This window comes from Mesorhizobium sp. LCM 4577 (assembly GCF_001854795.2).
Taxonomy (GTDB): domain Bacteria; phylum Pseudomonadota; class Alphaproteobacteria; order Rhizobiales; family Rhizobiaceae; genus Mesorhizobium; species Mesorhizobium plurifarium.
In genome coordinates this window covers 113,780-159,001 of sequence record NZ_MDDU01000008.1, presented here as the reverse complement: position 1 = coordinate 159,001, position 45,222 = coordinate 113,780, and the positions used below count along the sequence as shown (strand labels likewise).

49 protein-coding genes (1 of these 49 running past the window's edge) are annotated in these 45,222 nt (G+C 65.8%); 34 read left to right on the top strand and 15 right to left on the bottom strand.

The genetic code is table 11. The features are described 5' to 3' along the window. Together LCM4577_RS13075 and leuC are read left to right on the top strand one after the other, a co-directional pair. Positions 1-534: transposase (locus LCM4577_RS13075; protein ID WP_206744897.1), on the top strand; the 534-nt coding region annotated here is incomplete at its 5' end. A 274-nt stretch (positions 535-808) separates the two neighbouring features. Continuing rightward, the gene (leuC, locus tag LCM4577_RS13070; protein WP_071071547.1) at positions 809-2,218 is read left to right on the top strand and encodes a 3-isopropylmalate dehydratase large subunit; all 1,410 of its coding nucleotides are present in this window, start codon (positions 809-811) and stop codon (positions 2,216-2,218) included. A 65-nt stretch (positions 2,219-2,283) separates the two neighbouring features. Here leuC and LCM4577_RS13065 read toward each other — a convergent pair whose 3' ends face one another. After that, positions 2,284-2,589: a hypothetical protein gene (locus LCM4577_RS13065; RefSeq protein ID WP_040987789.1), complete on the bottom strand. Its 306-nt coding sequence runs from the start codon at positions 2,587-2,589 to the stop codon at positions 2,284-2,286. Positions 2,590-2,748: 159 nt separating this feature from the next. Here LCM4577_RS13065 and LCM4577_RS13060 point away from each other — a divergent pair, with 159 nt between their 5' ends. Further along, positions 2,749-3,945: a GGDEF domain-containing protein gene (locus LCM4577_RS13060; protein ID WP_071071545.1), complete on the top strand. Its 1,197-nt coding sequence runs from the start codon at positions 2,749-2,751 to the stop codon at positions 3,943-3,945. 343 nt (positions 3,946-4,288) lie between these two features. After that, complete coding sequence (locus LCM4577_RS13055; RefSeq protein ID WP_071071543.1) at positions 4,289-5,491, top strand: diguanylate cyclase; 1,203 nt, start codon at positions 4,289-4,291, stop codon at positions 5,489-5,491. Here LCM4577_RS13055 and LCM4577_RS13050 read toward each other — a convergent pair. Beyond that, positions 5,475-5,831, bottom strand: coding sequence for a hypothetical protein (locus LCM4577_RS13050; protein ID WP_071034220.1), 357 nt, complete (start codon positions 5,829-5,831; stop codon positions 5,475-5,477). The two genes, LCM4577_RS13055 and LCM4577_RS13050, sit on opposite strands and share 17 nt — an antisense overlap. A 318-nt stretch (positions 5,832-6,149) precedes the next feature. Between LCM4577_RS13050 and LCM4577_RS13045 the strand changes: the two genes are divergently transcribed. The 7 genes from LCM4577_RS13045 to LCM4577_RS13015 all read left to right on the top strand — a co-directional run bounded on the left by LCM4577_RS13045 (position 6,150) and on the right by LCM4577_RS13015 (position 11,822). Next, the gene (locus tag LCM4577_RS13045) at positions 6,150-6,683 is read left to right on the top strand and encodes a hypothetical protein (protein ID WP_244508306.1); all 534 of its coding nucleotides are present in this window, start codon (positions 6,150-6,152) and stop codon (positions 6,681-6,683) included. Positions 6,684-7,085: 402 nt separating this feature from the next. Further along, positions 7,086-7,508, top strand: coding sequence for a succinate dehydrogenase, cytochrome b556 subunit (gene sdhC, locus LCM4577_RS13040; protein WP_071071541.1), 423 nt, complete (start codon positions 7,086-7,088; stop codon positions 7,506-7,508). Continuing rightward, positions 7,508-7,903, top strand: a complete 396-nt coding sequence (gene sdhD, locus LCM4577_RS13035; RefSeq protein WP_040987777.1) for a succinate dehydrogenase, hydrophobic membrane anchor protein — start codon at positions 7,508-7,510, stop codon at positions 7,901-7,903. Before sdhC ends, sdhD begins: the two co-directional genes overlap by 1 nt. 4 nt (positions 7,904-7,907) lie before the next feature. Continuing rightward, a complete protein-coding gene (sdhA, locus tag LCM4577_RS13030) occupies positions 7,908-9,743 on the top strand; it encodes a succinate dehydrogenase flavoprotein subunit (RefSeq protein WP_071071539.1) in 1,836 nt (611 codons plus the stop codon). Between the two features lie 2 nt (positions 9,744-9,745). Then, positions 9,746-10,180, top strand: coding sequence for a DUF3052 family protein (locus LCM4577_RS13025; RefSeq protein WP_071071532.1), 435 nt, complete (start codon positions 9,746-9,748; stop codon positions 10,178-10,180). Further along, a complete protein-coding gene (locus tag LCM4577_RS13020; RefSeq protein WP_071071530.1) occupies positions 10,181-10,960 on the top strand; it encodes a succinate dehydrogenase iron-sulfur subunit in 780 nt (259 codons plus the stop codon). It abuts the gene before it with no gap. 226 nt (positions 10,961-11,186) lie between these two features. Then, a complete protein-coding gene (locus LCM4577_RS13015) occupies positions 11,187-11,822 on the top strand; it encodes a YceH family protein (protein WP_071071528.1) in 636 nt (211 codons plus the stop codon). 218 nt (positions 11,823-12,040) lie between these two features. On the opposite strand, the gene LCM4577_RS13010 is transcribed toward LCM4577_RS13015, so the two are convergent. Further along, positions 12,041-12,466, bottom strand: coding sequence for an OsmC family protein (locus LCM4577_RS13010; RefSeq protein WP_071071526.1), 426 nt, complete (start codon positions 12,464-12,466; stop codon positions 12,041-12,043). Between the two features lie 205 nt (positions 12,467-12,671). Between LCM4577_RS13010 and LCM4577_RS13005 the strand changes: the two genes are divergently transcribed. The 3 genes from LCM4577_RS13005 to LCM4577_RS12995 all read left to right on the top strand — a co-directional run bounded on the left by LCM4577_RS13005 (position 12,672) and on the right by LCM4577_RS12995 (position 13,882). Beyond that, the gene (locus LCM4577_RS13005) at positions 12,672-12,890 is read left to right on the top strand and encodes a hypothetical protein (protein ID WP_071071524.1); all 219 of its coding nucleotides are present in this window, start codon (positions 12,672-12,674) and stop codon (positions 12,888-12,890) included. Continuing rightward, positions 12,887-13,243, top strand: coding sequence for a YciI family protein (locus LCM4577_RS13000; protein WP_040991435.1), 357 nt, complete (start codon positions 12,887-12,889; stop codon positions 13,241-13,243). The genes LCM4577_RS13005 and LCM4577_RS13000 overlap by 4 nt, the downstream gene beginning before the upstream one ends. Before the next feature lie 108 nt (positions 13,244-13,351). Further along, positions 13,352-13,882, top strand: coding sequence for a hypothetical protein (locus LCM4577_RS12995; RefSeq protein WP_071071522.1), 531 nt, complete (start codon positions 13,352-13,354; stop codon positions 13,880-13,882). A 100-nt stretch (positions 13,883-13,982) separates the two neighbouring features. On the opposite strand, the gene LCM4577_RS12990 is transcribed toward LCM4577_RS12995, so the two are convergent. Continuing rightward, on the bottom strand, positions 13,983-15,260 hold the full coding sequence (locus LCM4577_RS12990) for a ubiquinone biosynthesis hydroxylase (RefSeq protein ID WP_071034237.1): 1,278 nt from the start codon (positions 15,258-15,260) through the stop codon (positions 13,983-13,985). 103 nt (positions 15,261-15,363) lie between these two features. Here LCM4577_RS12990 and tesB point away from each other — a divergent pair, with 103 nt between their 5' ends. The 7 genes from tesB to xth all read left to right on the top strand — a co-directional run bounded on the left by tesB (position 15,364) and on the right by xth (position 23,686). Next, the gene (gene tesB, locus LCM4577_RS12985) at positions 15,364-16,227 is read left to right on the top strand and encodes an acyl-CoA thioesterase II (protein ID WP_071071520.1); all 864 of its coding nucleotides are present in this window, start codon (positions 15,364-15,366) and stop codon (positions 16,225-16,227) included. A 247-nt stretch (positions 16,228-16,474) separates the two neighbouring features. Next, positions 16,475-16,813 carry a P-II family nitrogen regulator gene (locus tag LCM4577_RS12980; protein ID WP_023679755.1) on the top strand — a complete coding sequence of 113 codons (339 nt, stop codon included), beginning with the start codon at positions 16,475-16,477 and terminating at the stop codon, positions 16,811-16,813. Positions 16,814-16,862: 49 nt separating this feature from the next. Next, on the top strand, positions 16,863-18,191 hold the full coding sequence (locus LCM4577_RS12975; protein ID WP_371410046.1) for an ammonium transporter: 1,329 nt from the start codon (positions 16,863-16,865) through the stop codon (positions 18,189-18,191). Positions 18,192-18,503: 312 nt separating this feature from the next. Beyond that, positions 18,504-18,779, top strand: coding sequence for a hypothetical protein (locus LCM4577_RS12970; RefSeq protein ID WP_041002938.1), 276 nt, complete (start codon positions 18,504-18,506; stop codon positions 18,777-18,779). Between the two features lie 206 nt (positions 18,780-18,985). Beyond that, complete coding sequence (locus tag LCM4577_RS12965) at positions 18,986-21,661, top strand: DNA translocase FtsK (RefSeq protein WP_071071518.1); 2,676 nt, start codon at positions 18,986-18,988, stop codon at positions 21,659-21,661. Positions 21,662-21,859: 198 nt separating this feature from the next. Then, a complete protein-coding gene (locus tag LCM4577_RS12960; RefSeq protein WP_040991441.1) occupies positions 21,860-22,528 on the top strand; it encodes an outer-membrane lipoprotein carrier protein LolA in 669 nt (222 codons plus the stop codon). A gap of 351 nt (positions 22,529-22,879) precedes the next feature. Then, positions 22,880-23,686 (top strand): exodeoxyribonuclease III, encoded by an 807-nt coding sequence (gene xth / locus LCM4577_RS12955; protein ID WP_041002936.1) that lies wholly within the window; start codon positions 22,880-22,882, stop codon positions 23,684-23,686. A gap of 107 nt (positions 23,687-23,793) precedes the next feature. Here the strand turns inward: xth and LCM4577_RS12950 are convergent, their stop codons facing one another. Together LCM4577_RS12950 and LCM4577_RS12945 are read right to left on the bottom strand one after the other, a co-directional pair. Further along, positions 23,794-24,249 (bottom strand): Crp/Fnr family transcriptional regulator, encoded by a 456-nt coding sequence (locus LCM4577_RS12950; RefSeq protein ID WP_071071516.1) that lies wholly within the window; start codon positions 24,247-24,249, stop codon positions 23,794-23,796. Positions 24,250-24,513: 264 nt separating this feature from the next. After that, positions 24,514-25,197, bottom strand: coding sequence for a response regulator transcription factor (locus tag LCM4577_RS12945; protein WP_040991447.1), 684 nt, complete (start codon positions 25,195-25,197; stop codon positions 24,514-24,516). Positions 25,198-25,373: 176 nt separating this feature from the next. Here LCM4577_RS12945 and LCM4577_RS12940 point away from each other — a divergent pair, with 176 nt between their 5' ends. Further along, a complete protein-coding gene (locus LCM4577_RS12940) occupies positions 25,374-25,880 on the top strand; it encodes a L,D-transpeptidase (protein WP_244508308.1) in 507 nt (168 codons plus the stop codon). 62 nt (positions 25,881-25,942) lie between these two features. Here the strand turns inward: LCM4577_RS12940 and LCM4577_RS12935 are convergent, their stop codons facing one another. Next, entirely contained in the window at positions 25,943-26,197 is a 255-nt protein-coding gene (locus tag LCM4577_RS12935; RefSeq protein WP_071034252.1) for a hypothetical protein, read from the bottom strand. Between the two features lie 131 nt (positions 26,198-26,328). Between LCM4577_RS12935 and gcvA the strand changes: the two genes are divergently transcribed. After that, positions 26,329-27,249 carry a transcriptional regulator GcvA gene (gene gcvA / locus LCM4577_RS12930; RefSeq protein WP_041002930.1) on the top strand — a complete coding sequence of 307 codons (921 nt, stop codon included), beginning with the start codon at positions 26,329-26,331 and terminating at the stop codon, positions 27,247-27,249. A 7-nt stretch (positions 27,250-27,256) separates the two neighbouring features. On the opposite strand, the gene LCM4577_RS12925 is transcribed toward gcvA, so the two are convergent. From LCM4577_RS12925 to tsaD, 6 genes are all read right to left on the bottom strand, one after another. Then, positions 27,257-27,682 carry a DUF1761 domain-containing protein gene (locus tag LCM4577_RS12925; RefSeq protein ID WP_071034254.1) on the bottom strand — a complete coding sequence of 142 codons (426 nt, stop codon included), beginning with the start codon at positions 27,680-27,682 and terminating at the stop codon, positions 27,257-27,259. 50 nt (positions 27,683-27,732) lie between these two features. Further along, complete coding sequence (locus LCM4577_RS12920) at positions 27,733-28,431, bottom strand: methyltransferase (RefSeq protein ID WP_071034256.1); 699 nt, start codon at positions 28,429-28,431, stop codon at positions 27,733-27,735. Beyond that, the gene (locus tag LCM4577_RS12915; RefSeq protein WP_071071512.1) at positions 28,386-28,811 is read right to left on the bottom strand and encodes an EVE domain-containing protein; all 426 of its coding nucleotides are present in this window, start codon (positions 28,809-28,811) and stop codon (positions 28,386-28,388) included. The genes LCM4577_RS12920 and LCM4577_RS12915 overlap by 46 nt, the downstream gene beginning before the upstream one ends. Before the next feature lie 88 nt (positions 28,812-28,899). After that, complete coding sequence (locus tag LCM4577_RS12910; protein WP_071034260.1) at positions 28,900-29,196, bottom strand: YciI-like protein; 297 nt, start codon at positions 29,194-29,196, stop codon at positions 28,900-28,902. A 17-nt stretch (positions 29,197-29,213) separates the two neighbouring features. Next, positions 29,214-30,233 (bottom strand): NAD(P)H-dependent glycerol-3-phosphate dehydrogenase, encoded by a 1,020-nt coding sequence (locus LCM4577_RS12905; protein WP_071071510.1) that lies wholly within the window; start codon positions 30,231-30,233, stop codon positions 29,214-29,216. After that, positions 30,230-31,315 (bottom strand): tRNA (adenosine(37)-N6)-threonylcarbamoyltransferase complex transferase subunit TsaD, encoded by a 1,086-nt coding sequence (tsaD, locus tag LCM4577_RS12900; protein ID WP_198541040.1) that lies wholly within the window; start codon positions 31,313-31,315, stop codon positions 30,230-30,232. Before tsaD ends, LCM4577_RS12905 begins: the two co-directional genes overlap by 4 nt. A 102-nt stretch (positions 31,316-31,417) precedes the next feature. Between tsaD and hemC the strand changes: the two genes are divergently transcribed. The 6 genes from hemC (at position 31,418) to LCM4577_RS12870 (ending at position 37,463) form a co-directional block, all read left to right on the top strand. After that, positions 31,418-32,341, top strand: a complete 924-nt coding sequence (hemC, locus tag LCM4577_RS12895; protein ID WP_041011032.1) for a hydroxymethylbilane synthase — start codon at positions 31,418-31,420, stop codon at positions 32,339-32,341. A 1-nt stretch (position 32,342) separates the two neighbouring features. Further along, a complete protein-coding gene (locus LCM4577_RS12890; RefSeq protein ID WP_071034267.1) occupies positions 32,343-33,056 on the top strand; it encodes a uroporphyrinogen-III synthase in 714 nt (237 codons plus the stop codon). Positions 33,057-33,153: 97 nt separating this feature from the next. After that, positions 33,154-34,611, top strand: coding sequence for a COG4223 family protein (locus tag LCM4577_RS12885; protein ID WP_071071507.1), 1,458 nt, complete (start codon positions 33,154-33,156; stop codon positions 34,609-34,611). A 9-nt stretch (positions 34,612-34,620) separates the two neighbouring features. Beyond that, positions 34,621-36,198 carry a heme biosynthesis protein HemY gene (locus LCM4577_RS12880; protein ID WP_071034270.1) on the top strand — a complete coding sequence of 526 codons (1,578 nt, stop codon included), beginning with the start codon at positions 34,621-34,623 and terminating at the stop codon, positions 36,196-36,198. A gap of 50 nt (positions 36,199-36,248) precedes the next feature. Beyond that, a complete protein-coding gene (locus LCM4577_RS12875; RefSeq protein WP_071071505.1) occupies positions 36,249-36,728 on the top strand; it encodes a TerB family tellurite resistance protein in 480 nt (159 codons plus the stop codon). Positions 36,729-36,746: 18 nt separating this feature from the next. Continuing rightward, the gene (locus LCM4577_RS12870; protein WP_071071503.1) at positions 36,747-37,463 is read left to right on the top strand and encodes a glutamine amidotransferase; all 717 of its coding nucleotides are present in this window, start codon (positions 36,747-36,749) and stop codon (positions 37,461-37,463) included. Positions 37,464-37,525: 62 nt separating this feature from the next. On the opposite strand, the gene LCM4577_RS12865 is transcribed toward LCM4577_RS12870, so the two are convergent. Next, positions 37,526-38,521 (bottom strand): membrane dipeptidase, encoded by a 996-nt coding sequence (locus tag LCM4577_RS12865; RefSeq protein WP_071071501.1) that lies wholly within the window; start codon positions 38,519-38,521, stop codon positions 37,526-37,528. Continuing rightward, positions 38,518-39,966, bottom strand: a complete 1,449-nt coding sequence (locus LCM4577_RS12860; protein WP_071071499.1) for an aldehyde dehydrogenase family protein — start codon at positions 39,964-39,966, stop codon at positions 38,518-38,520. Before LCM4577_RS12860 ends, LCM4577_RS12865 begins: the two co-directional genes overlap by 4 nt. A gap of 100 nt (positions 39,967-40,066) precedes the next feature. Here LCM4577_RS12860 and LCM4577_RS12855 point away from each other — a divergent pair, with 100 nt between their 5' ends. The 5 genes in view from LCM4577_RS12855 to LCM4577_RS12835 are tightly spaced (at most 15 nt apart) and all read left to right on the top strand, a layout consistent with a single transcriptional unit that may run on beyond the window. After that, positions 40,067-40,975, top strand: a complete 909-nt coding sequence (locus tag LCM4577_RS12855) for a LysR family transcriptional regulator (protein ID WP_071034276.1) — start codon at positions 40,067-40,069, stop codon at positions 40,973-40,975. 15 nt (positions 40,976-40,990) lie between these two features. Beyond that, the gene (locus LCM4577_RS12850; protein ID WP_071034277.1) at positions 40,991-41,995 is read left to right on the top strand and encodes an Ldh family oxidoreductase; all 1,005 of its coding nucleotides are present in this window, start codon (positions 40,991-40,993) and stop codon (positions 41,993-41,995) included. After that, the gene (locus tag LCM4577_RS12845) at positions 41,992-43,647 is read left to right on the top strand and encodes a hypothetical protein (RefSeq protein WP_116390044.1); all 1,656 of its coding nucleotides are present in this window, start codon (positions 41,992-41,994) and stop codon (positions 43,645-43,647) included. Before LCM4577_RS12850 ends, LCM4577_RS12845 begins: the two co-directional genes overlap by 4 nt. Beyond that, a complete protein-coding gene (locus LCM4577_RS12840) occupies positions 43,644-44,222 on the top strand; it encodes a DUF3726 domain-containing protein (RefSeq protein WP_071031029.1) in 579 nt (192 codons plus the stop codon). Before LCM4577_RS12845 ends, LCM4577_RS12840 begins: the two co-directional genes overlap by 4 nt. A gap of 15 nt (positions 44,223-44,237) precedes the next feature. Next, positions 44,238-45,222: the 5' portion of a hypothetical protein gene (locus LCM4577_RS12835; protein ID WP_071071497.1), read on the top strand. Its footprint extends 122 nt past the window's final position; 985 of the gene's 1,107 nt are visible here — the first part of the coding sequence; the start codon lies at positions 44,238-44,240; its stop codon lies beyond the right edge, outside the window.

Below are 45,222 nucleotides of genomic sequence, written 5' to 3'. Positions count from 1 at the left end.
GTGCTTGAGGTGGGTGCGCCAGCGGATGCCGAGCCAATCGTGTGGCGCCTGCTGACCACCCATGGTGTTCAAGACGCGGCCATGGCCTGGCAGGTCGTTGCCTGGTATCGGATGCGCTGGACCATCGAACAGTTCTTCCGCACCCTGAAGCAGCAGGGCCTGCAATTGGAGGACAGTCAGTTGGAAACCGCCGAGCGGTTGATGAAGCTGACCGCCATCGCCGCGCGCGCCGCCTGCATCATCATGCAGCTTGTCCAAGCTCGCGACGGAGCATCCGCACAGTCGGCCGAGATCGCCTTTACGCCTACCGAAATCGACACCTTGCAGGCACTGGTGCCCGAGCTGGAGGGCAAGACCGAACTTCAGAAAAACCCTCACCCGCCCAAATCCCTGGCCTGGGCCGCATGGATCATCGCCAAGCTCGGAGGATGGGATGGCTATCCCAAGTCCAAGCCGCCAGGCCCCATTACCTTCCGCCACGGCCTTCAGTACTTCCAATCCATCGCACGGGGCTGGAGCCTACGAGATGTGTGAATCGCCTAGCCCACTTCGTGGGGCGAGGAACCAGGTTCTGGCCGCAATTGCCGAAAAGCCAAAACATTGCTATCTACGCCGCCATGGAAAAGCTTTTCAGCGATCCGGCCTACAAGGGGTTCGTGCTGCAGGACAGGAAGCGCCTGCCGTCGCGATTTTCCGCGCGGGTCTGTGGCGCGCTCACCAGCCGACTTAGACTGGCCGACTGATCGAAGTCGCTCGCCGGCCAAGGCCGCGCAGCTTTTCCCATTCTCATATCGACGGATTTACGCACATGAGCGCACCGCGCACCCTCTATGACAAGATATTCGACGACCACGTCGTCGACCGCCAGGACGACGGCACCTGCCTGCTCTATATCGACCGCCACCTCGTGCACGAGGTCACCAGCCCGCAGGCCTTCGAAGGCCTGCGCATGTCGAACCGCAAGGTCCGCCATCCCGAGAAGACGCTGGCCGTGGTCGACCACAACGTGTCGACCTCCCCCGAGCGCAAGTTCGGCATCAAGAACGAGGAAAGCCGCATCCAGGTCGAGGCGCTGGCCAAGAACGCCAAGGATTTCGGCATCGACTATTATTCCGAGAACGACGTCCGCCAGGGYATCGTCCATATCATCGGGCCGGAGCAGGGTTTCACACTGCCGGGCATGACCATCGTCTGCGGCGATAGCCATACCTCCACGCACGGCGCCTTCGGCGCCTTGGCGCACGGCATCGGCACCTCGGAGGTCGAGCATGTGCTGGCGACGCAAACGCTGATCCAGCGCAAGGCCAAAAACATGCTGGTGCGCGTCGACGGCCAGCTTCCTGAAGGCGTCACCGCCAAGGACATCATCCTCGCCATCATCGGCGAGATCGGCACCGCCGGCGGCACCGGTTACGTCATCGAATATGCCGGCGAGGCGATCCGCTCGCTGTCGATGGAAGGCCGCATGACGATCTGCAACATGTCGATCGAGGGCGGCGCGCGGGCCGGCCTGATCGCGCCGGACGAGACGACCTTCGCCTATGTCAAGGACAAGCCGCGCGCGCCGAAGGGCGCCGCCTGGGACGCCGCGCTCGCCTATTGGAAGACGCTGCATTCCGACGAGGGCGCGCATTTCGACAAGGTGATCGTGCTCGACGCGGCGAAGCTGCCGCCGATCGTCTCCTGGGGTTCCTCGCCCGAGGACGTCGTCTCGGTGCAGGGCATTGTGCCCGATCCGGAAGAGATCGCGGACGAAAACAAGCGCACGTCGAAGATCCGCGCGCTCGACTATATGGGGCTGACGCCCGGAACCAAGATCACCGACATCGCGCTCGACCGCGTCTTCATCGGCTCCTGCACCAATGGCCGCATCGAGGACCTGCGCGCTGCCGCCAAGGTGGTCGAGGGCAAGAAGGTCAATCCGCGGGTCAACGCCATGATCGTGCCGGGTTCCGGCCTGGTCAAGGAACAGGCGGAGGCCGAGGGCCTCGACAAGATCTTCCTCGCCVCCGGCTTCGACTGGCGCGAGCCGGGCTGCTCGATGTGCCTGGCCATGAACGACGACCGGCTGAAGCCGCATGAGCGTTGCGCCTCGACCTCGAACCGCAACTTCGAGGGCCGGCAGGGCTTCAAGGGCCGCACCCATCTGGTCTCGCCGGCCATGGCGGCAGCGGCGGCGATCGCTGGCCACTTCGTCGACATCCGCGACTGGAAGTAACCGCCCGCCTGCGGTGCTTGACAAAGGCCCGGACAATACGTCCGGGCCTTTTGCTTTTCAGCGATCTATCTGCGAATGATCTCGTGAAACTCCTCGCGCCGGCCGGGCTCGTCGGCGGCGACGACCAAGGCCAGCTGCCGCTCGTCGAAGATCTTGAACCACTCGTCCCACTCCACGAGCTCGTAGCCGCCGGCGTTGATCGGGCGCTCCGGGCGGTCCTCGTCCTCATAGGCCTGCTGCCCAAAAACCAGCCGCAGCATGGCCTGCGTTCCGGCCTCGGGCGAGACGTCGACGATGGCCGGGAAGCCGGCGCGTGCCGCCGCCCAGGAGCGGATTTCATCGTGGTTCGTCAAAGTGATCGTGCCGGCCATCTCGATCGTCTCCGTCTGGCGTTTCTTGTCTGGCCGGACAACGCCGCTCAGGCAGGCCGGTTCCGCGTGGCGTGCAACGTATCTATCGAGGCTTAACCGCTTGTTTGGGCTTAAGTCCTAGTATCTCCCCTTGGGTAAGTTGGGGAAAGTCGCAGTCCTTTGGACACCGGTCTGCTCATAGCGCTGCTCAATCCGACGATAGCGCTGGCGCTCGGCGCTGCGTTCCTCGTGCTGTGGTCCTATCAGCGCCATCGTCCCTATCTGGCCGTCTTGGCGGCGAGCTATGCTCTCGCCGCGGCCGGTTTCCTGTTCCAGCATTTCACCCTCCCGGTCGGCCTGGCGCCGTCCAAGTTCCTCTCCAACCTGTGCTTCTGCGTTGCCGGATCCTGTCTGGTTGGCGCCATTATCGCGCGCCAGGGCCGGCCCGTCCCCTATGCCGGGATCGCCGCGCTGGCGTTGGGCGGAATGGCCGCATTCTGCTGGTTCCTGTTCGTTCAGCCGGACCTGACATGGAGGATCCTCGTCGTCAATTTCGCGCTTGGCGGCATCAGCCTGCTGGCCGCCGCTGAGCTGCGCGTGGTGCGCGGCAATGGCCCGACGGAAAAGATCTTGCTCGCGCTGGCGTTGCTTTCCGGACTGAACTTCTTCGTAAGGACGCTGGCCGTCATCATCGCGCACGGACCGTTCAAAGGCTATGACGAGCTCTATGCCTCGTCCTACTGGACGACGGCGCTGCTGTCGCACGCGCTCTTGTCGCTGCTGATCGCGCTCTGCCTGTTCACCGCGGCGGCGCTCGACGTGATGAAGGCGCTGAAAGCCGAAACCCATACCGACCCGCTCTCGGGCATCCTCAATCGCCGCGGCTTCGAGGAGCGGGCGACCCTCTTGCTCGACCAGTGCGGCAAGGCCGGATTTCCCGTCGCCCTGGTGCTTGCCGATCTCGATCACTTCAAGGCGCTCAACGACCAGCATGGGCATGAGGCCGGTGACCGGGTGATCGCCGATTTCGCCGCCAAGCTGCGTTCCGCCACCGGCGCGCGCGGGGCCGCCGGCCGCATCGGCGGCGAGGAGTTCGCCGTGCTTCTGCCTCTCACCGACCTGGGAGCGGCAAGGCTCTTCGCCGAAGCGATCCGCGCCTTCTATTCGGCGGGCACGATCGACGGCCTGCCGGCCGGCACCAGGGTCACCGCGAGTTTCGGCGTCGCCGCCCGCACCGGCAAGGAAGGGCTGATGCCATTGATGCGACGCGCCGACGAGGCGCTCTACAAGGCCAAGAAGAACGGCCGCGACAGCGTGCGGCTTTCCTACGAGAGACCCGAAACCGCCTTCGTCGCCGTGCCGCTCGCCGTCGGCTGAGGTACACTGACCCAGGCTGCCCGAACCCGGCAGGCGATCGCAACGTTCGCGATTGGCCGAGGCCTATGCAGCCTCGTCATCCTCGGGCTTGACCCGAGGATCCATGCCGTAACCTCAACGAAAGTGCAGCGGCGCAGAATTCTGCATCGCGGTGGCGCGTTGAAGTCACGGCATGGATTGCAGGGTCTGCGCGCGTCGCTTCGCTTCTTGCTCCGCCCTGGAACGACGACAGGATAAGTTTTGCGGCTAACCGCCAAGGCTTGCGGTTCCGTACCGCAGCTAGCATTAACGTGTTTTTCGCCCGTCGATGGTTTTCTGTCCGGAACGTTCGACGAAGGAAGACATGGGCAGCGCCGACTTCATATTGATGATCAACTTCGTCGTCGCCGGGCTGCTGGCGGCGGCGTTCATGGCGATTGCTGTCTATGATACCGGGCGCGTGTCGGCGCGCTGGCTTGCCTTCAGCTACCTGCTCGGCATGGCCTATTTCGCCATCGAGTTCAGCATTCCTGCTTTCGCGGACGCCCGGCTGCCGGTCGTTGCCGCCTTTGCCGTGCTCTTCGGCGCAACCGTCGCCTTCAACGGCGGGCTCGCCCATAAATACGACGTGCGGCCGCCCTGGGCGCCGATGCTGTGCTTCCTCGTTGTGGCCTCGGTCGCCGTCTATCTGGTGCAGGACCTGCCGCGTCAGTCGCTGACGCGCATGATGGCCTACCAGCTTCCTTACGCTACCATGCAATTCGCCGCGCTCGGCATCGTGCTGTCCTCCCGGCAAAGGCTCGCGCGGCTCGACCATGTGCTTGCGCTGGTGCTCGGCGCCAGCGCCGTGCAGTTCGCCTCCAAGCCGCTCATCGCCGGCGCGCTGGGCGGGTGGGGCGCAAATCCGCAGGCCTATGTACAGACGGCCTACGCGCTTGTGTCTCAATCGCTCGGCACCGTGTTCGGGCTGGCGCTGGCGTTGCTTGCGCTTGCCGTCCTGGTGCGTGACGCGCTCAACGAGGCGACCTCGAAATCGGAAACCGACGCTTTGTCGCGGCTCTTCAACCGCCGCGGTTTCGAACGCCACGCGGACCTTGCGATGCGGGATGCCGTCCGGCGCGGCGTGCCGGTGGCGCTTGTGATCGCCGATCTCGATTATTTCAAGAGCATCAACGACAGCTACGGCCATGCCTGCGGCGACCGCGTGATCGAGAGCTTCGCCAGTTTCCTGCGCGAAGCCGCCGCCGAGCACCATGTCGCCGGCCGTATCGGCGGCGAAGAGTTCGCCATCATCCTGCCGGGCACCAATCTTGCGGCGGCGCGGCTGTTTGCCGAGGGCGCGCGCAACGCCTTTGGCGCCTTGCCGATCGAGGGCCTGCCGGCCGACCATCGCTGCAGCGCAAGCTTCGGCGTGGCCGAGYTCGCCGCGGACGAGGGTTTTGCGGATCTTTTGCGGCGCGCCGACGGCGCGCTCTACGAAGCCAAGAATGCCGGCCGCGACTGCGTGCGCGTGTCAGGCGCGCTCAGGCGGCGCCAAACGCCGACGATCTTCAACGGCAAGGGCTGAGATTGGGCATCTCGCCGTCGGAAAGCCCGTACATATAGGAGCGGCCCTTGACCAGCACCGGCGGCTGGTAGCAGCCGGGCGCGCCGGGCTCGTCCGCATCGTCATAGACGACGTCCGGCTGGCCGGCGCTGGTGTATTCGGAAAGTTTCTTGGCGAGCTTGCCCTCGCCGACGATGATGCGCTTGTAGCCGGCGGCGCTGTCGATGACGAGATTGCCGAAGGAATCGGCATAGACGCGGTCATGGTGGCGCAGGCCGGCTTCGGCCGGCGCGGCGATTGCCGTCACCAGCCCCGCCAGCGCGGCGGTGGCAACGCTTGCCCGCACTGAATTCGAACGCATGTCGCTCTCCTTGATGGCACGACCGATCGCGCCTGGGTTCCGGTTCGCATCGGAAATTAACCCTTTCTTAACCTTTGTTAAGAGGCGGGAGGCCTTCGGCGCCGGTTCTTAAGGAACATGGTTAATTTTCGAAGGTCCGGTTCTCACCCGCCGCAGGGCGGCCATGCAGTCGACTGACTCTGGGTGAGCTTGATCTTGATGCGTCGCGTGGCTAGAGCGGTTCGTCGTTTAACGGAAACGACAAACCACTCTATCTCTTTGTTTTGACGCAATTCCGGACGGAAAACCGTTTCACACTTTTCCTGGAATTGCTGTAGCGTGCCGCGCACGAAAGGGCAGCGCATGAGCTTTGGCCACACGGTTCGGGTGTCGATCACCATCCCGCTGCTTCTCGCGGCCGCGGCCTGCGTGCCGCAGGACGGCGCGCCGAAGGCGGCGAATGCCGCGCCGCCCGCCGCCTCGCCCGCTCCGGCCCCGCCGTCCGCGGCACCCGGGGCGCCGCCGGCAGCCGCAACGCCCCCGGTACCTGCAACGGCCCCGGCGCCTGCAACAGCCAAGACGCCCGCAGCGCCTGCGCCCGCGACCAAGATCGTCACCGACCTTACCGTGCCGCGATCCGGCATCGGCACGGCCACCTATAGATGCGGCAATGGCGGCATGATCACCATCCAGAATCTCGGCTCGTCGCTGCGCGTGGTCCGCCAGGATGGCACGACCGAGGAATTCGCGGCCTCGCCCGCCAACCAGAGCAGCCGCTACCAGGAAGCGGCGACGCATGACGCAATCGTGATCGATGGACGCGAAGCGCTGGTGATGAAGAGGGGATCCACCCCGCAGACCTGTCGGAGATAGCCGGTGGGCTGACCTTCAGGTGAGGCCGGCCTGCAAACGGCAGCTTCCTGCGCTTCCGGTGCTCACGTACTTCAAGTACGCTCCGCTCCGGTTCTCGGAAACCGCCTTGTTTGGTCGCTTCGCGCCCGTCTTCGACTCCGACTCGGCCTGACCTGAACCTCAACCCACCGGCGCGCGCTCTTTGTTGCGCTGCAGCGAGACCTTGCGCCGGCTTCGAAGCAGCCGCTAATCGATTGAAGCGCGCCGCCGTCCATTTGTCAGACTAAATGATGTTTCCAAAMCGATTTTCCGGCTTTGACGCGGTGCAAAAAGCGCATTAGAAACCGGCTGTCCGGGCCATATATGAACATGGCAAACGCCGCATTCCCATCGCGGCTTCCAGGATGCCGATCTGGGGGAGCCATGAGCAAATCACCAGCCACCCGCGCAGTTGCCAGACGTGAACGGCCGCTTTCGCCGCATCTGACTGTCTACCGGCCGCCGATCACGATGACGATGTCGATCATCCATCGCATCACCGGCGGCGCGCTTTATTTCGGAACGCTGCTGGTGGCGGCGTGGCTGATCGCCGCCGCAAGCTCGCAGGCCGCCTTCGACTGGGTCAACTGGGCCTTCGGCTCCTGGCTCGRCCGGCTGGTTCTGTTCGGCTACACCTGGGCGTTGATGCACCACATGCTGGGCGGGCTGCGCCACCTCGTCTGGGACACCGGCGCGGGGCTGGAAAAACACACCGCGTCGAAGATCGCCTGGGCGACGCTCGCCGGTTCGATCGTGCTCACGCTGTTGATCTGGATCGCCGGCTACATGGCGCGGGGAGCTTTCTGATGAGCGCGAACAACACCGACATGCGCACGCCGCTCGGCAAGGTGCGCGGCCTGGGCTCGGCCCGCGAGGGCACGCAGCATTTCTGGCGCCAGCGGCTGACGGCGATCGCCAACATCCCGCTGCTGTTGTTCTTCGTCGGCTTCCTGATCGCGGTCAACGGCCACGGCTACACGGACGTGCGGGCGTCGCTCGCCAACCCCTTCGTGGCGCTCGTGCTGGCGCTCGTGCTCATCTCCGGCCTCTACCACATGCGGCTCGGCATGCAGGTCATCATCGAGGACTATGTGCATGGCGAAGGCATGAAGCTGGCGCTGATCGCCCTCAACACCTTCTTCGCAGTCGCGGTCGGCGTCGCTTCGCTGTTTGCCCTGCTCAAACTCGCATTCGGAGGCTGACGTCTTGGCCAACGCAAATACCGCCGGCACGGCTTCCGCCTACACTTTTGTCGATCACAAATTCGATGTGGTGATCGTCGGCGCCGGCGGCGCCGGGCTGCGCGCCACGCTCGGCATGGCCGAGCAGGGGCTGCGCACCGCCTGCATCACCAAAGTGTTCCCGACCCGCTCGCACACCGTTGCCGCGCAGGGCGGCATCGCCGCCTCGTTGTCGAACATGGGGCCGGATTCCTGGCAGTGGCACATGTACGATACCGTCAAGGGCTCGGACTGGCTGGGCGATGTCGACGCCATGGAATATATGGTGCGCGAAGCGCCGGCCGCCGTCTACGAGCTCGAGCACTACGGCGTGCCGTTCTCGCGCACCGAGGAAGGCAAGATCTACCAACGGCCGTTCGGCGGCCACATGATGAACTACGGCGACGGTCCGCCGGTGCAGCGCACCTGCGCCGCCGCCGACCGCACCGGCCACGCCATCCTGCACACGCTCTACGGCCAGTCGCTGAAGAACAACGCGCAGTTCTTCATCGAGTATTTCGCGCTCGACCTGATCATGGAGCCGGACGGCACCTGCACCGGCGTGGTGGCCTGGAACCTCGACGACGGCACCATCCACCGCTTCTCGGCCAAGATGGTGGTGCTGGCGACGGGCGGCTACGGCCGCGCCTATTTCTCCGCGACCTCGGCGCATACCTGTACCGGCGACGGCGGCGGCATGGCGGCCAGAGCCGGGCTGCCGCTGCAGGACATGGAATTCGTGCAGTTCCATCCGACCGGCATCTATGGCGCCGGCTGCCTGATCACCGAAGGCGCGCGCGGCGAGGGCGGCTATCTCGTCAATTCCGAGGGCGAGCGCTTCATGGAGCGCTATGCGCCGTCGGCCAAGGACCTTGCCTCGCGCGACGTCGTCTCGCGCTGCATGACGCTGGAGATCCGCGAGGGCCGGGGCGTCGGCAAGAAGAAGGACCATATCTTCCTGCATCTCGACCACCTCGATCCGGCGGTGCTGCACGAGCGGCTGCCCGGTATTTCGGAATCGGCCAAGATCTTCGCCGGCGTCGACCTTACCAAGGAGCCGATCCCGGTGCTGCCGACGGTGCATTACAATATGGGCGGCGTGCCGACCAATTATTGGGGCGAGGTGCTCAACCCGACGCCAGAGAATCCCGACCGCGTGTCGCCCGGTCTGATGGCTGTCGGCGAGGCCGGCTGCGCTTCGGTGYATGGCGCCAACCGGCTTGGCTCGAATTCGCTGATCGACCTCGTTGTGTTCGGGCGGGCGGCGGCCATCCGCGCCGGCCAGGTGATCGACCGCAAATCGGCGATCCCGTCGCCCAACGAAGCTTCGGTCGAAAAGATCATGGAACGCTTCGACCGGCTGCGCCACGCCAACGGCTCCATCCCGACGGCGGTGCTACGCGAGAGAATGCAGCGCGCCATGCAGGAAGACGCCGCCGTGTTCCGCACGCAGGAATCGCTGGAGAACGGCTGCAGGCGCATTTCGGAACTCTGGGGCGAACTCAAGGACATCAAGGTCACCGACCGCTCGATGATCTGGAATTCTGACCTCGTCGAGACGCTTGAGCTGGAGAACCTGATGGCCAACGCCATCACCACGGTCTACGGCGCCGAGGCGCGCAAGGAGAGCCGTGGCGCGCATGCGCGTGAGGATTTCGACAAGCGCGACGACGCCAACTGGCGCAAGCATACGCTTGCGCATCTCAGCGAAGACGGCACGGTGACGCTCACCTACCGGCCGGTGCATACCGAGCCGCTGCTGGCGGAAAAGGACGGCGGCATCAGCCTCGCCAAGATCGCGCCGAAGGCGAGGGTCTACTGACCATGGCATTGGCGGCCGCGGGATATTCCGGCACGTCCCTTCCGGCCAAGCTCGGCCTGAAGGACGGCATGGTCGCCGCCTTCATCGCGCTGCCGCCGGAGCTCGATGAACTGACTGGGACCGTGGCCTTTGCGGACGTCGATCGGTTCGCCGAGTGGTCCGCGATATCGGGTCGGCAGAGATACGATGCCGTGCACGCCTTCACCCGGCAGCGCGCCGAGATCAAGGACGGCTTGGCTCACCTCGAGACGGCGATCAAGCGCGACGGCATGGTCTGGGTCTCCTGGCCGAAGAAAGCATCGAAAGTGCCGACCGACGTCACCGAGGGTGTGATCCGCGCCGAGGCGCTGAAGCGCGACCTGGTCGACGTCAAGGTCGCCGCCGTCAACGAAATCTGGTCCGGGCTGAAGCTCGTCATCCGAAAGGACCGCAGGTAAATGGTCGAACTCACGCTTCCAAAGAATTCGCAGATCAAGCAGGGCAAGACCTGGCCGAAGCCGGAGGGCGCCACGAACCTGCGCGAATACCGCATCTACCGCTGGTCGCCGGACGACGACGAAAATCCGCGCATGGACACCTATTTCGTCGACATGGACGATTGCGGGCCGATGGTTCTCGACGCGCTCCTGTGGATCAAGAACAAGATCGATCCGACGCTGACGCTGCGYCGTTCCTGCCGCGAAGGCATCTGCGGCTCCTGCGCCATGAACATCGACGGCTCGAACACGCTGGCCTGCACCAAGGGGGCGGACGACATCTCCGGCGCGGTGAAGGTCTATCCRCTGCCGCATATGCCGGTGATCAAGGACCTTGTGCCCGATCTCACCAATTTCTACGCCCAGCACGCCTCGATCGAACCGTGGCTGAAGACGGTCTCGCCGACGCCCGCCAAGGAATGGCTGCAGAGCCATGAGGACCGCGAGAAGCTCGACGGGCTCTACGAATGCATCCTGTGCGCCTGCTGCTCGACCTCCTGCCCGAGCTACTGGTGGAACGGCGACCGCTATCTCGGCCCGGCCACGTTGCTGCAGGCCTATCGCTGGCTGATCGACAGCCGCGACGAGGCGACGGGCGAACGGCTCGATAACCTCGAAGACCCTTTCCGGCTCTATCGCTGCCACACCATCATGAACTGCGCGCAGACCTGCCCGAAGGGGTTGAACCCGGCCAAGGCGATCGCCGAGATCAAGAAGATGATGGTGGAGAGAAGGGTTTAGTCGGGCGAATTCGCTCGTGGTGCTTCGAAGGCAGCGATCCTTCGCGCCCCCCTCTGTCCTGCCGGACATCTCCCCCACGGGTGGGGAGATTGGCTGTCACCGCGGCTTTCGCCAATCGCTGCCGTCGAAGAATAAGCGCTGTTGACGAAGCCGCTGATCTCCCCCCTTGTGGGGGAGATGTCCGGCAGGACAGAGGGGGGCGCTGTCCCGCCAGCGTCAGAAAGGATTGCAGCCAGTGACCGATCTCCCCGTCCTCTCCCCCGTCGAAGCCCGCGTGCTGGGCTCGCTGATCGAGAAGAAGGAACTGACGCCGGACGTCTATCCGCTGACGCTCAATGGCGCGCATCAGGCCGCCAACCAGAAGACGGCGCGCGAGCCGGTGATGGCGTTGGAGCTGACCGAGGTTCGGCGGGCGCTGAGCACGCTCGAGCAGAAAGGTCTGGTGCGCCAGGCCTTCGCCTCGCGGGTCGAGCGTTACGAGCATCTGATGGCGCAGCGCTTTTCGCTGACCACGCCGCAGATCGCGGTGATCGGGCTTTTGCTGCTGCGCGGCGCGCAGACGGCGCATGAATTGCTGGCGCGTTCAGAGCGCATGGCGCGCTTCGCCTCGATCGAGGAGCTGCGCGACAATCTCGATTTGATGATCGGGCGGAGGCCGCCGCTGATCCAACTGCTCGAACGCGCGCCCGGACAGCGCGAGGAGCGCTATGTGCATTTGCTGAGCGGGCCGGTGGAAGCGGCAGTGGCGGCGCCTTGGCAGCCGCCAGCGGTAGCTGTGGATTCCGGACTTGAGGCGCGCGTCAAGGCGCTGGAGGAAGAGGTCGCCGCATTGCGGGCGAAGATCGAGGCGCTGGGCGGCTAGCGCTCACTAGAAGCGTTGGCGCGAGGCCCCCCTCTCTGTCCTGCCGGACATCTCCCCCTCAAGGGGGGAGATTGGCAGTTTCGGCGCCGGCGCTCCGCTGGCAATGTTGGCGATTAGCGAAAGCCGCAGTGACATCTGATCTCCCCCCTTGAGGGGGAGATGCCCGGCAGGGCAGAGAGGGGGGCGAAGGAATGCCTGCCGGCGGCTAGAAGGCGCCGTTACGCGAGCTTCGCATCCAGCGAGACGTTTATCGCCCCCAGCGCCTTCGACACCGGGCATTCGGCCTTGGCCTTCTCGGCCAGTTCCTTGAACTTCGCCGCGTCGATGCCGGGCACCTTGCCGACCAGGGTGATGGCGCTGCCGGTGATGCCCGTGCCCGGCACCAGCGTCACCACCGCCTTGGCGTCGAGCTCGGCGGCCGGTGTGCCGTTTTCGGCGAGGAAGTGCGACAGCTGCATGGCGTAGCAGCCGGCATGGGCGGCGGCGATCAGCTCTTCCGGATTGGTGCCGGACTTGCCGCTCTCGTCCTCGAAGCGCGCCTTGAACGAATAGGGCGTGCCCTTCAAGGTCCCGCTTTGCGTGTCCAGCGTGCCGTTGCCTTCCTTCAGATTGCCTTTCCAGACGGCGTTTGCAGTGCGGTCCATGGAGTCCTCCCTGTGTGTTCGGGGTTTCTCGCCGGCGGGCGCCGACGTCCTCGCAAACTATAGCGCGGGTGTAGCGGAAGGCCATCCTTGGCCTGGTATGATTGTGTTCCAGAAAACTCGCGAAAAAAAGCGCGTGCAAAAATGTCGACTTCCCGTCGGCCCGACCGTCCTGCGGGCGGCCACTCACGGCCGACGGAGATTAAGGATGGATAGTCTGTTTCTTGCGATCTGGGGAAGGCCGGGACGAAAAGGCGTGCGACTTGAAGAGTTCTGGCTGGATTCGCCGACGCTCGGCTTCGGTCGGCTGGCGGTGGCCATCGCCATCATCGGTGTCGCGGCATGCATACTCGATCATGCGGCGACGGCCAGCAGAACCGACACCGTCGCCTTCCATGGCGTGTCAACGAAAGGAAGCTCGAAATGAAATATGTCCTGCTGGTCTATGGCGAGGAAAAGAACCTCTATGCGCTGACCCCTGAGCGCGCGGCCAGGCTCGATGCCGACTCGCTCGGCTATGATCGGGAACTCGACCGGCAAGGCAAGCTGGTCATCGCGCAGGCGCTGCAGTCGGTGAAGACATCGAAATCGCTCAGGCGGCGCAAGGGCAAGGTACTGGTGACCGATGGACCGTTCGCCGAGACCAAGGAGCAGCTGCTCGGCTTCGTCATGATCGAGGCGGCCGACCTTGCCGAAGCGCTGAAGATTGCCGAAGGCATTCCGCTGGCCGAGCTCGGCACCGTCGAGATCAGGGCGATCTACGACATACCAGGGTCATGACGCCGTATAACGACGGCGTATATGGGATTTGTTCATCGTCGCGATTGTCGCTTGTTGAAGCGATGCCGCACTTCTCTTATCGTTGCTCGGATTTCGGGGGAATTCGRCATGCCTTTCCTGATCGCTTTGCTTGGCGTGCTCGGCGCGGCTGCCTTCTGGTGGTATCGGCTGAAGGCGATGAACGAGGCGGCGAACGAGGTCGCCGATGTCATCGGACGCGTGCAAGGTAACATTCGCCGGAAGAAGCTGCGCAAGCAGGCAGCACTTTCGCCATTGACCGCAATCGACGATCCGGTGGTAGCGGCCGCGACGCTGATCACCGCGATCGTTGCCGAGCATGGCCCGATCCTGCCGCAGCGCGAAGGCGTCATCCGCGAGGTGATCGCGCAGATCGCGGAAAATCCGAAGAAGACCGACGAGGCGGTCGTCTACGGCAAATGGGCCGCCGCGCAGATCGACGACGCGACCATCGTCATCGACACGCTGGCGCCGTTCCTGCGCGAGCGTCTCGATCCGCATGAGCGCGACGACCTGCTTAGGATGCTGAACCGCGTCGCTCAAGGCGGCGAGCAGAGCCTCAGGATCGCCGACCAGCGGATGCTGAGGCTGCGGCAGAAGCTGGGCTTCGAGGTGAACTGAATTGAAACAGCGACGATCGGATCGCCTGCCTTCGTGATTGGCCGAAAGCCCTCGCGCTCCGCCCGTGGATGACGATGTTTGAATGGCTTACGCCAATCGTTCAGATCGCCTCGCCCTTCAGCAGCCGTGGCGTGTCCCCCGACAGGCCCGAGGCCTGGCGGATGAAGAAATCCTTGAGCCTGGGCATGCGCTCGACCAGGCCGAGGCCGAGATCGCGCACGGCGCGCAGCGGGCCGATGTCGTTGGAGAACAGCCGGTTCAAGACGTCGGTGGTGACGCCCATCTGCAGCGTGTCGAAGCGGCGCCATTGCTGGTAGCGCTCGAGCACGTCGAGGGCGCCGATGTCCTGGCCGAGCCGGTCGGCCTCGACCACGACTTCGGCGAGCGCCGCCACATCCTTGAAGCCGAGATTGAGCCCCTGGCCGGCGATTGGGTGGATGCCGTGCGCGGCATCGCCGGCGAGCGCGATGCGCGGCGCGACGAAGGCCCTCGCCAGCGTCAGGCCGAGCGGCCAGGCGCGCGGCTTGTCGGCGACGCGGATTTCGCCGAGCTTCAGGCCGAAGCGCTGTTCCAGATCATGCTCGAAGACGAACTCGTCGCCCTCGACCAGCGCCTTGGCATCTTCCGTGCGCTCCACCCACACGATCGACGAGCGGTTGGTGCCGTCCTTGTCCGGCTTCAGCGGCAGCGTGGCGAAGGGGCCCGCAGGGAGGAAATGCTCCTCGGCGCGGCCGTTGTGCGGGCGCTCATGCGCCACCGTGCAGACGATGCCGGACTGGCCGTATTCCCATTTGACCGTCTTGATGCCGGCCATGTCGCGCAGCTTCGAATTGACGCCGTCGGCGGCAACAAGCAGCCGCGCCTTAAGCGTCGCGCCGTCCGCCAGATGCACGGTGATGCCGGCGCCGCTCGTGTCGAAGGCGCTGACCGCCATGCCCTCGATGATGTCGATGCCGAGCTTCTCGGCGCGCCGGCGCAGCGCGCCGTTGAGATCCCGGTTGGCGACCATGTGAGCGAAAGGCTCGCCCGGCGCCACCTCGCCGTCGAAGGTCAAAAACACCGGGCGCACCGGGTCGGCGGCGCGCGAGTCGGTGATGATCATCTCGGTGATCGCCTGCGCCTGCGGCGCGACCTCTTTCCAGACGCCGAGCTGTTCCAGCATGCGGCTCGCGGCCGCCGCGATGGCCGAGGCGCGGCCGTCTTTCTGCCAGACTCCGGCGGGGGCGGCGTCGACGACGGCGATGGCGAGGCCCGGCCTCGCCTGCTTCAGCGACACGGCCGCCGTGAGGCCGACATAGCCTGCGCCGGCGATGAGCACGTCGAGCGGCGTCTCGCGGCTTCCGTTCGCTTCCGCTTCCTTCGGCTTGCGGTCGACCATGGCATCATCCTTTCACGGCTTCGGCCGGTTGCCGTTTGCGGCCTTGACTGCCTGCGCGTCCTGTCCGAAACCGGCCATGGCACATCCTTGAAGGATTTCAAACATGACCGCGGCCATGGACGAGCTTCTCGACATTCTCGACCTCGAGCAGCTCGAACACAATCTGTATCGTGGTCGCAGCCCCAAGGTCGACTGGCAGCGCGTCTTTGGCGGCCAGACGATCGCGCAAGCGCTGGTCGCGGCGCAGCGCACCGTGGAGCCGGAACGCCATGTGCATTCGCTGCATGGCTATTTCATGCGGCCGGGCGACACCAAGCTGCCGATCGTCTACGAGGTCGACCGCATCCGCGACGGCGGCTCCTTCACCACGCGCCGGGTCGTGGCGATCCAGCATGGCCAGGCGATCTTCTCGCTGGAGGCGTCCTTCCARCAGGATGAGATCGGGCTCGAGCACCAGCTGCCGATGCCGCGCGACGTGCCGGCGCCCGACACGCTGCTCACCCAGCGCGAGCTGCTGGGAAAATTCGGCGAGGCGGTGCCGGAAGRCATCAGGCGCTACTGGGAGCGCGATCGTCCGATCGAGATGAAGCCGGTGATGCTGAAACACTATACGAGCCGCGAGAAGCTGGATCCGCAGCAGAATATCTGGATCCGGACCACCGGCCCGGTGCCTGAAAACCGCGCGACGCAAGCGGCCGTCCTTGCCTATCTTTCGGATATGACGCTGCTCGACACCTCGACCTTCGCGCATGGCCGCGCCATCTTCGACCGCGACATCCAGGCCGCCAGCCTCGACCACGCCATGTGGTTCCATCGCAGCCATTCGCTCGACGACTGGATCCTCTACAACCAGGACAGCCCGTCGACGCAAGGGTCGCGCGGCTTCACCCGCGGCTCGCTGTTCGCGCGCGACGGCACGCTGATCGCTTCGGTTGCCCAGGAAGGGCTCATCCGGCTCAAACGTTGAGCCGGCTTCCCGTATTTGCCTGCAAAACGCGCATTTTTGATTTTCTGCCTACTTTTTAGGCCGCGGTGCCTGCCGGCCCGTGYGCGAATGATGTGCACCGGCTGGCCATCCCCTTTGTTTACAATAGGTTAACACCCTGCTTCGGCAACTGGCACGGAGCTTGAATCCTGTCGAGCACTCTCCGGCTCCTCGGGATCGGTGAAGGTGTGCAAACGCGGGGGACCGCAACAGCAAAGGGTGAAACCTTATGAAAATCGTGATGGCAATCATCAAGCCGTTCAAGCTCGACGAGGTGCGCGAAGCGCTCACCGCCGTCGGCATCCAGGGCCTGACCGTCACCGAAGTCAAAGGCTACGGGCGTCAGAAGGGGCACACGGAAATCTATCGCGGCGCGGAATACGCGGTCAGCTTCCTGCCCAAGATCAAGATCGAGGTCGCCGTCGCGGTCGACATGGTCGACAAGGCCGTCGAAGCCATCACCGCGGCCGCCAAGACCGGCCAGATCGGCGACGGCAAGATCTTCGTCTTCGGCATCGACCAGGCGGTGCGCATCCGCACCGGCGAAACAGACACCGACGCGCTCTGAGCGGCGACCATCCATTCCAACGGAGAGTTCAATGAATATTCCTTCCACCTTGAAGACGACGGGACGCGCGGCCGCTTCGCTCGCGCTCGTGGCCATGAGCACCGTCGCCGCCATCGCGCAGGAGGCCGCCCCGGCAGCCACCGCTGCTGCGCCTGCCGCGCCGGCGCCCGCGCTTGATACCGGCAACACCGCCTGGATGCTGACCTCGACGGCGCTGGTGTTGATGATGACCATTCCGGGCCTGGCGCTGTTCTATGGCGGCATGGTGCGCAAGAAGAACGTGCTCGCCACCATCATGCAGAGCTTCGCCATCACCTGCCTGGTGACGGTGCTGTGGTTCATGTTCGGCTATTCGCTGGCCTTCTCCGACGGCGGCGCCACGAACGCCTATATCGGCGGCTTCACGAAATTCTTCCATCACGGCATCACCACCGCGACGCTGTGGGCGCCGGGCGTTGCGAACATCCCTGAATTCGTCTTCTCGATGTTCCAGATGACCTTTGCCATCATCACGCCGGCGCTGATCGCCGGCGCCTTCGCCGAGCGCATGAAGTTCTCGGCGCTCTTGATCTTCATGGGCCTGTGGCTGGTCTTCGTCTATGCGCCGATCGCGCACTGGGTGTGGGGCGGCGGCTTCCTTGGTTCGGCCGGCGTGCTCGACTTCGCCGGCGGCACGGTCGTCCACATCAACGCCGGTGTCGCGGGCCTGGTCTGCGCGCTGGTGCTCGGCAAGCGCGAGGGCTACGGCACCACCAACATGGCGCCGCACAACCTGGTCTACTCGGTGATCGGCGCCTCGCTGCTGTGGGTCGGCTGGTTCGGCTTCAACGCCGGTTCGGAACTGGCGGCTGACGGCCTCGCGGGCGCGGCCATGATGAACACGCAGGTCGCCACCGCCGCCGCGGCGCTGGCCTGGATGTTCGCCGAATGGATCGTCGCCAAGAAGCCTTCGGTCCTCGGCATCATCTCGGGCGCGGTCGCCGGCCTCGTCGCGGTGACGCCGGCTTCCGGCTTCGTCAACCCGACCGGCGCCTTCATCGTCGGCATCATTGCCGGCGTCGTCTGCTACCTGTCGGCGGTCAAGCTCAAGCATGCGTTCGGCTATGACGACTCGCTCGACGCCTTCGGCGTGCACGGCGTCGGCGGCGTGGTCGGCGCTTTGCTCACCGGCGCGCTCGCCGATCCGGCGATCAACGCGCTCGGCAAGGACGCCTCGGTCGGCAAGCAGCTCTACGGCATCGTCTTCACCATCCTGTGGACGGCGATCGCCACCTTCGTGATCCTTTACATCGTCAAGGCGCTGGTCGGCCTGCGTCCGTCGACCCAAGAGGAGGTCGAAGGCCTCGACGTCACCCAGCACGGCGAAGTGGTGCCGTAAGGCTCATTTCGCTCTCTGCTTCGGCGCAATTCCGGACCGGGACCGTTCGGAATTGCACCAAGGGCCGGCGGATCCTCCTCCCGCCGGCCCGGAATTTCCTCCCAAGATCCCGTCGTGACGCTCTCGAAAGGAGCTCACGCCTTGAGGCCCGGAAGAACCTTCCGGGCCTCCTTTTTTGTCGGGCGGCCATCCAAGCCTTCTCGATCACGTTCACTTGATCGCGTCGGTGTGAAACATCGGCCTTCCAGGTTCCGTACTGGGATAGCGACCGTCATCAAGGCGTTCGCCAAACAAAAGGGAAGGAACCACCTGATGAACATCAAGAATATCTTCCTGGGAGCAATGGCTCTTTCGATGATCAGCGGCGTTGCACTTGCCGGTGCTCTCGATGAGCCGGCCAACATGGCCCCGTTCTTCACCGACTCYAGCATGAAGACCATGAAGTCCGAGGCCGACTTCAAAGCGGCCTGGGCTTCGATGCCGAAGGACAAGCAGGACATGATGATGAAGGAATGCCAGGACGCGGCGATGAGCAAGCCTCACGCCGAGTTCTGCGCCAACCTGGTGACTTACGCCGGCAACAGGTGATTTGCGGCAGATCGGGTCCGGAAGGAGCCCGATCGTTTTGCTGTTTCAAGCAGGGATGGCGGGCCGCAAGGCCTGCCATCTTTGTTGGAGCCAATCCGGTAAAGACCCATGGTTAATGCGGCCTTAACCTTCCCCCCGATAGTCTGGCGTTCGAATCTGCCGGAATGCGCCATGCGCCCGGCCAGGCAACGATTACGGGGAAGAGCATGCGTTCAGGCGCCTCAGCACCGCTCGCGCTGACCGATACGGGGCACGGCATCCAGGCATTCGCGCGGCGCCAGGTCGGGCGGCTGGTCGGCGCCGGGCTGTTCCTGTTCACCGCCTTCGGCATCGCCGCCTTGGCCACATGGAACGTCGCCGACCCCAGCTTCTCGCACGCCACCAGCAATGTCGTCACCAATGCCATGGGTTATGCGGGCGCGGTGTTCTCCGACCTCGCCATGCAGTTTTTCGGTCTCGCCGCCGTAGCGGGGCTGGTGCCGGCGGTGATCTGGGGCTTCCTCCTGTTTTCCGCGCGCGGCGTCGACAAATTGCCGAAGCGCGGCTTCGCCTGGTTCGGCTTCGCGCTTTTGGCCGCGGCCATCGCCGGCTGCGTGACGCCGCCCAACACCTGGCCGCTGCCGACCGGGCTCGGCGGCGTGTTCGGCGACATGGTGCTGAAAATCCCGGGTATCGCCGTCGGCGGTTACCCGAAAGGCCTTTTCGCGACGATCATCGCGGTCATCCTCGCCGCGCCGACCTTCTGGCTGTTCGCCTATGGCTCGGCGCTGATCGCGCGCAAGAACGGCTTTGCCGTCATGGAACGCGCCGCCCAACCCGATCCGCGCGAGCAGGACGAGATGCTGTTCGAGGAGGATGAGGACGAGGGCGACGAGGGGATACTCGCGCTCGGCGCCGTCACCCATTGGTGGCTGTCGTTCCGCGCCTTCCTGCACCGCCGCGCCGAGCGGCGCAGGCGCGAGCGCGACGAGTTCGAACCGCCGATGGAGCCTAAGGCCAGCGCCTGGCGGCGGGCCGCCGAACGCGTCGAATCGGCCGAGTTCGCCGAAAGCCGGATGAGTCCGGGCGGCCGCGCCCGCGTCGAGCCGGAATTCTTCGCCGCCATGGTCAACGACCGCAGCGCCTCGGTCGATCCGGCCGACCAGGATATATTCGACGACGAGCAGGACGAAGACGTCGACCTTGACGACTTCGACGACGAAGCGCCTGTCCAGCGTCGCGGCGCTGGCGCCAAGGTGCAGAATTTCCGCTCCGATGCCGCGACCCGCGTCGCCGCGCCGGCGGCGCGCCCCGTGCCGGGCGCGCGCATCCAGCGCGAGGCCCAGACCTCGCTGATCGGTTCCGACACGTTCGAGATGCCGTCGCTGCACTTCCTGTCCGAGCCGAAGAACATCGCAAAGGATGCGAGCCTTTCGAAGGACGCGCTGGAGCAGAATGCGCGCTTGCTCGAGGGCGTGCTGGAGGATTTCGGCGTCAAGGGCGAGATCATCCATGTCCGCCCCGGCCCGGTCGTCACGCTTTACGAATTGGAGCCGGCGCCAGGCATCAAGTCGTCGCGCGTCATCGGTCTTTCCGACGACATCGCCMGCTCGATGAGCGCGATCGCCTGCCGCGTCGCCGTCGTGCCCGGCCGCAACGCCATCGGCATCGAATTGCCCAACGCCAAGCGCGAGACGGTCTATCTGCGCGAGATCATGGCCAGCCGCGACTTCGAGACGACCAAGATGAAGCTGGCGCTGGCGCTCGGCAAAAGCATCAATGGCGAGGCTGTCATCGTCGACATCGCCAAGATGCCGCACGTTCTGGTCGCCGGCACCACCGGCTCGGGTAAGTCGGTCGCCATCAACACCATGATCCTGTCGCTGCTCTACCGGATGACGCCGCAGGAATGCCGGCTGATCATGATCGACCCGAAGATGCTGGAGCTCTCCGTCTATGACGGCATCCCGCATCTTTTGACGCCGGTCGTCACCGATCCCAAGAAGGCGGTTGTCGCGCTGAAATRGACCGTGCGCGAGATGGAGGACCGCTACCGCAAGATGTCCAAGGTCGGCGTGCGCAACATCGACGGCTTCAACGCGCGCGTGCAGCTGGCCGAGAAGAAGGGCGAGAAGATCTCGCGCACGGTGCAGACAGGCTTCGACCGCCAGACCGGCGAGGCGATCTACGAGACCGAGGATCTCGATCTCGAGCCGATGCCCTATATCGTGGTCATCATCGACGAGATGGCCGACCTGATGATGGTGGCCGGCAAGGATATCGAAGGCGCGGTGCAGCGCCTGGCCCAGATGGCGCGCGCGGCCGGCATCCATGTCATCATGGCCACGCAGCGCCCGTCGGTCGACGTCATCACCGGCACCATCAAGGCCAATTTCCCGACCCGCATCTCCTTCCAGGTGACGTCCAAGATCGACAGCCGCACCATTCTCGGCGAGCAGGGCGCCGAGCAGCTGCTCGGCATGGGCGACATGCTCTATATGGCTGGCGGCGGCCGCATCCAGCGCGTGCACGGCCCGTTCGTCTCGGACGACGAGGTTGAGAAGGTCGTCGGGCACCTCAAGCTGCAGGGCGTGCCGGAATATCTCGACGCCATCACCGAAGACGACGAGGAAGACGACGAGGACGGTCCGTCGGGCAAGGGCGGCTCCAGCGGCGGTGGCGGCGGCAATTTCGAGGATTCCGACGATCCTTACGACCAGGCGGTGGCGGTGGTGCTGCGCGACGGCAAGGCCTCGACCAGCTACATCCAGCGCAGGCTCGGCATCGGTTACAACCGCGCCGCCTCGATCATCGAGAAGATGGAGAAGGAGGGCATTGTCGGTCCAGCCAACCATGCCGGCAAACGCGAGATTCTGGTCCCAACGGAAGAGGACAAATTCTAGGTCTGTCGACATTCAGGTGAGGCCGGCCGGACCTGAAGCCCGACAAGCCCCTGGCCCGGCAAGACGCCGGTCCGGGCCGGCAGGCAACCGGAAATCGTCTGGCGCGTTCATGCGACGGAGCTGTCGCGCATCCGCCAAACTTAGGCCCCAGTGGGAGTCCAGAAACTGCGGCGACACGAATCACAGGAAGTGACCGGCATGAAGACCCAGACCGAATTCGCCCTCACCCGCCGCCAGCTTCTCGGCCTCGGCCTGATGCTTGGCGGAGCCGCCGCGCTCAACCTCGTGCCGGGCTACCAGCTCGTGGCCGCCGCGCAGGCCGCGGTGCCGCCGGCGGCGCAGAAGATCGCCGATCATTTCTCCTCGGTGAAGTCGATGAGCGGCGAGTTCGTCCAGTTCGGGCCGAAAGGCGAGCAGACCGGCGGCAAGTTCTTCCTCGAGCGCCCCGGCAAGATCCGCTTCAACTATGACGGCTCCTCGAACTTCCGCGTCATCTCCGACGGCAAGTCGGTGGTGATCCTCAACAAGAAGCTCAACACCTCCGACCTCTACCCGCTGTCGAAGACGCCGCTGAAGCTGCTGCTCGATGATCGGATCGACCTCTCCGGCGGGCGCGTCAAGGCGGTCAAGGAAGAAGACGACCTCACCACCATCAAGCTGTCCGACAAGTCGGTGTTCGGCAATGCGATGATCACCATGATGTTCGACCCGAAGACCTACGATCTGCGGCAGTGGACGATCACCGATGCGCAAGGCAAGGACACCACGGTGATGATCTTCAACACCAAGGAAGGCGTCAGCTTCCCGCCCGACACGTTCGCGATCGACTACACGGCGAACAGAGAGCTGAACACGAGAACGCGCTAAAACCGCTAACTTGGCGGGCTGGTCAGTAGCTTCGTCATCCTAGGGCGAAGCGACGCGGAGCGGAGCGGAGACCCTAGGATCCATGCCGTTGCGCTTGCCGAGGAACGATGCGGTGCAGAAGAACACTATTCTGTGCCGGCGTTCGGTGCTGAGGTCTGCACCGTTGCAGCGCTCGCACGTCACGGCATGGATTCCAGGGTCTGCGCGCGTCGGTTCGCTCCTTGCTCCGCCCTGGAATGACGAAGTTGAGAAGGCTTTGTCCAATCTCGAAGGCTTGCGCCATGCTTCGGCTTGTCTTCGCCCGCGCTCACTGGCACTAGTGCGGCGACTTTTGCCGTCCGGACTCGCCGCATGCCTTTCACCATCGCCACCTGGAACATCAACTCCGTGCGCCTGCGCATGCCGATCGTCGAGCGGCTGTTGAAAGAGCATGCGCCCGACGTGCTCTGCCTGCAGGAGACCAAGGTTCCCGACGAGCTCTTCCCGGAAAAGGCCTTCCGCAAGGCGGGCTACGAGCACATCCTGTTCCATGGCCAGAAGGGCTATCACGGCGTCGCCACCGTCGCACGCCGGCCGATCGAGTTGGTGGAAAAGCGGCGTTTCTGCGAGATCGACGACAGCCGGCATCTGTCGGTCAGGGTGCAGGCGGGCGGCAAATCGGTGCTGGTGCATAATTTCTACGTGCCGGCCGGCGGCGATGAGCCGGATCCGGAGATCAACCGCAAATTCCGGCACAAGCTCGATTTCGTCCATGAGATGAACGGCGTGCCGGCGAGCGGGGACGAATCGTCCGCGTCGATCCTGGTCGGCGACCTGAACATCGCGCCGCAGGAGCATGACGTCTGGTCGCACAAGCAATTGCTCAACGTCGTCAGCCACACGCCGGTCGAGACGACAAATTTCGAGGCGATGCGCGAGGCCGGCGGCTGGGTCGACCTGATGCGGCTCAACGTGCCGGCCGAGCAGAAGCTCTACACTTGGTGGAGCTATCGCGCGAAGGATTGGGAAGCGTCGAACCGCGGCCGCCGCCTCGACCATGTCTGGTCCTCCGCCAACCTGGTGCCGGCTTTCAAAGGCTACGAGATCCTGCAGGCGGCGCGCGGCTGGGAAAAGCCGTCCGACCATGTGCCGGTGATCGCGAAATTTGACTTGGACTGACGCGGCGGCGGAGAGGGCGGCGCACGCCTCTCAGGTCGTCATCCACGGGCTTCGCTCCTTGCTCCGCCCTGGAATGACGAAGTCGCGATTGCGCGTTTCGTCGAGTCCTACCCCGTAAAGCGCGGCGCCAGTTCCTCGATACGGGCGATCATCTGCTGGAATTCCTCCAGGATGCGCTCATGCAACAGAACTGCGATCTCCGGGTATTCTTCCAGGATTCGGTGGAACATCTTGCGGCTCAGCCGGATCACTTCCGAATCGACCGCGGCGGAGGCGCTGGTCAGCCGGTTGGTGTCGGCGATCAGCGCCAGTTCGCTCAGCATGGTGCCCGGGCCCGCCGTGCCGATCGGGACGCGTTCGCCGCCTAGCTCCCGATAGAGCGTGATCAAGCCGGTGACCACGATGTAGGCCGAGTCGGCGACGTCGTCCTCGCGGTAGAGCTTATGGTCGGCCTGCAGCACCGTGGTCTCGGCGCCGAAGGCGAGCAGGCGCAATTGTTCCTGCGTGAAGCCCTGGAAAAGCTTCACGCTGGACAGGATGAGGATGTCATCATCCAGCGCCATCCTAGCTGTGTCCCCGAGCGGTCAGTCCAGTCCCTCCTTTGGAGCGGCGCGCCCTTCTGGGCACGCGAGAAACGCTCCGCCATGCATCCTGCGATGCGTGCAACGAGCCGATCCATCACCCTCCAGCACCAGGATCGTACCCGAAGCGGTCCCGCCCGACCGCTCTCAACTCTTTTGGCTCAATTCCGGACGGAAGGCTACGGCGAAGCCGCCGAGCCCAACCGTTTCACACTTTTCCTGGAATTGTTCCAGATCATGAAATGTTTAAGGAACCAGCTTGTAGCCGCCGCTTTCTGTCACAAGAATTTCGGCATTGGAAGGATCGCGCTCGATCTTCTGGCGCAACCGGTAGACATGGGTCTCCAGCGTGTGCGTGGTGACGCCGGAATTGTAGCCCCAGACCTCTTCCAACAGCACGTCTCGCGTCACCACCTTCTGGTCGGCGCGGTAGAGATATTTGATGATCGAGGCTTCCTTCTCGGTCAGCCGCACCTTGGCGCCGCGAGGGTCGATCAGCAGCTTCTGGCTGGGCTTGAACGTGTAAGGACCGACCGAAAAGGTCGCATCCTCGCTCTGCTCATGCTGGCGAAGCTGGGCGCGGATGCGCGCGAGCAGCACGGCGAAGCGGAAGGGCTTGGTCACATAATCGTTGGCGCCGGCCTCGAGACCCAGGATCGTGTCGGAATCGGTGTCGTGACCGGTCAGCATGATGATCGGCGCCTTGTAGCCGCCCTTGCGCAGGATCTTCACCGCCTCGCGGCCGTCCATATCGGGCAGGCCGACATCCATGATGAGCAGGTCGACAACGCCGCCACGCGCGGCGGCAACGCCTTTTGCGGCGGTCGATTCCTGCTGGACGTCGAATTCTTCGTAAAGCGCCAGCTGCTCGACCAGGGTGGCGCGCAGGTCGTCGTCGTCATCGACGATCAGGATGGTGCGTGATGTCATGGATATCAATCCGTTGTTTTAAAAAGAATATTCAGTTGACCTCCCCCCATTTATGCGGAAGCTCACCGGCGCAACAGCCGATCACAGTGATTTGTTCCGTGACACGATCATACAAGAAAAAACGCGCTCGCAATGCGGCGGGCGCATTTTTGCCGAAAGGCCTGGGCGTTTTGGTGGTGCGCGCGCGCCCCGGCAACCCCGCGCAAGGCTTCCTGCAAGCCGGCAAAACGGTGTTTCCCTGTGCGCTGGGGCGCAGCGGCATCACCGCCAACAAGCATGAAGGGGACGGCGCGACGCCGCTGGCGTCGATGCGCATCCTGTCGGGCTATTTCCGGGGCGATCATTTTCCGGGCGGTCGCCGGACGAGGCTGCCGATGGCGCCGATCGGTCCGGATCTCGGCTGGTGCGAGGTGCCGGACGACCGCAACTACAACCGTCCGGTGAAGATCCCCTATGGCGCGAGCCATGAGCGGATGAAGCGCGACGACCGGCTCTACGATGTCTGCCTGGTGCTCGACTGGAACATCGCGCCGCGCCGGCGCGGGCGCGGCAGCGCGATCTTCTTCCATCTGGCGCGGCCGGGCTTCACGCCGACCCAAGGCTGCGTGGCGGTGACGGCGCGGACCATGGCGAGGCTGCTTCCGTTGCTGTCGGATCGGACGGTGGTGAAGGTAATCAGGTAGGCAGTAGGCAGTAGGCAGTAGGTGTCTTGGAGTCTCCTTCCCTATTGCCTAATCCCTAATCCCTACCGTCTCGGCTGCTGCCAACCGGTACCGAGCAGCCCGATCTCGCGAAGCTCTCGATCCATCGTCTTCGAGATATCCCGGCGCTCGGCGCCGATGTCGCGCAGCTGGCTGTCGGAGAGGTCTTCGACCGATTCGTGTGGCAGCCGGGCGGCGACGCGAGCCTGGTGCAGCCAATCGCGCGCCGAACGCAGCCAAACGGTCAGGCCCGAGGGCGATTCCAGGGGGGTGCAGGGTTTCAGGGCGATCTCAGACATGGCTTTATCCCGTGTTCTCCGGATATCAAATCCAGTTTTATGGTGTTTCGATGAGGCCATGATGCCGGATTGAAAAACAAACGGGAAACGAGTAGTTCTTTTCTGATCGTCAAGTTTTATTTGGAGATCGTATGTCCAAGCTGCTGCCGGGAACACGCGCGCTCCGGACGTTCGAGGCGGCCGCCAGGCATCTCAACTTCACCCGCGCCGCCGACGAGCTCGGCCTGACGCCGGCGGCGGTCAGCCATCAGATCAAGGAAATCGAGGACCAGCTCGATCTGGTGCTGTTCACGCGCACCAGCCGTACCATCCGGCTGACGGAGGCGGGCAACTTGCTGCTGGAGGCCTCGGTCGATGCGCTCGACCTGCTCAACCGCGCCGTCAGCCGCGCCCGAAAGATGACCCGCGGCACGGCGCTGCTGAAGGTGACGCTCGACGCACAGTTCGCGACGAAGTGGCTGATGCGGCGCGTCGACGATTTCCGCCGGCAGAAGCCCGGCGTCGAGCTGCGTTTCGACATCACCTACGACGTCAGGGATTTCGAGCGCGACGATGTCGATGTCGGCATCCGCTTCGGCACCGGCAAATATCCGGGGATCATCGCGCATCGGCTGTTCGAGAACATCATCATCCCGGTCTGCAGCCCGGCGCTGCTCGCCTCAGGTCCGCCGCTGAAGGAGCCGCGCGACCTCTTCAACCATACGCTCGCGCATATCGAATGGTCGCGGCAGGGCGTGACCTGGCCGAACTGGAGCATGTGGATGCACGCCGCCGGCGTCGACGATTTCGACGACAGCCGCACGCTGGTCTTCGGGTCCTCGACCGATGCCACCCAGGCGGCGCTCGACGGCAATGCGGTGGCGCTCGCCGACTTTGCCATGGTGGCCAACGATCTCTCGCAAGGGCGCCTGGTGCGGCCCTTCGAGCTCGGCATCAAGGTCGCCCCGGAATTCGCCTATTTCCTGGTCTATCCCGAGGCCGTGAAAGACGACGCGCGCGTCGTGGCCTTTCGCGAATGGCTTATAGAGGAGGCGGCGAAGACGCCGACGTGATGGCGACTTAACCCGCTGGCGCCGCGGGCGCGCCGAACCAGCCGATGATGGCGCCGATGATCAGCATCGCTCCCAGCCAATGGCCGGCATCGATCAGCGTCAGGGCCCAGCCGAAACCTTCATAGCGGTGGTTGACGGCAAGCGTCGTGGCGATGAAGCCCAGCCAAAGCACGAAGCCGAACAGCAATCCCGCTATAAGGTTCGGCTCGCCGCCGGTTATGGCGCCGACCACCAGCGTCAGCACCAGCGCCATGATCAGCTCGGCGATGAAGCTCACGACGAACGGAACGGCCGAGCGCTTCATTGTGGCCGGGTCGAGCTTGGCCGCCTTCAGCCAGGGCTTGCTCAGGCTCATGTACCAGGCGGCGCCGAACAACCATGCGACAACGGCGGCGACAATCACCGCCAGCCAGTTCACGACCGAAAAATCCATGCTTTCCCCTCCGGATCGAAATGCGATGGAACGCTTGTTCGCCTGTCGCGTCAAGCAAGGCGCCAGACGGTCGTACGCTTGACGTCGGCATCCTCCAGCACGCGCGTCACCGGAACCTGATAGACGGCAAGCGATTGCAGCCCGGTCTTCGGCAGGTAGGCGCGGCCGGGATCGCCGACGAGGATCTCGGCGCCGCGCGCCTTCAGGGACCCGAACCAGGGCAGCAGCCTGTCGGCGAAAGCTTTGTCGTAGAAGACGTCGCCGGCAAGCACGACGTCCCAGCCACCGTCGGTGCCGATGCAATCCGTGCCGAGGAATTGCGCTTCAGCGCCATTGGCTTCGAGGTTGATGGCGATCGCCGTCTCGCAGAACGGGTCGATGTCGGCGGCGATCACCTGCTTCGCGCCCGCTTTCATCGCGGCGATGGCGACGAGGCCCGAGCCGGAGGCGAAGTCGAGCACGCGCCTGTCGCGTACGGTCCCCGGGTGGTCGAGCACATAGCGGGCGAGACCCTGGCCGCCGGCCCAGGCAAAGGCCCAGAAGGGCGGCGGCAGGCCGATCTCGGCCAGCTCCTCCTCGGTGCGCAGCCAAAGGTCATGCGCCTCGTCGGCGAGGTGCAGAAGCACTTCCGGCACATGCGGCGGCGCCATCAGCGCCGTGTTGTCGAGGATGAAGGTCTTCGCGGTTTTCGGCGTCAGTCGTTTCACGGCGCCGGGTTGAGTTCGGCCATGCGGCAGACCTCTTTCCATTCGGCCGGCGTCACCGGCTGCACGGAAAGCCGGCCGAGCCGGACCAGCGCCATCTCCGCGAGCTTGGGGTTGGCCTTGACCTGTTCCAGCGTCACCGGCTTCGGCACGTCCTTGTAGGCGCGGATGTCGACGCATTCCCAGCGCGGGTCGTCGGTGGTGGTGTCGGGGTGCGCCAGCGCGCAGACCTCGGCGATGCCGACGATGTCGAGCCCCTCATTGGAATGGTAGAAGAAGCCGAGATCGCCGATCTGCATCGCCTTCATGTTGTTGCGGGCGGCGTAGTTGCGCACGCCGTCCCATTGCGTGCCGGCCTTGCCCTTGGCTTTCAGCGCCTCGAAGGAAAAGACCGAGGGCTCGGACTTGAACAGCCAGTAATTCATATCGTTTGTCCCATCGCTTTGCCGCCACGCATGGCGTTGCCGTCTATGCTTACTCTCTCGCCGCCGTTGCGGCGAGAGCAGCGAACGATCATGCGTCGGCGGGTTTCTGGAAGACCCAGTTCCACGGCCGGATCTGCACGCTTTCGAACAGGCCGGCCTTGGCGTAGGGGTCGGCCGCGGCGAGCTCCTGGGCGCCGGCCATGTCCGGCGCCTCGATCATCACCAGGCTGCCGTCCGGCTTGCCGTCGGCGTCGAGGAAGGGACCGGCAAAGGCAAGCCTGCCTTCGCTGATCAGGCCTTCCAGGAAGGCCGCATGCGCCGGCCGCGTGTCGACGCGCAGCTGCAGGCTGCCGGGCTTGTCCTTGCAAATCAACGCAAACAGCATTTTTCAACTCCGATGGTTCAGATGTCGGTTTCGGTTTTGAGCGGGCGTGTCATCAGCGCGGTCACCGCCTGGCCGATGGTCACCTTGCCGTCGAGGATGGCGGCGACGGCCGAGATGATCGGCGCCTCGATGCCGCGCTCGGCGGCGATGCGGGCGGCGATGCCCGCCGTCGGCACGCCTTCGGCCAGCGGCAGGCCGGCAAGCGGCTTGCCCTGGCCGAGCGCCAGGCCATAGGCGAAATTGCGCGACTGCGCCGAGGAGCAGGTGAGCAAGAGGTCGCCGAGGCCGGAAAGCCCCATCAGGGTTTCCGGTTTCGCGCCGAAGGCGGCGCCGATGCGGCGCAGTTCGACGAAGCCGCGCGTCACCATGGCGGCCTGGGCGCTGGCGCCGAGGCCGGCGCCGGTGATCGCGCCGGCGGCGATGGCGAAGACGTTCTTCAGCGCGCCGCCGATCTCGACGCCGATCAGGTCGTCGCTGGAATAGCAGCGCAGGTTCTCGGCCGAGAAGCGGGCGGCAAGCTCGGCCGCCAGTTCCGCATCGCGGGCGGCGACCACGACGGCGGTCGGCAGGCCGCGCGCGACGTCGCTGGCGAAGCTCGGACCGGAGAGCGCCGCGACCGGATTTCCCGGCAGGCTTTCCTCGACGATCGCCGACAGCAGCGCGCCGGTGTCGCGTTCGATGCCCTTGGCGCAGAGCACCAGCGGCACGCCTGCAGGAACGTGGCTTCGCGCGCCGGCGAGCACAGCGCGCAGCGATTGCGCCGGCGTCACGGCGAGCACGCAGTCGGCGCCGTCGAGCGCCTCGGCCATATCGCCGGTGGCCGCGATGCCGGGCTCGATCCTGATGCCGGGCAAATAGCGCGGGTTCTCGCCGCGGGCGATGGCGGCGACGGTTTCGGAGTCGCGCGCATAGAGCCGGACATCATGGCCGGCGCGCAGCATGGCCAGCGCCAGCGCCGTGCCCCAGGCGCCGCCGCCCAGCACCGCGACGCGCCAGCCGCTGCCCGGCTTCCTGCCGCTCGCCCCCTTCGCGCTCATGCCTTGGCACCGCGCCGGCCCGAGCCGACCAAAGGCGTCGAAACGCTGTCGAGCGGCCAGCGCGAGCGCGGCACGAAGTCGGCGGCGTTTTCGTCGGCGATGCCGGCGCGCAGCCGCTCGACGCCGGCCCAGGCGATCATCGCCGCGTTGTCGGTGCAGAGCTTTTGCGGTGGCGCCACGAAGGCGAAGCCGGCTTTGGAACAAAGCGCTTCAAGCGTCGCCTTGACGGTGCGGTTGGCGGCGACGCCGCCGGCGACGACCAGCGCCGGCTTTGCCTGGCGCGGGAATTCCTGGCGGAAGCGGGCAAGGGCGCGGCCGACACGATCGCCCAGCGCGTCCGCCACCGCCGCCTGGAAGGAGGCACAGATGTCGGCGACGTCCTGGTCGCTCAGCGGCGCGATCGCGGTTGCCGCCTGGCGCACCGCCGTCTTCAGGCCGGAGAAGGAGAAGTCGGGCTGCGCCGAGCCCTTCATCGGACGCGGGAAGGCAAAGCGGTTCGCATCGCCACTGGCCGCGGCCTTCTCGACATTCGGGCCGCCGGGATAGGGCAGGCCGAGCATCTTGGCCGTCTTGTCGAAGGCTTCGCCCAGCGCATCGTCGATCGTGGTCGCCCAGCGCTGATAGTCGCCGACGCCGCGCACCGCGACGATCTGGGTGTGACCGCCGGAAACGAGCAGGAGGAGGTAGGGGAAGTCGAGCCCATCGGTCAGCCGCGCCGTCAGCGCGTGGCCTTCGAGGTGGTTGATGGCGATCAGCGGCTTGTTGGCGGCGGCGGCGATCGCCTTGGCCGTCATCAGGCCGACGATCAGCCCGCCGACCAGTCCGGGACCAGCGGTGGCGGCGATGGCGTCGACCTCGTCGAGCGATACGGATGAATCGGCGAGCGCTGCCTCGACGATGCCGTCCAGCGCCTCGACATGGGCGCGCGCGGCGATCTCCGGCACGACCCCGCCGAAGGCCGCGTGCTCCTCGATCTGGCTGAGCACGATGTTGGACAGGATTTCGGGCGCGGAAGCGCCGTCCAGCGCCACCACGCTGGCCGCCGTCTCGTCGCAGCTCGTCTCAATGCCCAGAACGCGGATCAATTGGTCGCTAGCCTCAAAGATTGTATCACCGGCCAATCCCAATTAGGAAAAGGCCCGGCAGACCTCAAGCTGCCCGGGGGTTATCACGGACCGCGCGCCATGCAAACTTTGAAAATCGGAACACGCGGCAGCCCGTTGGCGCTGGCCCAGGCGCATGAGACGCGGGCGCGGCTGATGCAGGCGCATGGCCTGCCAGAGCAGGCGTTCGAGGTGGTGCCGATCTCGACCAGCGGCGACCGCATCCAGGACCGGCCGCTCTCGGAAGCCGGCGGCAAGGGCCTATTCACCAAGGAAATCGAGGAAGCGCTGCTCGATGGCCGCATCGACATCGCGGTGCATTCGTCGAAGGATATGCCGACGGTGCTGCCCGACGGGCTGGAGCTTATCACGTTCCTGCCGCGCGAGGACGCCCGCGACGCTTTCATCGGCAAGAAGGTGAAGCGGATCGTCGACTTGCCGCGCGGTGCGGTGGTCGGGTCGTCGTCGCTGCGGCGCCAGGCGCTGCTTCGCCGCATGCGGCCGGATTTCGAGGTGGTGATCTTCCGCGGGAATGTGCAGACCAGGCTGCGCAAGCTCGACGAAGGCGTTGCCGAGGGCACGATCCTCGCCTATGCCGGGCTGAAGCGACTCGGGCTCGAACATGTCGTCACAGACCTGATGCCGCTCGAGGATTTTCCGCCGGCGCCGGGGCAAGGCGCGATCGGCATCGAAGCGCGCATCGGCGACCGCGACGTCGAGAGGATGCTGGCGGCGATCCATCATGTGCCGACCGGCCAGGCGCTCACCTGCGAGCGCGCCTTCCTTGCCGCGCTCGACGGCTCGTGCCGCACGCCGATCGCCGGCCATGCGACGGTAGCGGGCGAAAAACTGTCCTTTGACGGGCTGATCATCTCGCCCGACGGCACCGAATCGCATGAGGTCCGGCTGGAGGGCGAGGCCGCGGACGCGGCGGAGATAGGACTGGACGCCGCGCGCAGGGTTCGCGCCAGGGCCGGCGCTAAGTTCTTCGACGGCTGGGCCTGACATGGTCCGCATCCTGGTGACGAGGCCGGAGCCCGGCGCGTCGCGCACGGCACGACGCCTCGAAACACAGGGATTCCAGCCGGTCCTGCTGCCGCTGACCGTAACGAGCGCCTTGCCTGTCGAAGCGAGCATCGGCGGCGATGCCGTGGCGGTTGCTGTCACCAGCGCCAATGCGGTGCGGCATGCACCGAAAGCGCTGGTCGCGGCGCTTGCGCGCCTGCCTTGCCACGCGGTCGGGAAAAGGACGGCCGAAGCCTGCCGCGCGGCGGGATTTCTCGCCGTCATGGAGGGGCCTGGCGACGCCGAGGCGCTGGCAGATGTGATCGCCGGCGGCCTTGCCGGTAAGGCAATCGTCTATCTGTGCGGCCGCGTTCGCTTCCCGGTGTTCGAGCATCGGCTGAGTGCGGCGGGCCTGCATGTCCAGGCAATCGAGACCTACGACACAACGGCGATCGACTATGGCGACGCCGATGTGGTCGCCCGTCTGTCGGGCCGGCCGGTGGGGGCGGCGCTGCTCTATTCGGCCAAGGCCAGCTTGGCGCTGGTCAGCCTGATTAAGCGGCCAACGCTAAGGCATCTCTTTGAAAAAACGGAATTCCTGGCGCTCTCGGCCCGGATCGCCGAACCGCTGGATGGGGTTGCCGGTCACAGGGTCCGCATCGCCGCCAAACCCGAGGAAGACGCGCTGCTGGCGCTTTTGTCGCTGCCCGGTTGAGCCGCGTCATCACACCGCCCCTTTTCACCGCTTGGTGATGTGCTAGAGCATCCTGACGCTCTGGACCCATTGATCAGCCATTTTGCGGAGCCCAAGCATGGTCAAGACGCCGAAGATGCGACATTCGAAGAGCCGGCGCGAGCCGGTGACCATCGAACTCGAGCCCGGCGCCGTCTCGCGAATCACCGACGAGGATGCCGCGAAGGCCAAGGCGGCCCAGACCGATGAGGCGAAGGCGGAAGAGGCCGCCGCCGCTTCCCAACCGGAGGCGCCGGAAGAGCCGATCCATGCCGAGCAGGCCGATATCGAGCCGTGGGAGCATAGCGACGCCGCGCAGGCGACATCCGACAAGCCCGAGGTCGGCAAGGATGAGCCGGAAAAGCCTTACCCCGGCGGTTCCGATGCGCCGAAAAGCCAGCACCAGGGCTTCGACTACAATTTCGAGGATGCGTCCGCGCCCGGCGCCGGCGCCTCGGCAGCGAAACCAAGCGACACGAGCAGCGAGGATCGCATGCCGCAGCCACYGCGCAGAACCGGTGTCAACGCCATTGCCGCGGGCGTCGTCGGCGGCGTGATCGCGCTTGCCGGCGCCGGCCTGCTGCAGGCGGTCGGGCTGATTGGCGCGCCGGGATCGAACGGCGGTTCGCTCGACGGCGTCAATGGCGAGATCGCTTCGCTGAAAAGCGAAATCGCGGCGTTGAAGGAAAGCGGCGACACCGGCGTGTCGGCCAAGGTCGACGGCCTTTCCTCGGCGCTCGCGCAGGTCAAGGCCGATGTCGCGGCGCTGAAATCCACCGCAGGACAGGGCGGCGACGGCGCCGCGCTGAAGGCGCTCGGCGACAAGGTCGGCCAGATCGAGGCCACCGTTGCCGAGCTGCAGAAGAACGGCAATGCCGCGCCCGTCGATCTTGGGCCGCTCAATGAGAAGATCGCCGGGCTCGACGCGTTGGTGAAATCGACCGGCGACGCGGCCAAGGCCGTGGACGGCCGGGTGGCGGCGCTTGAGCAGTCCGTGTCGCAGCTTTCCGGCAAGGTCGAGGCGCAGGCCTCGCAGCCGAAGATCGCTTTGGCCATTGCCGCCTCGGCGCTGAAGTCGGCGCTCGACCGCGGCGCGCCTTTTGCGACCGAGCTCGACACGTTCGCGGCGATCGCGCCGGACGCGCCGGAGCTTGCGGCGCTGCGCTCCTATGCCGAAAAGGGCGTGCCGACCCGCGCCACCATCGCGTCGGAGGCCGATGCCGCGGCCAACGCCATGGTCGAGGCGGCAAGGCCGGTCGACCAGAATGCCGGCTTCTTCCAGAGCCTGGTGTCGAGCGCGGAATCGCTGATCAAGGTGCGGCCGGTCGGCACTGTCGAAGGCAAGGGCGCTCCGGAAACCGTCGCCCGCATGGAAGTGGCGGTCAACCAGGGCGACTATGCCAAGGCGCTCAGCGAATACGACACGCTGCCCGACGCGGCAAAGGCGGCCGGCGCGGAGTTTGCCGGCAAACTGAAGGCGCGGCTGGAGGTTGAAAAGCAGCTCGAAGCGCTGATTGCCGGCGCGACGAAGGCATAAGGAGACAAGATGATCCGCCTCCTCGTCTTCCTCGCCGTCGTCTTCGCGTTGGGGTTGGGCTTTGCCTGGCTGGCCGACCGCCCGGGTGACATGCTCGTCACCTTCAACGGCTACCAGTACCAGGTCACGCTGATGGTGGCGGCAGTGGCGATCGTCGCCGTGGTTGCTGCGGTGATGATCGTCTGGTGGCTGATCAAGTCGCTGTGGAACAGCCCCTACACGATCTCGCGCTATTTTCGCGTTCGCCGCCGCGACCGCGGCTATCAGGCGCTGTCGACCGGGATGATCGCCGCCGGCGCCGGCGACGGCGCGCTGGCGCGCAAGAAGACCAAGGAGGCCGCCAAGCTGATCAGCTCCGACCGGGAGCCGCTGATCAACCTGCTCGACGCGCAGGCCTCGCTGCTCGAGGGCGACCATGAGGGCGCGCGCGAGAAATTCGAGCGCATGCTCGACGATCCGGAGATGCGGTTGCTCGGCCTGCGCGGGCTTTATCTGGAGGCCGAGCGCCTTGGCGACCGCAACGCCGCCCGCCACTATGCCGGACGCGCGGCGGCGGTTGCGCCGCAGCTTGCCTGGGCGGCGGAATCGACGCTCGAGGAGCTCACCGAACGCGGCGACTGGGACGGCGCGCTGAAGCTGGTCGAGGCGCAGAAATCGACAAGGCAGATCGAGCGCGACGCGGCCAACCGCCGCCGCGCCGTGTTGCTGACGGCCAAGGCGCAGGCGCTGGTCGACAGCGACCCGAACGCGGCCCGCACGGCGGCGCTCGAAGCCAACAAGCTGGCGCCCGATTTCGCGCCGGCGGCGGTGATCGCCGCCGATCTGGTTATCCGGCAAAACGACGTGCGCAAGGGCTCCAAGATCCTGGAGGCCGCCTGGAAGGCCGAGCCGCATCCCGATATCGCCGAGCTCTACACCCATGCCAGACCGGGCGATGCGGTGCTCGACCGCCTCAACCGAGCGAAGAAGCTGCAGGACTTGAAGAAGAACCACGCCGAATCGTCCATGGCCGTGGCGCGCGCGGCGCTCGACGCGCAGGATTTCGCCACCGCGCGGCGCGAGGCGGAGGCGGCAATCCGCATGGATCGCCGCGAGGGCGCCTATCTTCTGCTCGCCGATATCGAGGAAGCCGAGACCGGCGACCAGGGCAAGGTGCGGCAGCTGCTGTCCAAAGCCGTGCGCGCGCCGCGCGATCCCGCCTGGGTGGCGGACGGCGTCATCTCCGAGCGCTGGGCGCCGGTATCGCCGATCACCGGCAAGCTCGACGCTTTCACCTGGCGCGCGCCGATGGAGCGGCTCGGCCAGCTGATCGACAGCGACGCGGATGTCGCGGTGCCGGCGATCACCGCTGCGCCGCCTGTCCAGCCTGTCGCCGAGAAGGCGATCGACATCGTCGCCGATGCTGCGGCCGAGAAGACGGCGCCGGTACCCGCGAATGGCGGCGAGAAGGACACGGCCGTCGTGGAAGCCGGCGGCGAGGCCGAAACCGCCGGGCGCGGCCCGGAGCTGCCGCCTCTGCCGGACGATCCGGGTGTCGCGCCGGAAGAAGAAGCGGAAAAATCGCCGCGCCGGTTTCGTTTGTTTTGAGGTCCGGCGTGGCGGACAAGAAAGATTTGGCGGGCAGGGAAAAATCATCGATGTTCGAGCGCGTATTGTCCTTCCTGAGGGATCTGCCGGCCGGCCGCGCGGCCAAGCCGAGCGCCGACGATCCGCGCGTCGCGGCCTCGGCGCTGCTCTACCATGTGATGAACGCCGACGGCGTGCGCCAGGACGTCGAATGGGAGCGGTTCAAGCAGATCCTGGCCGAGACCTATTCGGTGAGCGGCGCGGAGCTCGACGCGCTGGCCGCGGCCGGCGAGCGCGCCGACAACGAGGCGATCGACCTGTACGCTTTCACCAGCGTCTTGAAGCGCGATCTCGATGCCGAGGCGCGCAAGGCCTTCATCGGCCTGATGTGGGAGATCGTCTATGCCGACGGCGAGCTTGACGAGCTCGAGGACAACACCGTCTGGCGGGTCGCCGAGCTGATCGGCGTCGAGCGCCGCGACCGCATCGAGGCGCGCCAAAAGGCGGCGGCCCAGGCGCCTGGCGCCAAGGGCCAGTCGAGCGACGAATAACAGGATCCTTCGCCTTCCATGCCACCCAGACCGAGGCCGAGACCAAAAATCCTGATCGTGCTGCATCAGGAGACTTCGAGCCCCGGCCGCGTCGGCCATATGCTTCTGGAAGAAGGTTTCGACCTCGACATCCGCCGGCCGCCATTGGGCGACGAGCTACCCTGCACGCTCGACGATCATGCCGGCGCGGTTATCTTCGGCGGGCCGATGAGCGCCAATGACGAGGACGAGTTCGTCCGCCGCGAGACCGATTGGCTGGAAATCCCGCTCAAGGAGAACCGGCCGTTCCTCGGCATCTGCCTCGGCGCGCAGATGCTCGCCAACCATCTCGGCGGCAAGGTCGAGGGCCATGGCGAAGGCCTGGTCGAGATCGGCTGGTATCCAATTGAAGCGACCGAGGCCGGCAAGAAGCTGCTGCACTGGCCGGAGATGGTCTACCAGTTCCACCGCGAAGGCTTTTCGCTGCCGAAGGAAGCGACGCTTTTGGCAACCGCGGAAACCTATCCCAACCAGGCGTTCCGCTACGGCGAGAACGCCTGGGGCATCCAGTTCCATGGCGAGCTGACACGCGTGATGATGCAGCGCTGGGTGGTGCGCGGCGCGCATCGCTTCGAATTGCCCGGCGCTCAGCCCGGCCGCGACCATCTCGGCGGCCGGCTGATCTGGGACATGCATTTGAAGCGCTGGCTGGGCGAGTTTCTGGGGCTGATTTTTGGTCGGCCGGCGGTGGGGTAGGCCAAAGCCCGATTGCTCTGGACGGCCGGGCTTGGCCCCACCTGGGCCTGCCCGCGCGCCTATCAGCTCGTTGCCTGCGAATCCCGGGCGGAAGGCAGGCTGGCCTTGAGGAAGCGGTGCCAGGCGCCGCCGAGGACCAACGCGGTTTCGGCTTGACCGAATCCGGCCGAGGAAAGGCCTTGCGACAGCTTCGGAAAATCGAGGTTCGATCTGAACCAGGACGGCTGCGGCGGGAAGCTCGCGGTCGCCTGGATCTCGCGGGTCCAGCGGCCTTCTCGCATCCAGCGCACGACGCTGTCGGGCTGGTCCTGGCATAGATCCGAGCCGATGCCGAGATGATCCGCCCCCATGATCCCGGCCGCTTCGGCAGCCATTTTCCCGAACTGCTCCAGCGTCGTGTCCGAGCCGTTCGGGAGGTGCAGCGGGTAGAGCGAAAGGCCGAGCAACCCCTCCTTTGCGCGCAATGCCTGCAAGATGGCCCTGGAGACATTGCGGTTGCTGTCGCGCAGCCAGCGCGGATTGGCGTGGCTGACGACCACCGGCCGCTGCGACAACGCGATCGTTTCCAGCGCGGTCCGCTCGCTGGCATGCGACAGGTCGATGATCATGCCGAGCCGGTTCATCTCGGCGATCGCCTCGCGCCCCATCCGCGTCACGCCGCTGTCCTCCTTCTCCATCCAGCCGCAGCCGAGCAGCGACTGGTTGTTGTAGGTGAGCTGCATGAAGCGGATGCCGAGATCGAACAGCATCTCGATCAGGCCGATGTCGTCCTCGATCGGCATTGGGTTCTGCAGGCCGAGCAGGATCGCCGTCCGGTTCGAGGCTCGCGCCCGCTCGATGTCGCCGGCATCGCGCGCCAGGAGGATCAGATCCTCATTGTCGCGAAAACGCGTGCGCCAATCGACGAGGTGGCGCACCGTCTCGCGGAAACCTTCGTGATAGCCGACCGTGGCGTGGACCGCGGTCAGGCCGCCCTGGCGCATCTCCTCGAAAATTTCGCGCGACCAGTTGCAATATTGCAGCCCGTCGATGAGCACTTGCGGCGCGCCGGTGGTCATTCGGGCGCGCCCGCGTGGATGTAGGATGTCTTGACTTGGGTGTAGAACTCGACCGCGGCGCGGCCCTGCTCGCGCGGGCCGTAGCTCGAGGCACGAACGCCGCCGAACGGCACGTGATAGTCGGTGCCGGCGGTCGCTAGGTTGACCATGACGCAGCCCGAGCGCGAGGCGTGGCGGAATTTCGTCGCGCGCGCCAGCGAGCGGGTGGCGATGCCGGCTGTCAGCCCGTAGGGCGTGTCGTTGGCCAGCATGATCGCCTCGTCGAGATCGTCGGCTTGAATGACACAGGTGATCGGCGCGAACATCTCCTCCTGGTTGATGCGCATGCGCGAGCGGCCGTTGAGGAACACGGCGGGCGCCATGTAGTGGCCGTTATGCGCGAGATCGAGCGCCTCGCCGCCGGCCGCAAGCTCGGCGCCTTCGCTGATGCCCAGCGTCACATAACCGAGATTGGCCGAGAGCTGTTCGGCGCTGACGACCGGCCCCATCTGGACGCCGGCCTCAAGCGCATGGCCGACCTTCAGCGCCCGGGTCTTCGCCAGCAGCTTCTCGACGAAGGCGTCATGGATCGGCCGGTGGACGATCAGGCGCGACGAGGCCGTGCATTTTTGTCCGGTGCCGCCGAAGGCGCCGTTCACGGCAAGGTCGGCGGCGCGGTCGAGGTCGGCGTCGTCCATCACCACGAACGGGTTCTTCGACCCCATTTCGAGCTGCAGCTTGACGAAGCGCGCGGCGGCGAGCGCGGCGATGCCGGAGCCGACGGCGCCGGAGCCGGTGAAGCTCAACCCTTGTATGTCGGCCTTGGCGGCAAGCTCGCGGCCGATCGTCGATCCCGATCCCATCACCAGGTTAAAGAGGCCTTTCGGGATCGCCTGCCGGCTGATGATCTCGGTCAATGCCCAGGCGCTGGCCGGGGTGAGGCTGGCCGGCTTCCAGATCACGGCATTGCCGAATGCCAGCGCCGGCGCGATCTTCCAGGACGCGGTGGCGACGGGGAAATTCCATGGCGATATGATCGCAACGACGCCGAGCGGCTCGCGCTCGATCAGCACATCGACGCCGGCCCTGACGGAGTCGGCCGAGCTGCCCAGATTACGCAGCGCCTCGGCGGCGAAATAAGTGAAGAACTGCCCGGCGCGATAGACCTCGCCGACACCTTCGGGAAGGGTCTTGCCCTCCTCGCGCGAGAGCAGTTCGCCAAGTTCCTTCGAACGCGCCATCAACTCGCGCCCGATGGCGTCGAGAACGGCAGCCCGCGCTTCCAGCCCCGCCGCCGCCCATTCCCGCTGCGCGCCTTGCGCCGCCGCCACGGCGTCATGGATGTCGGACAGCCGCGCCTGCGCGAAGCGTCCGACGATGTCGGTCACGTCGGATGGATTGATGTCCTCGACCCAGCCGGCGCCGTCGCGCCATTCGCCCGCAACGAAGTTCTGACCGTTCAGCATCGTGTTCGACCTGCATCAATTCGGTTGACAACGACCTAACCAATGCTGTGAACTTCAATCAAGCTCAATTTTTGGCACAAATGTTCAGGCAAGCTTAACATTGACCAAAACCATCAGCCTGACCGGCATGCGCAGCTTCGTCGCGGTCTGCGAGACCGGTGGCGTGCGCGCCGCCGCCGACCAGATCGGCCGCACGCCCTCGGCCGTGTCGATGACCCTGAAGCAATTGGAAGACGATATCGGCGCGCCGCTGTTCGAGAGCGAGCGCAAGGGCGCGCTTTCGCCGGTCGGCCGTATCGTGCTCGACGAGGCGCGCGCCATGATCGCGCATTACGACCGCGCCTGCCTGGCGATGACCAGCTATGCGGCGGACCGGCAAGGCCGCTGCGACGTGGCCAGCGTGCCTTCGGTCGCCGTGACCCTGCTGCCGCGCGCGATCGCTAAGCTTCGCGCCGAAGGCAGCCGGTTCGACATCCATGTCCGCGACAGCGATTCCAGCGCCATCGTCGAGGCGGTCGAAAACGGCATGGTGGAGGTGGGCCTGTGCGTGCTCGCCAGCAAGCGGCCGCAGCTCAGCTTCGAGCCGCTGTTCCACGAGCCGCTCGATTTCGTCTGCCCGGCCGATCATCCTTTGGCGAAGTCGAAACGTCCGTTGAGATGGGCTGAGCTCGATGGCGAGAGCTTCATCCGCAACGGCGCGGCCGCGGCGCTCGGGCTTGCCGAGACCGAGGCGCTTGCCGCCGGCTCGAAGCTCACCGCGACCAATGTGAGCTCCAATTTGGCGATGGTGGAGGCCGGGCTCGGCGTCACCATCCTGCCCCGGCTCTGCCGCTGGAAATCGAGCCACGACGTGCGCTTCGTTCCGCTTGCCGACCCGCGCTCGAGCCGCACCGTCGGCTGGATCGCCAAGGCGGGCCGCAACCTGCAGCCGGCGTCGCTGCGGTTCATCGAATGCATTCGCCAGCAAGCGCAAGCCGGCGAGAGAGAATTTGGCTATGCGGCGGCATGATTGGCGGATGATCGGATGACACGACTGACCCAAGCCCGAATCGAGACGCTGGCTTCGGCCGCCCTGCTTCGCCACGGCGCCAGCGAGCGCCAAGCCGGTGCGCTCGCCGCGGCCATCGCGGCGGCCGAACGCGACGGCCTGAAATCGCATGGCCTGATGTATCTGCCGACCTATTGCGAGCATCTGACCTGCGGCAAGGTGCTGGGGCAGGCCGAGCCGCGCCTGACGCAGCCGGCTCCGGCGGTCGTCGCCGTCGATGCCGCAAACGGCTTTGCCCATGCGGCCATCGCCCTCGGCCTGCCGGCGCTTATCGAGGCGGCGCGCTCGCAAGGCGTGGCGGCGCTTGCCATCCGCAATTCCTACAATTGCGGCGCGCTGGGCTATCACACCGAAAACATTGCGCGGAACGGGCTTGTCGGTCTGGGATTCACCAACGCGCCGGCCTCGATCGCGCCCTGGGGTGGCCGCAAGGCGGCGCTGGGCACCAATCCATGGTCGCTGGCGGTCCCGGACGGGCGAGGCGGTGCGCGCTTCGTCATCGACCAGAGCGCCAGCGTCGTCGCCAAGAGCGAGGTCATCAAGCGCGCCCGCGCCGGCGAGCCGATCCCTGCCGGCTGGGCCTTCGACGCAAGCGGCGAGACGACCACCGATGCCGGCGAAGCCTTGAAGGGCACGATGGCGCCGGCCGGCGGCTACAAGGGCGTCGGCTCGGCATTGCTGGTGGAGATCTTCGCCGCATGCCTGACCGGAGCCAATCCCGGGCTTGTCGCCAGCCCCTTCTCCGGCACCGCCGGTGGCCCGCCTGGAACCGGCCAGTTCTTCTTGGCGGTCTCGCCCGATACGACGTCGACCGGAGCGTTCGCGGGGAATCTGGAAACCGTTGCCGGCGCTTTTGCCGGCGAAGCAAGGCTGCCGGGCGTGAAGCGTTTTGGCGCGCGAGAGCGGAATGCAACCGAAGGCATCGAGGTGGCGGCGGAGACGCTCGCCACGCTCGAAAAGCTGGCCGGGACCGCCGCATGACGGCGATCGCGCTGCGCCCGCCGGAGGTCGTCATGCGGCTGCAGCGGCTTGGCGCCGCGCATCCGACGCGTCTCAGCTTCCTGCGCCAGCTGATCCGCCGCGCCACCAGGGAAAAATGGCGCGTGCGCAAGCACCTGTTCGACCTGGACGACAATGGGTTCGGGCGCGCGGTCTATGCGGTCGAGACGCCGGCAAGGACCTACAGCCTGGTCGCCTTCTCGACGCCGCTCGACGACGAGGAGCGCTCCGACCGGGTGATCGCGCAGGCCTGGGACACCAGCTACGTGCTTTACGACGGATTGCCGGACGCCGCCGAGATCGCGCGGCTGGAGGCAAATGCGCCGCTGCAGGAGGCGGGCCGCTACACCAATCGCGAGCTCGTGCTGGCGCGCGCCAACAAGAGCGTGCGGCTGTTCGAGGACGTGGTTTCGGCGCTGGCGCGGGGGCGGCAGCCGGACGAGGAGCAGCTGCTCGGCGTCGGCTATCTGCTGCGCACCACGGCCGTCTACGGCAACGGCAAGTTCGGCATCGCCGACCGCGACGAGATCGCCGGGCGCCCGGAACTTGCCGGATCCTTCCAGGCGGAGATGCTCACCGTCTGGCTGATCCGGTCCTTCACGCTCGACCTTGTCGATCACATCGCCTGTCGCCGCAACCCGGCCGGCGCGGCAAGGCTGGCGTCGGACTTGCGCCGGGCGCTCGGGGTCGGCAATGCGACGGGGCTCGGCATGGCGCCCTTCCTCGTGCGCCATCCGCTGTTGACGCATAGCTGGTTCCTGGCCCGTGAAACCGCGCTGGCGCGGGTGCGGGCAGAGCCGCATGCCGGCGCGGCGGAACGGATGATTTTTGCGCAAGCGCTCGCCGATTTGTCGCGACGCGTCGCCCGCTGGCACAGCGACGATGATCGCCAGGCCGCCGCGACCATGTCGCTGGCCGCCGATCTCGATGCGCTGACCGAAAACCTCGACCGGCTCCTGGCGAAACCCCGGCCCTGGGACGCGGTCTATCGCTTCGCGGAAGACAATTTTTCGCTGGAAGGGCAGGAAGCCTGCGTCTCGCTGATCCTCGAGCCGCATGGCGCGCTGGTCGACGAACTCGGCGACACGATGAAGGCCGACGAGACGCCTGGACATGCGATCGACGGCAGCGTCACCTGCGCTTCGCTTCGCCAGGCGCTTCTCGACGCCTATTCCTGGGCGGCTGATGTCGATTTCGCCGACCCGGCTGCCAGTGCGCGCTTCTGGTATGTATCGGCGGAGAAGCTCGAGCCCCGGCTCGGCGAGCGGTTCGAGGAGGACGGCGCCGAGCTCGAACAGCCTTTGGCCACCGCGCGCGATGCGCTCAGCCTGGCGGCCGCGCTGGCGCAGGAACCACAATCGGCCAGTGTCGCCGACTTCCTGCTGCGTCGGCCGGAATGGCGCCATGCGGTGCGGCGCGCCCAGATCGTCGCCAGGTTTCCCTACGCCGAGATCCACGACAATCTGATCGGCGCCGACTTGCGGCCCGTCGACATATTGCGCGCCAAGCTGGCGTTCTTCGGCGCGCGCAGTTTCGATCCGCGCTCCGACCGCTGGCTGCGGATCGCGCTGTTCAGCGGCGAGCCGCTGATCGAGGATGTCGCCGCCATGGCGACCGCAGGAGAGGCCGCGTGATCGAGCTCTCGCTCAACGAAGTGGAGACGCTGGGCGCCAAGGCGGCCCGGGGCGCCGGATTTTCATGGGGACTGGCCGAGGATATCGGTCGCGCGGCGCGCCGGATCGCGGTTGAGGACGACGATTGGGGCGTGGCCATGCTGAGCCTCGCCGAAAACGCGCAATCCCTCGACCCGCCTGATCCTGCCCGCGCGGCGCGCTGGCGAAAGGGCGAGCCCGACAGGCCTGCCGAAAGGCCGCTCTGTCCGATCCGAACAGCGGCCTTGCTGCTCGACGATCCGCTTCCGGCAAGCGCGCTGCCGCTGACAATCATCAATGTCGGCCTGCCAATGTGGCTCGACGCCATGCTGCGCCGCTCGGCCATGCGCGTGGCGCGGCCGGTCGGGCTGGTGGCGCGCGCCGATGTCGTCGTCGAACACCGCGCCGACATCGATCAGTCGGCCACGGGCCGGCGCGGCGCGATCGACGAGCGGACGCTTGCGGCGCTCAATTCCTTCGCCGCCAGAACCTATGTGCCGGAAAGCGAAAGGTCGCGCGTGCGCGGAGCCGGCGGCGGCCGGGTGGACGATGAATAACAAGGGGAGAACCAAATGAGCGCAGCCGACGGCCAGAAGATCGCCATGCGTGGAGCGGGCTATTACTCGGCCAACACGGTCGGCGCCAAATATGTCATCGACAAGGTCGGCGATCTCGTCGTCAAGGCCGTCGCCGGAATGCCCCGGCTGGCCGATGGCCAGCCTTTCGCCGTCGCCGATTTCGGCGCGGCCGACGGCGGCACCTCGATGGACATGATGCGGCGGCTGGTCGGCGCCGTTCGGGAGAGGGAACCGAACCGGGCGATATCGATCACCTATACCGACCTGCCGCACAACGATTTCTCGACCCTATTCCGGTTGAGCCAGGGACTGCTTGGCACCTCGACGGAGGTTCCGCTGGCCGAGACGCCCGGGCTCTACATTTTCGGCAGCGGCACCAGCTTCTACCGCCAGATCCTTCCCGACAATTCGCTATCGTTCGGCTTTTCCGCCACCGCGATGCACTGGATCAGCACGCGGCCCTGCATGATCGCCGACCATGTCCAGGCGGTCGGCGCGACCRAGGCCGAGCGCGCGCAGTTTCGCGCCCAGGGGCTGCGCGACTGGGAGACGATCCTGCTGGCCAGGGCCCGTGAGCTGAGGTCCGGCGGCCGGCTGGCGCTGGCCAATTTCTGCGTCGACGAGGAAGGCCGCTATCTCGGGCACACGACCGGGGTCGACATGTTCGACAGCTTCGCGCGCCATTGGCGCGATTTGCTTGCGGCGGGGCGGATCGGCGAGGCGGAATATGTCAACGCGACGTTCCAGCAGTTCTACAAGACGCCGGACGAGTTCGCGGCGCCCTTCCGCGATCCCGCTTCGCCGGTGTCGCGGTCAGGGCTGAGGCTCGAGAATATCTTCACCATGGTGACGCCATGCCCCTATGCCGAGGCCTTCCGGGTCCATGGCAACGCACAGGCCTTCGCCAAGGCCTATGTGCCGACGCTCCGCTCCTGGTCGGAAACCGTCTTTGCGAACGCGCTCGATCCCTCGCGTCCCT

Coding starts and splice junctions, on each gene's coding strand:
- LCM4577_RS13065 (WP_040987789.1), bottom strand. CDS start 2,589: ATGGCCGGCACGATCACTTTGACGAACCACGATGAAATCCGCTCCTGG.
- LCM4577_RS13050 (WP_071034220.1), bottom strand. CDS start 5,831: ATGCGTTCGAATTCAGTGCGGGCAAGCGTTGCCACCGCCGCGCTGGCG.
- sdhD (WP_040987777.1), top strand. CDS start 7,508: ATGAGCGCGAACAACACCGACATGCGCACGCCGCTCGGCAAGGTGCGC.
- LCM4577_RS13025 (WP_071071532.1), top strand. CDS start 9,746: ATGGCATTGGCGGCCGCGGGATATTCCGGCACGTCCCTTCCGGCCAAG.
- LCM4577_RS13010 (WP_071071526.1), bottom strand. CDS start 12,466: ATGGACCGCACTGCAAACGCCGTCTGGAAAGGCAATCTGAAGGAAGGC.
- LCM4577_RS13005 (WP_071071524.1), top strand. CDS start 12,672: ATGGATAGTCTGTTTCTTGCGATCTGGGGAAGGCCGGGACGAAAAGGC.
- LCM4577_RS13000 (WP_040991435.1), top strand. CDS start 12,887: ATGAAATATGTCCTGCTGGTCTATGGCGAGGAAAAGAACCTCTATGCG.
- LCM4577_RS12995 (WP_071071522.1), top strand. CDS start 13,352: ATGCCTTTCCTGATCGCTTTGCTTGGCGTGCTCGGCGCGGCTGCCTTC.
- LCM4577_RS12990 (WP_071034237.1), bottom strand. CDS start 15,260: ATGGTCGACCGCAAGCCGAAGGAAGCGGAAGCGAACGGAAGCCGCGAG.
- LCM4577_RS12980 (WP_023679755.1), top strand. CDS start 16,475: ATGAAAATCGTGATGGCAATCATCAAGCCGTTCAAGCTCGACGAGGTG.
- LCM4577_RS12960 (WP_040991441.1), top strand. CDS start 21,860: ATGAAGACCCAGACCGAATTCGCCCTCACCCGCCGCCAGCTTCTCGGC.
- xth (WP_041002936.1), top strand. CDS start 22,880: ATGCCTTTCACCATCGCCACCTGGAACATCAACTCCGTGCGCCTGCGC.
- LCM4577_RS12950 (WP_071071516.1), bottom strand. CDS start 24,249: ATGGCGCTGGATGATGACATCCTCATCCTGTCCAGCGTGAAGCTTTTC.
- LCM4577_RS12945 (WP_040991447.1), bottom strand. CDS start 25,197: ATGACATCACGCACCATCCTGATCGTCGATGACGACGACGACCTGCGC.
- LCM4577_RS12935 (WP_071034252.1), bottom strand. CDS start 26,197: ATGTCTGAGATCGCCCTGAAACCCTGCACCCCCCTGGAATCGCCCTCG.
- gcvA (WP_041002930.1), top strand. CDS start 26,329: ATGTCCAAGCTGCTGCCGGGAACACGCGCGCTCCGGACGTTCGAGGCG.
- LCM4577_RS12925 (WP_071034254.1), bottom strand. CDS start 27,682: ATGGATTTTTCGGTCGTGAACTGGCTGGCGGTGATTGTCGCCGCCGTT.
- LCM4577_RS12920 (WP_071034256.1), bottom strand. CDS start 28,431: ATGGAAAGAGGTCTGCCGCATGGCCGAACTCAACCCGGCGCCGTGAAA.
- LCM4577_RS12915 (WP_071071512.1), bottom strand. CDS start 28,811: ATGAATTACTGGCTGTTCAAGTCCGAGCCCTCGGTCTTTTCCTTCGAG.
- LCM4577_RS12910 (WP_071034260.1), bottom strand. CDS start 29,196: ATGCTGTTTGCGTTGATTTGCAAGGACAAGCCCGGCAGCCTGCAGCTG.
- LCM4577_RS12905 (WP_071071510.1), bottom strand. CDS start 30,233: ATGAGCGCGAAGGGGGCGAGCGGCAGGAAGCCGGGCAGCGGCTGGCGC.
- hemC (WP_041011032.1), top strand. CDS start 31,418: ATGCAAACTTTGAAAATCGGAACACGCGGCAGCCCGTTGGCGCTGGCC.
- LCM4577_RS12890 (WP_071034267.1), top strand. CDS start 32,343: ATGGTCCGCATCCTGGTGACGAGGCCGGAGCCCGGCGCGTCGCGCACG.
- LCM4577_RS12880 (WP_071034270.1), top strand. CDS start 34,621: ATGATCCGCCTCCTCGTCTTCCTCGCCGTCGTCTTCGCGTTGGGGTTG.
- LCM4577_RS12875 (WP_071071505.1), top strand. CDS start 36,249: ATGTTCGAGCGCGTATTGTCCTTCCTGAGGGATCTGCCGGCCGGCCGC.
- LCM4577_RS12870 (WP_071071503.1), top strand. CDS start 36,747: ATGCCACCCAGACCGAGGCCGAGACCAAAAATCCTGATCGTGCTGCAT.
- LCM4577_RS12865 (WP_071071501.1), bottom strand. CDS start 38,521: ATGACCACCGGCGCGCCGCAAGTGCTCATCGACGGGCTGCAATATTGC.
- LCM4577_RS12860 (WP_071071499.1), bottom strand. CDS start 39,966: ATGCTGAACGGTCAGAACTTCGTTGCGGGCGAATGGCGCGACGGCGCC.
- LCM4577_RS12850 (WP_071034277.1), top strand. CDS start 40,991: ATGACACGACTGACCCAAGCCCGAATCGAGACGCTGGCTTCGGCCGCC.
- LCM4577_RS12845 (WP_116390044.1), top strand. CDS start 41,992: ATGACGGCGATCGCGCTGCGCCCGCCGGAGGTCGTCATGCGGCTGCAG.